The sequence below is a fragment of the Burkholderia sp. Ac-20353 genome, assembly GCF_017104785.1.
Taxonomy (GTDB): Bacteria; Pseudomonadota; Gammaproteobacteria; order Burkholderiales; family Burkholderiaceae; genus Burkholderia.
This window is the reverse complement of the sequence record NZ_JAAGPL010000035.1, coordinates 1-57,671: the sequence shown is the minus strand read 5'-3', so window position 1 is coordinate 57,671 and position 57,671 is coordinate 1. Positions and strand designations below refer to the sequence as shown.

Annotated in this window: 47 protein-coding genes and 1 pseudogene (1 of these 48 running past the window's edge); 31 read left to right on the top strand and 17 right to left on the bottom strand. The window is 66.9% G+C overall.

The annotated features are described in order from the left end of the window. The 5 genes and pseudogenes from G3N94_RS13685 to G3N94_RS13665 form a co-directional block, all read left to right on the top strand. Positions 1-376 (top strand): annotated as a pseudogene (locus tag G3N94_RS13685) (filamentous hemagglutinin N-terminal domain-containing protein); its annotated part reaches 725 nt to the left of the window's first position; the annotation flags it as partial. Positions 377-439: 63 nt separating this feature from the next. Continuing rightward, positions 440-778, top strand: a complete 339-nt coding sequence (locus tag G3N94_RS13680) for a small multidrug resistance protein (RefSeq protein WP_205792920.1) — start codon at positions 440-442, stop codon at positions 776-778. Positions 779-794: 16 nt separating this feature from the next. Continuing rightward, positions 795-2,540 (top strand): ShlB/FhaC/HecB family hemolysin secretion/activation protein, encoded by a 1,746-nt coding sequence (locus G3N94_RS13675; RefSeq protein WP_205792919.1) that lies wholly within the window; start codon positions 795-797, stop codon positions 2,538-2,540. 491 nt (positions 2,541-3,031) lie between these two features. Further along, the gene (gene mprF / locus G3N94_RS13670) at positions 3,032-5,626 is read left to right on the top strand and encodes a bifunctional lysylphosphatidylglycerol flippase/synthetase MprF (protein WP_205792918.1); all 2,595 of its coding nucleotides are present in this window, start codon (positions 3,032-3,034) and stop codon (positions 5,624-5,626) included. Next, positions 5,623-6,903 carry a virulence factor family protein gene (locus G3N94_RS13665; RefSeq protein WP_205792917.1) on the top strand — a complete coding sequence of 427 codons (1,281 nt, stop codon included), beginning with the start codon at positions 5,623-5,625 and terminating at the stop codon, positions 6,901-6,903. Before mprF ends, G3N94_RS13665 begins: the two co-directional genes overlap by 4 nt. A 38-nt stretch (positions 6,904-6,941) precedes the next feature. Here the strand turns inward: G3N94_RS13665 and G3N94_RS13660 are convergent, their stop codons facing one another. The 3 genes from G3N94_RS13660 to G3N94_RS13650 form a co-directional block, all read right to left on the bottom strand. Continuing rightward, complete coding sequence (locus tag G3N94_RS13660) at positions 6,942-7,343, bottom strand: DUF934 domain-containing protein (RefSeq protein ID WP_205792916.1); 402 nt, start codon at positions 7,341-7,343, stop codon at positions 6,942-6,944. Next, positions 7,340-9,124, bottom strand: a complete 1,785-nt coding sequence (locus G3N94_RS13655; RefSeq protein ID WP_205792915.1) for a nitrite/sulfite reductase — start codon at positions 9,122-9,124, stop codon at positions 7,340-7,342. The genes G3N94_RS13660 and G3N94_RS13655 overlap by 4 nt, the downstream gene beginning before the upstream one ends. Before the next feature lie 161 nt (positions 9,125-9,285). Further along, complete coding sequence (locus G3N94_RS13650) at positions 9,286-10,710, bottom strand: PLP-dependent aminotransferase family protein (RefSeq protein WP_205792914.1); 1,425 nt, start codon at positions 10,708-10,710, stop codon at positions 9,286-9,288. A 731-nt stretch (positions 10,711-11,441) separates the two neighbouring features. On the opposite strand from G3N94_RS13650, the gene G3N94_RS13645 reads away from it, so the two are divergent. Both G3N94_RS13645 and G3N94_RS13640 read left to right on the top strand, forming a co-directional pair. After that, a complete protein-coding gene (locus G3N94_RS13645) occupies positions 11,442-12,449 on the top strand; it encodes an extracellular solute-binding protein (protein ID WP_241021819.1) in 1,008 nt (335 codons plus the stop codon). Beyond that, the gene (locus G3N94_RS13640) at positions 12,446-14,197 is read left to right on the top strand and encodes a sensor domain-containing diguanylate cyclase (protein ID WP_205792912.1); all 1,752 of its coding nucleotides are present in this window, start codon (positions 12,446-12,448) and stop codon (positions 14,195-14,197) included. The genes G3N94_RS13645 and G3N94_RS13640 overlap by 4 nt, the downstream gene beginning before the upstream one ends. A gap of 36 nt (positions 14,198-14,233) precedes the next feature. Here G3N94_RS13640 and G3N94_RS13635 read toward each other — a convergent pair whose 3' ends face one another. The 3 genes from G3N94_RS13635 to G3N94_RS13625 all read right to left on the bottom strand — a co-directional run bounded on the left by G3N94_RS13635 (position 14,234) and on the right by G3N94_RS13625 (position 16,820). Next, on the bottom strand, positions 14,234-14,533 hold the full coding sequence (locus tag G3N94_RS13635) for a DUF4148 domain-containing protein (RefSeq protein ID WP_205792911.1): 300 nt from the start codon (positions 14,531-14,533) through the stop codon (positions 14,234-14,236). 194 nt (positions 14,534-14,727) lie between these two features. After that, positions 14,728-14,988 carry a hypothetical protein gene (locus G3N94_RS13630; RefSeq protein ID WP_205792910.1) on the bottom strand — a complete coding sequence of 87 codons (261 nt, stop codon included), beginning with the start codon at positions 14,986-14,988 and terminating at the stop codon, positions 14,728-14,730. Positions 14,989-15,131: 143 nt separating this feature from the next. Beyond that, complete coding sequence (locus G3N94_RS13625) at positions 15,132-16,820, bottom strand: metallophosphoesterase family protein (RefSeq protein WP_205792909.1); 1,689 nt, start codon at positions 16,818-16,820, stop codon at positions 15,132-15,134. 229 nt (positions 16,821-17,049) lie between these two features. Here G3N94_RS13625 and dapF point away from each other — a divergent pair, with 229 nt between their 5' ends. The 7 genes from dapF (at position 17,050) to G3N94_RS13590 (ending at position 23,282) form a co-directional block, all read left to right on the top strand. Beyond that, positions 17,050-17,895, top strand: a complete 846-nt coding sequence (gene dapF, locus G3N94_RS13620) for a diaminopimelate epimerase (protein ID WP_205792908.1) — start codon at positions 17,050-17,052, stop codon at positions 17,893-17,895. A gap of 307 nt (positions 17,896-18,202) precedes the next feature. After that, positions 18,203-18,814: a c-type cytochrome gene (locus tag G3N94_RS13615; RefSeq protein WP_241021824.1), complete on the top strand. Its 612-nt coding sequence runs from the start codon at positions 18,203-18,205 to the stop codon at positions 18,812-18,814. Between the two features lie 13 nt (positions 18,815-18,827). Beyond that, on the top strand, positions 18,828-20,102 hold the full coding sequence (locus G3N94_RS13610; RefSeq protein WP_346778693.1) for a cytochrome c: 1,275 nt from the start codon (positions 18,828-18,830) through the stop codon (positions 20,100-20,102). A gap of 10 nt (positions 20,103-20,112) precedes the next feature. Continuing rightward, a complete protein-coding gene (locus G3N94_RS13605) occupies positions 20,113-20,292 on the top strand; it encodes a hypothetical protein (protein WP_241021823.1) in 180 nt (59 codons plus the stop codon). An 11-nt stretch (positions 20,293-20,303) separates the two neighbouring features. Then, positions 20,304-20,873, top strand: a complete 570-nt coding sequence (locus tag G3N94_RS13600) for a cytochrome C oxidase subunit II (protein ID WP_205792906.1) — start codon at positions 20,304-20,306, stop codon at positions 20,871-20,873. Then, positions 20,863-22,488, top strand: coding sequence for a b(o/a)3-type cytochrome-c oxidase subunit 1 (locus G3N94_RS13595; protein WP_205792905.1), 1,626 nt, complete (start codon positions 20,863-20,865; stop codon positions 22,486-22,488). The genes G3N94_RS13600 and G3N94_RS13595 overlap by 11 nt, the downstream gene beginning before the upstream one ends. After that, on the top strand, positions 22,485-23,282 hold the full coding sequence (locus G3N94_RS13590; RefSeq protein WP_205792904.1) for a c-type cytochrome: 798 nt from the start codon (positions 22,485-22,487) through the stop codon (positions 23,280-23,282). The genes G3N94_RS13595 and G3N94_RS13590 overlap by 4 nt, the downstream gene beginning before the upstream one ends. Before the next feature lie 92 nt (positions 23,283-23,374). Here G3N94_RS13590 and G3N94_RS13585 read toward each other — a convergent pair whose 3' ends face one another. From G3N94_RS13585 to G3N94_RS13560, 6 genes are all read right to left on the bottom strand, one after another. Next, complete coding sequence (locus G3N94_RS13585; RefSeq protein ID WP_205792903.1) at positions 23,375-24,568, bottom strand: tyrosine-type recombinase/integrase; 1,194 nt, start codon at positions 24,566-24,568, stop codon at positions 23,375-23,377. Between the two features lie 13 nt (positions 24,569-24,581). Beyond that, complete coding sequence (mdtD, locus tag G3N94_RS13580; protein WP_205792902.1) at positions 24,582-26,012, bottom strand: multidrug transporter subunit MdtD; 1,431 nt, start codon at positions 26,010-26,012, stop codon at positions 24,582-24,584. A 149-nt stretch (positions 26,013-26,161) separates the two neighbouring features. Further along, complete coding sequence (locus G3N94_RS13575; protein WP_205792901.1) at positions 26,162-28,288, bottom strand: phospholipase C, phosphocholine-specific; 2,127 nt, start codon at positions 28,286-28,288, stop codon at positions 26,162-26,164. 41 nt (positions 28,289-28,329) lie between these two features. Beyond that, a complete protein-coding gene (locus G3N94_RS13570) occupies positions 28,330-28,527 on the bottom strand; it encodes a hypothetical protein (RefSeq protein ID WP_205792900.1) in 198 nt (65 codons plus the stop codon). Between the two features lie 379 nt (positions 28,528-28,906). Further along, positions 28,907-29,671 (bottom strand): fumarylacetoacetate hydrolase family protein, encoded by a 765-nt coding sequence (locus G3N94_RS13565; RefSeq protein ID WP_205792899.1) that lies wholly within the window; start codon positions 29,669-29,671, stop codon positions 28,907-28,909. A 123-nt stretch (positions 29,672-29,794) separates the two neighbouring features. Next, positions 29,795-31,207, bottom strand: a complete 1,413-nt coding sequence (locus G3N94_RS13560; RefSeq protein WP_205792898.1) for a discoidin domain-containing protein — start codon at positions 31,205-31,207, stop codon at positions 29,795-29,797. A 264-nt stretch (positions 31,208-31,471) separates the two neighbouring features. On the opposite strand from G3N94_RS13560, the gene G3N94_RS13555 reads away from it, so the two are divergent. From G3N94_RS13555 to G3N94_RS13545, 3 genes are all read left to right on the top strand, one after another. Further along, on the top strand, positions 31,472-32,893 hold the full coding sequence (locus G3N94_RS13555) for a PLP-dependent aminotransferase family protein (protein WP_205792897.1): 1,422 nt from the start codon (positions 31,472-31,474) through the stop codon (positions 32,891-32,893). Between the two features lie 169 nt (positions 32,894-33,062). Next, on the top strand, positions 33,063-34,085 hold the full coding sequence (locus G3N94_RS13550) for a class I fructose-bisphosphate aldolase (protein ID WP_205792896.1): 1,023 nt from the start codon (positions 33,063-33,065) through the stop codon (positions 34,083-34,085). 301 nt (positions 34,086-34,386) lie between these two features. Next, a complete protein-coding gene (locus G3N94_RS13545; RefSeq protein ID WP_241021817.1) occupies positions 34,387-35,016 on the top strand; it encodes a hypothetical protein in 630 nt (209 codons plus the stop codon). A 47-nt stretch (positions 35,017-35,063) separates the two neighbouring features. Here G3N94_RS13545 and G3N94_RS13540 read toward each other — a convergent pair whose 3' ends face one another. After that, a complete protein-coding gene (locus G3N94_RS13540) occupies positions 35,064-35,942 on the bottom strand; it encodes a MurR/RpiR family transcriptional regulator (RefSeq protein WP_205792894.1) in 879 nt (292 codons plus the stop codon). A gap of 369 nt (positions 35,943-36,311) precedes the next feature. Between G3N94_RS13540 and ggt the strand changes: the two genes are divergently transcribed. Continuing rightward, the gene (ggt, locus tag G3N94_RS13535) at positions 36,312-38,063 is read left to right on the top strand and encodes a gamma-glutamyltransferase (protein WP_205792893.1); all 1,752 of its coding nucleotides are present in this window, start codon (positions 36,312-36,314) and stop codon (positions 38,061-38,063) included. A gap of 192 nt (positions 38,064-38,255) precedes the next feature. After that, on the top strand, positions 38,256-39,557 hold the full coding sequence (locus G3N94_RS13530; protein WP_205792892.1) for a dicarboxylate/amino acid:cation symporter: 1,302 nt from the start codon (positions 38,256-38,258) through the stop codon (positions 39,555-39,557). Between the two features lie 126 nt (positions 39,558-39,683). Here the strand turns inward: G3N94_RS13530 and G3N94_RS13525 are convergent, their stop codons facing one another. Beyond that, a complete protein-coding gene (locus G3N94_RS13525) occupies positions 39,684-40,121 on the bottom strand; it encodes a MarR family transcriptional regulator (RefSeq protein WP_205792891.1) in 438 nt (145 codons plus the stop codon). A 215-nt stretch (positions 40,122-40,336) separates the two neighbouring features. Here G3N94_RS13525 and G3N94_RS13520 point away from each other — a divergent pair, with 215 nt between their 5' ends. The 8 genes from G3N94_RS13520 to G3N94_RS13485 all read left to right on the top strand — a co-directional run bounded on the left by G3N94_RS13520 (position 40,337) and on the right by G3N94_RS13485 (position 49,601). Then, the gene (locus G3N94_RS13520) at positions 40,337-41,347 is read left to right on the top strand and encodes a DNA-binding protein (RefSeq protein WP_241021816.1); all 1,011 of its coding nucleotides are present in this window, start codon (positions 40,337-40,339) and stop codon (positions 41,345-41,347) included. A gap of 111 nt (positions 41,348-41,458) precedes the next feature. Next, positions 41,459-42,079 (top strand): TetR/AcrR family transcriptional regulator, encoded by a 621-nt coding sequence (locus G3N94_RS13515; protein WP_205792890.1) that lies wholly within the window; start codon positions 41,459-41,461, stop codon positions 42,077-42,079. A gap of 237 nt (positions 42,080-42,316) precedes the next feature. Further along, on the top strand, positions 42,317-43,360 hold the full coding sequence (locus G3N94_RS13510) for an NADP-dependent oxidoreductase (protein WP_205792889.1): 1,044 nt from the start codon (positions 42,317-42,319) through the stop codon (positions 43,358-43,360). Between the two features lie 81 nt (positions 43,361-43,441). After that, a complete protein-coding gene (locus tag G3N94_RS13505) occupies positions 43,442-43,744 on the top strand; it encodes a putative quinol monooxygenase (RefSeq protein ID WP_205792888.1) in 303 nt (100 codons plus the stop codon). Between the two features lie 131 nt (positions 43,745-43,875). After that, complete coding sequence (locus G3N94_RS13500; RefSeq protein WP_205792887.1) at positions 43,876-44,331, top strand: (2Fe-2S)-binding protein; 456 nt, start codon at positions 43,876-43,878, stop codon at positions 44,329-44,331. 84 nt (positions 44,332-44,415) lie between these two features. After that, on the top strand, positions 44,416-46,632 hold the full coding sequence (locus G3N94_RS13495; protein WP_205792886.1) for a xanthine dehydrogenase family protein molybdopterin-binding subunit: 2,217 nt from the start codon (positions 44,416-44,418) through the stop codon (positions 46,630-46,632). Between the two features lie 14 nt (positions 46,633-46,646). Continuing rightward, complete coding sequence (locus G3N94_RS13490; RefSeq protein WP_205792885.1) at positions 46,647-47,963, top strand: c-type cytochrome; 1,317 nt, start codon at positions 46,647-46,649, stop codon at positions 47,961-47,963. A 192-nt stretch (positions 47,964-48,155) separates the two neighbouring features. Continuing rightward, complete coding sequence (locus tag G3N94_RS13485; RefSeq protein ID WP_205792884.1) at positions 48,156-49,601, top strand: NAD-dependent succinate-semialdehyde dehydrogenase; 1,446 nt, start codon at positions 48,156-48,158, stop codon at positions 49,599-49,601. Between the two features lie 146 nt (positions 49,602-49,747). On the opposite strand, the gene G3N94_RS13480 is transcribed toward G3N94_RS13485, so the two are convergent. Then, positions 49,748-50,941, bottom strand: a complete 1,194-nt coding sequence (locus G3N94_RS13480) for an MFS transporter (RefSeq protein ID WP_205792922.1) — start codon at positions 50,939-50,941, stop codon at positions 49,748-49,750. 365 nt (positions 50,942-51,306) lie between these two features. Here G3N94_RS13480 and G3N94_RS13475 point away from each other — a divergent pair, with 365 nt between their 5' ends. Further along, complete coding sequence (locus tag G3N94_RS13475) at positions 51,307-51,750, top strand: GNAT family N-acetyltransferase (protein WP_205792883.1); 444 nt, start codon at positions 51,307-51,309, stop codon at positions 51,748-51,750. Here the strand turns inward: G3N94_RS13475 and tagH are convergent. Together tagH and G3N94_RS13465 are read right to left on the bottom strand one after the other, a co-directional pair. After that, on the bottom strand, positions 51,747-53,219 hold the full coding sequence (gene tagH, locus G3N94_RS13470; RefSeq protein ID WP_205792882.1) for a type VI secretion system-associated FHA domain protein TagH: 1,473 nt from the start codon (positions 53,217-53,219) through the stop codon (positions 51,747-51,749). The genes G3N94_RS13475 and tagH overlap by 4 nt on opposite strands. Positions 53,220-53,267: 48 nt before the next feature. After that, entirely contained in the window at positions 53,268-53,657 is a 390-nt protein-coding gene (locus G3N94_RS13465; protein ID WP_205792881.1) for a TssQ family T6SS-associated lipoprotein, read from the bottom strand. 636 nt (positions 53,658-54,293) lie between these two features. Between G3N94_RS13465 and tssJ the strand changes: the two genes are divergently transcribed. The 3 genes from tssJ to G3N94_RS13450 are packed head-to-tail and all read left to right on the top strand — an operon-like array spanning position 54,294 to position 57,545. Next, positions 54,294-54,812, top strand: a complete 519-nt coding sequence (gene tssJ, locus G3N94_RS13460; RefSeq protein ID WP_205792880.1) for a type VI secretion system lipoprotein TssJ — start codon at positions 54,294-54,296, stop codon at positions 54,810-54,812. Then, complete coding sequence (tssK, locus tag G3N94_RS13455; RefSeq protein ID WP_205792879.1) at positions 54,809-56,179, top strand: type VI secretion system baseplate subunit TssK; 1,371 nt, start codon at positions 54,809-54,811, stop codon at positions 56,177-56,179. The genes tssJ and tssK overlap by 4 nt, the downstream gene beginning before the upstream one ends. Before the next feature lie 16 nt (positions 56,180-56,195). Next, positions 56,196-57,545, top strand: coding sequence for a DotU family type VI secretion system protein (locus tag G3N94_RS13450; protein WP_205792878.1), 1,350 nt, complete (start codon positions 56,196-56,198; stop codon positions 57,543-57,545). The last annotated feature ends 126 nt before the right edge of the window (positions 57,546-57,671 follow it).

The window sequence follows — 57,671 nt, the reverse complement described above, 5'->3', positions numbered from 1 at the left end:
CGCGAAGAACCTGAACGTCATCGCGGGCGCGAACCAGGTCGATCACGACACGCTGGCGGCGACGCCGATCCAGGGCGATGGCGCCGCGCCGGCCGTCGCGATCGACGTCAGCCAGCTCGGCGGGATGTACAGCGACCGGATCTACCTGGTCGGCACCGAAGGCGGCGTCGGTGTGCGCAATGCGGGCACGATCGCGGCGCAGGCCGGCGATATGACGCTGCAGTCGAACGGCCGCCTCGTGCTGACCGGCAAGACAACGGCAGCGGGCAATCTCGCGATGTCCGCGGCGGGCGGCATCGACAACAGCGGCACGCTTTATGCGCAGCAGTCGGTGTCGGTGAGCACGGCGGTTGATCTCGTGAACAGCGGTACGCTCGGCCGACATGCGTGCCACGCCTGACCGTCGGCCCGATATCGCCATGGCGACGGAGGCCATCCGATGAATTGGCTGATCGTTATCGCAAGCGGTATTTTCGGCGGCCTTGCCAGCGTGTTGCTCAGAATCGCGGCCCTCAAGGGCATTGCACTCGGCGAGTCGAGCGCATTGCCGTGGATTGCGCGCGGTGCAGCGATCGGCGCCTACGGTATCGGCTTCGTGCTTTATGCGATTGCGCTGCGCAAGACGACGCTTGGCGTTGCGTATCCGACCATGGTGGCGATCTCCATGCTTGTTGTGCTGTCGTTCACGGCGCTGTACGAACACCTTTTGAAGCCGTTGCAAGCGGTCGGCGCAGTTGTCGTCCTGATCGGCGTCTGGATGGTCACGCGGTACGCATAATCGAGAAAACCAGTACATGAGGAAGAAAATCCGGGGAACCAACCTTGTCACAGCCTCCTTGCTGCTCGCATCGGCCGGCGTATCCGCACAGTCGATCGCGCCGGGCGCCGTGCCGACCAGCAACGATCAACGTGCCCGCGAGCAGGAGCAAGCGCGCGAACGCGAGCGAACCGTTTCCGCACCGGCAGTGCGCTCGTCCGTAACGGAAAGCGCGGCTTTCCTGACCTTGCCGACCGAAACGCCGTGCTTCCGCGTCGACAACTTCACGCTCGACGTCCCCGATTCGCTGCCCGACGCAGTAAAGTCTCAAGGCGCGTCCGCACTGCCAATGGACCGCTTCGCCTTCGCCCGTGAATGGCTGAGCCACTATGCTGGCCAATGCGTTGGCAAACAGGGCCTCGACGTACTGGTCAAAGGCCTGTCCCAGGCGATCCTGTCGCGCGGCTACATCACGACCCGCGTCCTGCTCCCCGAACAAGACCTCTCGACCGGCATCCTCAAACTCGCGCTGATCCCCGGCACGATCCGCCACGTCCGCTTCTCCGACGAAAAGCTCCGAGGCACCTGGAAAACCGCGTTCCCGACCCGTGACGGCGACCTCCTGAACCTGCGCGACCTCGAGCAGGGCATCGAGCAGATGAAGCGCGTGTCGAGCCAGGACGTCTCGATGCAGATCGTCCCCGCCGACACGCCTGGCGAAAGCGACGTCGTCCTCGACGTCAAACGCGCAAAACCCTGGACCGTCGTCGCCTCGATCGACAACTCCGGCACGCGCGCCACGGGCCGCCTGCAAGGCAACCTGTCGGTCGGCATCGACAACCCGCTCGGCCTGAACGACCTCTTCAACATCGGCGTGAGCCAGGATCTCGAACTGGGCGACAAGCGTCTCGGCTCGCACGGCTGGAACGGCTTCTACTCGATCCCGTGGGGCTACTGGACCGCGACGCTGTCGGCATACACGAACACGTACTACCAGCAGATCGCCGGCGTAAACCAGACCTTCGTCGCGAGCGGCAATTCGAAGACCGTCGACTTCAAGCTGAACCGCGTGCTGTTGCGCAGCCAGAACGACGTATTCGGCGCGCAATTCCACTTGTCGCGCCGCTTCGGCCAGAGCTTCATCGAAGACACCGAAATCCCGCAGCAGCGCCGCAACAACACGTTCGTCGAAATCGGCCTGACCGATCGTCATTACTTCGGTGGCGCGCAGTTCGACGGGATGCTCGCGTACCGGCAGGGCATCGGCGCATTCGGCGCGCAGGACGACATGCTGGCAGCCGAAGGCGGCCCGACCTACCGCTACAGAATGGCCGTACTCGACGCGAACCTGCAGGTGCCGTTCGCCATTGCGAAGCAACCGTTCCGCTACGTCGGCACCTTCCACGGCCAATACACGGGCAACACGCTGTACTACATCGACGACCTGACGATCGGCAGCCGCTACACGGTGCGCGGTTTCGACGGCGAGACGATGCTGGCGGCCGCGCGCGGCTTCTACTGGCGCAACGAGTTGCAGATGCCGATCGGGCAGACGGGGCAGGCGCTCTATGCGGGGCTCGATTACGGTCGAGTGTGGGGCCCGCAGCCGGTCACGCTGGTCGGCACGCAACTGGCCGGCGCGGTGATCGGCGTGAAGGGGAGCGTCGGCACGAGATTCGGCGCTTATGCATACGACCTGTTCGCGGGTACGCCGGTCTACAGGCCGTCGGGCTTCCCGACTGCGCGGGTGACGTTCGGCTTCCAGTTGACGGCGCAGTTTTAACGGCAGAGTCGGGCCGGGGGCTGCGAACCGGTACGGATTGCGGGATGAACCACGCCGCCCGGACGTAGCGGCCAAATGAAGGCCCAATGAAAGGGCGGCGACACACCGCCCAACCCAACCTGTCCCCATTCCCGAAAAGCCCTGCGACCTTACGTCTTTCTCCTCGCCCGCCGGGCCGCGCCCGGCAAATTTCTCCCGAATGCATCGCAAGTCACTTGTCCGATGAAAAATCCCCGCCGGTTCCCGGTATGATTCGCATCTCGCGCATGTATGGATCGCTTAATTTTGATCTTGCATTGACGCGGCCGTGCCGTCCGGCTCGGCGTCACCGAACGCGAAAGATTTTGTAATATAAATTCCGTATACTTGTAATTTCTGAATCAGGCACCGCCAGCCTCCCGCTTTGGCGGACCGCCGACGCAGCACAACCAGATTCGTCGCCGCCCGGGTACCCGACGCCGCGACACGCTATGTACCGCCACCAATAATCTATGTCTTCCCGCCACCCTGGTTCGCCCAGCCGTGCCGCGGCAATGTTCGGCCGTGTCTCGGCACTGCTCCGCAACGAGCGTGTCCTGTCGCCGCTGCTTGCACTCGGCATCGGCCTGCTGCTGATCGTGGTCTTCCAGCACCTGTCGGCGTCCGTCGATTACCGGTCGGTGATCCGCGAGCTCCGCCACATGTCGCCCGCCGAGTGGGGCGCGTCGCTCGGTGCGACCGCGCTCAGCTATCTCGCGCTGGTCGCCCGCGACGCGGTCGGCTTGCGCTACGTTGCCGCCAAGGTGCCGCGCGCGGCGCTGTGGATCGGCGCGATCGCGGGCTCCGCGCTCGGCAACGCGACCGGTTTCGGTGCGCTGACGGGCGGTGCGGTCCGCGCGCGCGTCTACGGCGTGTCCGGTGTCACGCCCGCGCAGATCGGCCGCATGACGGTGTTCACGAGCGGCACGCTCGCGCTCGCGCTGGTGCTGATGACGGCGGTCGGCATGGTCTGCGTGCCGCAGACGCTCGCCGCGATGCTGCACGTCGCGCCGGCCGTGCTGACGTGGAGCGGCGCCGCGCTGCTGGCGGCGATGGCCGCGATCGTGTTCGCGTGCGGTAACACGGCCCGGCCGGTCGTCACGCGCTTCAAGTGGCTTGCGTTCGACGTGCCCGCGCGGCGCGACCTGATCGCGCAGGTTCTCTACGCGGTGCTCGACGTGATCGCTGCAGGCCTCACGCTGTGGGTGCTGCTGCCGGCCGCGCCGGTCGGCTTCCCGACCTTCATCACCGTTTACGCGGCCGCGCTGCTGCTCGGCATGATCGGCCATACGCCGGGCGGGATCGGCGTGTTCGAGGCCGCGATGGTGTTCACGCTCGGCCGCGACGTGCCCGCGCATGCGATGGTCGCCGCGCTGATCGCGTATCGCGCGATCTATTTCGGCGTGCCGTTCGTGCTGTCGGCCGGTCTGCTCGCGGGCTTCGAAGGCCGCGCGCTGCGGCGCCGCCTCGTCACGCGGCAGGCCGCACGCGTGTCGCAGCTCGCGCCACTGTTCCTGAGCCTCGTCACGTTCGCGGTCGGCACGATGCTGGTAATCTCGAGCGCGACGCCGGCGTTCTGGCACCGGATCGCAATCCTGCGCAACATCGTGCCGCTGTGGGTGCTCGAAGGCTCGCAGGTGATCTGCAGCGTGCTCGGCGTCGCGCTGCTGTTCGTCGCGCGCGGGCTGTTGCGCCGCCTCGACGGCGCGTGGTGGATGACCTTCGCGCTGACGCTCGCGAGCCTCGCGCTGTCGCTGGCGAAGGGCCTCGCGTTCGTCGAGGCCGGCGTGCTCGGCACGCTGCTGGTGCTGCTGCTCGTCAGCCGCCGGCGCTTCAACCGTCACTCGTCGCTGCTCGCCGAGCGCTTCACGGTGAGCTGGTTCGTGTCGGTGGCGATGGTGCTGATGCTGGCCGTGTGGGTGCTGTTCTTCGCGTTCCGCGATGTGCCGTACACGCGCGAGCTGTGGTCGCATTTCTCGTTCGACGCGCGCGCGCCGCGTGCGCTGCGCGCAACGTTCGCCGCTGGCGTGTTCGTCGCACTGTTCGCGCTGTGGCAGCTGCTGCGCCCGGCGCCGGGCCGCTTCGTGACGCCCGCGCCGCAGGACCTGCAGGACGCCGAACGCATCATCCGTGCACAGGAATGCAGCGACGCGGGCCTCGCGCTGATGGGCGACAAGTCGTTCCTGTTCTCGGAATCGCGCGAGGCGTTCCTGATGTACGCGAAGCACGGCCGCACGTGGGCCGCGCTGCACGACCCGGTCGGCCCGCGCAGCGAATGGCCGGCGCTGATCGGCAAGTTCATCGCGCTCGCGCACAAGCACGGCGGCCGCGCGGCGTTCTACCAGGTGCGCGCGAACGCGCTGCCGCTGTATCTCGACGCGGGGCTCACGCTGATGAAGCTCGGCGAGGAAGCGCACGTCGCACTCGACGAATTCGACCTGAAGGGCTCGCACCGCTCGCACCTGCGCTACGCGCTGCGCCGCGGCGACAAGGACGCGATGACCGTCGAGGTGATCGCGCCGCACGCGGTGCCCGACGCGCTGCCCGCGCTGCGCGACATCTCGGACGGCTGGCTCGACAGCCGCGACGCGCGCGAGAAGAGCTTCTCGGTCGCGGCCTTCCACGACGGCTATCTCGCGACGCAATCGGTGATGCTCGTGCGGCAGGCCGACAAGCCGGTCGCGTTCGTCACGTTCATGACGACCGACCTCAATACCGAGGCGACGGTCGGCGTGATGCGTCATCTGCCGGAAGCGTCGCCGTATGCGATGGAGTACCTGTTCACGCAGCTCGCGCTGCACCTGAAGGAAGCGGGTTTCCGCAAGCTGAGCCTCGGCATCGCGCCGTTCTCGGGGATGGGCGCCGCACGGATGCCGTCGCCGTGGCACCGGTTCGGGCTGATGGTCTGGCGCTTCGGCGGCCGTTTCTACAATTTCCGCGGCTTGCGCGCGTTCAAGAGCAAGTTCGAGCCGCATTGGGAGCCGCGTTATCTCGCGGCTTCGGGCTCGGTCGGCGTGTTCGTCACGCTGGCCGATCTGTCTCTGCTGGCTGGAGGTCGGCGTTCATGATGTTGAAGAAGGGAATCTCGCGGGCGCTGGCCGCCTGCGCGGGAATGATGCTGGCGGGTGCCGCGTTCGCGACGCAGCAGGCCGCCACGAATGTGCAGACGATGCCGGGCGGCCGTTACGGCCCGGTCACGGTCACGAAGCCGAGCGGCGCGCTGCGCGGCTTCGTCGTGATGTTCTCGCGCGACGCCGGCTGGAGCACGGCCGACCAGCAGGCCGCCAACGCGCTCGCGAAGGCCGGCGCGATGACGGTCGGCGTCGATTCGGAGCGCTATGCGGCGAACCTCGCCGCGAAGCCGGAAACCTGCCATCACCTCGACGGTGACACCGAGGCGGTCAGCCACCAGCTCGAACGGCTCGCGCGCTCGTCGCGCTATTACGCGCCGATCGTCGCGGGTGTCGGGCAGGGCGGCGCGATCGCGAAGCAGATCCTGTCGATGGCGCCGGAGAACACGATCGCCGGCGCGGTGTCGGTCGAGCCGTCCGCGACGCTCGATCCGCGCTTCAAGCCGTGCCCGCCCGATCCGACGATCGTGCGCCGCGCGATGCCGGGCTTCGTCGACACCGCGGCGGCCGGCGATACCGCGAAGCTCGTGTCGCTGATCACGCCGCACCTGCGCGACGGCACCGCCGACGACGAGCTCGACGTGTCGGACCTGCCGCTGATCGAGCTGCCGGCCGCGAAGCCGTCGGGCCTGGTCGCGATCGTGATTTCCGGCGACGGCGGCTGGCGCGATCTCGACAAGACGATCGCCGAGGCGCTGGCGCGCGACGGCGTGTCGGTCGTCGGCATCGACAGCCTGCGCTACTTCTGGAGCGAGAAGCCGCCTGCGCAGACGAGCCGCGATCTCGCGCGCGTGATGCGCACCTACATGACGCGCTGGCATGCGACGAACGTCGCGCTGGTCGGCTATTCGTTCGGCGCGGACGTGATGCCGTTCGCGTACAACCGGCTGCCGGCCGACCTGCGCGACAAGGTGGCGGTGATGTCATTGCTCGGCTTCTCGCCGGCCGCGGATTTCCAGATCCGCGTGACGGGCTGGCTCGGGATGCCGGCGAGCGACAAGGCGCTGAAGGTCGCGCCCGAGATCGCGAAGGTGCCGCCGGGCATCGTCCAGTGCTTCTACGGCGAGGCGGAGAAGGAAACGATGTGTCCCGCACTCGCGAGCACGGGTGTCGAACTGATCAAGACGCAGGGCGAGCACCACTTCGGCCGCGACTACATCGCGCTCGAGAAGCGGATTCTCGCGGCGTTCAAGAAGCAGGTGGCCGCGCGCTGAGTCTGCCGCCGCCGCGTCCTGCGGCGGCGTTTCCACCCTCACATTTCCACCCTCACATCGCGCTGATAGAAGCCCGAAAAGCGTTCGAGCTGGCGCCGTGCGTCTTCCGGATCGGCGTCTTCGTGCAGCACCGCGCTCGAAAACCCGGTGCGCTCCATCAGCAGCAACTGATCGATCATCACGTCGCCAGTCGCGCGCAGGTCGCCGGCGAAGCCGAAGCGCTTGCGTAGCAGGTAGGCCTGGCTGTACGCGCGGCCGTCGGTAAACGCCGGGAACTGCAGGTCGATTCGCGATGCAGCCGCGATCTGCGCGGCGAGCGGCGCGAGGTCCTCGTCGTTGGCGATCGCGAGCGTCGTGTCGCCGTGCTGCTGCGCGGCGCGCGTGTCGTCGTCGTGGCGGGCCGGCGTCAGCAGCCGGATGCGTTCGGTCGGGTTCGTCATGCATGCTCCGCGAGATGGCGCGCGCGCTGCGCGGCAGTCTTGAACGGCTCGTGGCCGATGCGGCGCACGGTGTCGATGAACCGCTCGCTGCGGCCACCGATGTCGAGCCGCGCGTCGAGATACGCGGCCACCAGCGCGTCGACGACGTCGACGATCTCGTCCGCGGAGAACGACGGGCCGATCACCTTGCCCGGCTGCGCGGGCCCGCTTTCGGCCGAGCCGTCGGAGCCGCCGAGCGTCACCTGGTACCACTCGGCGCCATCCTTGTCGACGCCGAGGATGCCGATGTGGCCGCTGTGATGATGGCCGCACGAATTGATGCAGCCGCTGATGTGCAGGTCGATGTCGCCGACGTCGTGCAGCAGGTCGAGATCCTGGAAACGCTCGGTGATCGCATCGGCGATCGGGATCGAACGCGCATTCGCGAGCGCGCAGAAATCGCCGCCCGGGCACGCGATCATGTCGGTCAGCAGGCCGACGTTCGCGCTCGCGAGACCGATCGCGCGCGCGTTTTCCCACAGCAGGAACAGGTCGTCGACGTGCACCCACGGCAGCACCGCATTCTGCGTGTGTGTGACGCGCGCCTCGCCGGCCGAGTAGCGGTCGGCGAGATCGGCGAGCGCGTCGAGCTGGTCCGGCGATGCGTCACCGGGCGCCTGCAGCCGCCGCTTGAACGACAGCGTGACGATCCGCAGCGACGGGTCGCGATGCGCGGCGACGTTGCGCGCGAGCCAGCGCGCGAACGCCGGATGCCGGTGCGCGTGCGCGCTGATGCGCGCATTCGCGTCGTGCAGGTCGACGCTGCGCGGCTTGCGCGATGGCGGCACGAAGCACGCGGCGATCCGGTCGAATTCGGCCTGCGGGATCGTATGCGGGCCGCCGTCGAGCTCGACGATCTGCCGGAACTCCTCTTCGACGTCGTCGATATAGCGCTGCCCCTCGGTCTTCACGAGGATCTTGATGCGCGCCTTGTACTTGTTGTCGCGGCGGCCGTAGCGGTTGTACACGCGCACGATCGCCTCGATGTAGTTCATCACGTGCCGCCACGGCAGGAACGCGCGCAGCAGCGTCGCGATCATCGGCGTGCGGCCCATCCCGCCGCCGACGCTCACGCGAAAGCCGAGCTCGCCCGCGTCGTCGCGCACGAGCTTCAGGCCGACGTCGTGCCAGTCGGTCGCCGCGCGATCCTCGGCCGCGCCGGTGATCGCGATCTTGAACTTGCGCGGCAGGAACGCGAACTCGGGATGCAGCGTCGTCCATTGCCGCATCGCCTCGGCGAACGGGCGCGGATCGGCGATCTCGTCCGGCGCGACGCCCGCGCGCTCGTCGCACGAGATGTTGCGGATGCAGTTGCCGCTCGTCTGGATGCCGTGCATGTCGACGGTCGCGAGCAGGTCCATCACGTCAGCCGCTTTCGATAGCGGAATCCAGTTGAACTGAACGTTGGTGCGCGTCGTGAAGTGCGCATTGCGGGTCGGCAGGCGCGTCGTGCCGAGCTGCGCCTGCGCGTCGCATGCGGCGCGGTAGGTCGCGTCGTCGGGCACGTCGTAGTCGCACGCGATCCGCGCAAGCACGCGCAGCTGCGCGCTCGACAGCTCGCCGTACGGCACGGCGACGCGCAGCATCGGCGCATGGCGCTGCACATACCAGCCGTTCTGCAGCCGCAGCGGCCGGAACGCGTCTTCGCTCAACGTGCCGCGCTGCCAGCGTTCGAGCTGGTCGCGAAACTGGGCGGCGCGGCTCTGCACGAGCGCGCGGTCGAAATCCGTATATCGATACATGGAGTCGGAGGCAACGTGAGCGGCGCGGGGCGCACCGCTCGTCGGGTGCGCGCGTCCGGGCGGACGCGACGAAAGGACAGCGTAGAGAATGGGCGGGGCCGCAACAAGGAGCAGTTGCGGGCGGAATGGGCGCAGCAGATGCGCGCGCCGGCAGATCGCCTTCAGCCCGCCTTGCGCACCGCGGGCCCCGCGACGAGCTCGCCGAGCACGCGGATCGCCCGCTCGATCTCGCGGCTCCACGGGTGGCCGAAATTCACGCGCACGCAGCGCTCGAAGCCGTGCGCCGCGGAAAACAGCGGCCCCGGCGCGAAACTGATGCCGCGCTCGAGCGCCTGCCGATGCAGCTCCATCGCGTCGATCGCTTCCGGGCATTCGAGCCACAGGAAGTAGCCGCCGTCCGGCTTCACCCATTCGACGCCGGCCGGCAGCCAGCGCCGCAGCGCGTCGTCCATCCGCTCGAGCTGGCTGTGCAGCGCGCCGCGCAGCTTGCGCAGATGGCGATCATAGCCGCCGTGCTCGAGATAGTTCGCGATGCCGGCCTGCGCGGGAATGCTCGCCGACAGCGTCGTCATCAGCTTGAGCCGCTGCACCTTTTCCGCGAACCGCCCGGCGGCCGCCCAGCCGATCCGGTAGCCGGGCGCGAGCGTCTTCGAGAACGAGCTGCAGTGCATCACGAGGCCGTGTCGGTCGAATGCGCGCGCGGGCAGCGGATAGTCGGGCCCGAAATGCAGCTCGCCGTACACGTCGTCCTCGATCAACGGCACGTCGCGCGCGGCGAGCAGCTCGACGAGCGCGCGCTTTTTCGCGGCCGACAGCGTGACGCCGGTCGGATTCTGGAAATTCGTCATGAACCAGCATGCGCGCACGTTGTGGCGGTCGAGCGCGTTCTCGAGCGCGACGAGATCGAGCCCCGCGTGCGGATCGACCGGAATCTCGACTGCCCGCAGGTCGAGCCGCTCGATCGCCTGCAGCGCCGCGTAGAAGCCGGGTGCTTCGACGGCCACCACGTCGCCGGGCCGCGTGACGGCCATCAGGCACAGGTTCAGCGCTTCAAGTGCACCGTTCGTGACGACGATCTCGTCGACCGGCTGCGATACGCCCATCGCGAGATAGCGCAGCGCGATCTGCTGGCGCAACTGCTCGTTGCCGGGCGGCAGGTCGACGACCGTGCTCCACGGGCTGACGAGCCGCGTCGCCTGCGCGAGCGATTTTGCGAGCCGCGGCAGCGGAAACAGCTGCGGCGACGGGAATGCGGAGCCGAGCGGCACGATGCCGGGCTGGGTCGCGGCGTCGAGCACCGAGAATACGAGGTCGCTGATGTCGACCTTGCGCGTCGCGCCGGCCGCACGGCTCGCGCGCCGCTTCGCGGGCGGGCGCGCACCGGGCGCGACGTAGTAGCCGGAGCGCTCGCGCGCACGAATCAGGCCCCACTGTTCGAGCAGGTAGTACGCGCGAAACACCGTCGACTGGCTGACGCCATGCTGCGCGATGATCTGGCGCAGTGACGGCAGGCGCGTGCCGACCGCGAGGTTGCCGTTGCGGATTTCGTCGGCAATCGTGTTGGCGAGGGTTTCGTAGCGTTTCATTGACGTGGGTGGGAGCACGCCGCGGGATGCGGGCCCGTATGGCTTCGCGCGCGGCAGGCGGCTCATTGTCCGATGAGCGCTGGCAAAAGGATAGCGCATCCGTCCCCGAGGGCGGCGTCGAAGCGGGCACGAATCCGCAGTGCGTGCCGCGCTGTACCGACGGATGCCGCGACGCGCGCATGTGACGATTGCCGATCGAAATACGTGTATTTGCGCATTCCGATTCAATTGATGCGCCGGCAGTACGAATGCAATTCGTCTGACATGAAATTGATCTGACGATGTCGTGATCGAATGACAATGCGCCGACTCAATTTTTACGACGGGCTGTCGTTAACGATTCAGTGCGTAATTTGATTGGATCCGCGATTACGGATTGTCGGCAGGCGATTTGCCTGATCAATCGGCAATTGCTTGTGGTCGCAACGTTATGCAGCCAGATAAATGAAATCGGCATGTTGCGAATTTAAGTCCGGAGCGCGAATCATTCCGAATCAACGGGTAAAAACGTACGCATGAATCCGCATGTGGCGAGTTCTTATTGCATGCCGTTCCTTTTTATGGTCTTGTAGCAAGCTCAAACAATCGCATCGACTAGAAAAAAGGACAGTCGAATGCTGCCGTGCAATCCGGACTCAGTCCGATTGATCAGGGGAATTGGCGCGTGTTGGCGCGGGGTCAACGTTGCGACGCGTACGATTCTCATCGTTTTGATATCAGGCCTGCTTTGCATGTCTGGCATCGCCGCGCCGGAATCCGCAAACGAAAACGTTTTGCGTGTTCTCGCGTGGCCCGGTTATGCGGATAACGATGTCGTCAGCGCTTTCGAATCGCAATTCCATGTGCGCGTGGAAGTGACCTTCGTCGATTCCGACGAAGCGTTATGGTCGCGGATGCATAGCGCTTCGCCTCCGGCCTACGACGTGCTCGCCGCGAATACGGCCGAGATCCAGCGTTATGCGCGCGACCGGCTGCTCGCGCCGCTCGATCTGTCGCGCATTCCGAACCGGCGGCGGCAATTGCCGAATTTCCAGCAGGTCGACCAGATCGGCGGCCTCGTGCGCCATGGCGCGACTTATGCGGTGCCGTTCACGTACTCGTCGATGGGGCTCATCTACGACCGCAAGCAGGTACCGGCTGCGCCGCATTCGATGCTCGAGCTGTGGGATCCGCGCTACCGCGGCAAGGTGCTCGATTTCAACAGCGCGCAGCACAATTTCTCGTTCACCGCGCTGGCGCTCGGCTATGCCGATCCGTTCAACCTGTCGCCGGCACAGACGAAGGCGGTCGCGCACAAGCTCGTCGAGCTGCGCCGCAACCTGCTCACGTACTACACGCTGCCCGAGGAGGCGACCGCGCTGTTCGTCCAGCATCACGCGGCGCTGATGTTCGGCAACTACGGCACGCAGCAGGTCGAGCTGCTGCGCCGCGCGGGCGCGGACGTCGGCTACGTGATTCCGGACGAAGGCGCGCTCGCATGGCTCGACTGCTGGGCGATGACGCGCGGCGCGGAGCATCCGGAGCTCGCGCTCGCGTGGATCAACTACATGCTCGAGCCGGCGATCGGCGCGCTGCTCACGCAGCGTCAGGGGCTCGCGAATACGCTTGTGCCGCCGCCGGGCCTCGGCGCGGGGCATCAGCATCTCGTGTGGATCCAGCCGGTCGAGAGCATCGCGCGTCGCGAGGCGCTGTGGAGCCGCATCGTATCGGGCGACCGGCCGGAGCGCTTCGCAAAATGATCAAGCTCGGCCTCACGTCGAAACTGTCGGTGCTGCTCGCCTGCATCGGCGTCGTGGCGTCCGGCGTGACCGGCTATTACGCGTATCGCGCGAACCGCGCGATGCTCGTGCAGGAAGCGCAGCACAGCCTGCTGACGTCGACGCAACTGCTGGGGCAACGCTTCACCGCCGCGCTCGGCGACGTCGCCGACGACGCGCTGGTGCTCGCGACGATGCCGTCGTCGGCCGCCGTTGCGAGCGGCGACGATCCCGCGCACGCGCGGCGCGAGCGACTCGAACAGGTGTACTACAGCTTCATGCAGTATCACCCCGAGTACTTGCAGATCCGCCTGATCGCGCGCGCGCACTATGGGCAAGAGCGGATTCGCGTGGACCGCGACGTGCGCGGCATTGCCGTGCTGCCGGAGGGCGAATTCCAGGAGAAGGGACAGTTCTCCTACGTGTTCGATACGCTGTCGACCGCGCAGGGCCACATCTACCTGTCGCCGATCGCGATCAATCACGAGACGGGGTCGCATGCGGCGGAGGGGCAGCCGATCCTGCGCGTCGGCACGCCGGTCGCCGACGCGCGTGGCGAGACGGTCGGCGCGCTCGTGATCGACGTCGAGCTGACGCGTGTGTTCTCACGGCTCGAACGCGATCTGCCGGAAGACTATCGCGTGTATCTCGCGAACGAATGGGGCGATTTCCTCGTGCATCCGGATCCGGCGCAGACGTTCGGGTTCGACCGCGGGCGGCGCGTGCTGATGCAGGACTCGTTTCCGGCGACAAAGCCGCTGTTCGAGGAATCGCGCGCGAGCGTGACGTGCGCCGAGTCGCCGCGCGCGCCCGACCAGATGCTCGCGTTCGCACGCACGCAGTTCAGCCGCAGCGAAGACAACCGCTTCGTCGTGCTCGGGATCGAGCGACCGCTGGCGGACGTGGTCGCGCCCGCCGCGATGCTCGGCGGCCGGATCGTGCGGATGGTGCTGATCTCGAGCGTGTTCGCGGTGATCCTCGCGATCCTGTTCGCGCGCGCGCTCACGCGGCCGCTGCAGACGCTCGCGCGCGCGGCGACCCACGTGTTCGACGATCCCGCCGCGGAGCGGCTGCCGGTCGAGCGCTCGGACGAGATCGGCATCCTCGCGCGCTGCTTCGACTGCATGCGTGTCGAGATCCGCACGCAGCTGACGATGCTGCGCGCGAAGCAGCAGGAGCTCACGCATCTGGCCGGCCACGACGTGCTGACCGGGCTGCCGAACCGGCTGCTGTTCATGGAGCGGCTCGACGGCGCGATCCGCCATGCGGCGACGGCGAACGAGGGGCTCGCGGTGATGTTCGTCGACCTCGACCGCTTCAAGCAGATCAACGATCAGCTCGGGCATTCGGCGGGCGACCGCACGCTCGTCGCGGTCGCGAAGCGGCTGAACCTCGTACTGCGCAGCGGCGACATGGCCGCGCGGCTCGGCGGCGACGAGTTCATCGTGCTGCTGGCGGGCGTGCATTCGCCGGAGGTGATCCGCGAGATCGCGTCGCGCATCCAGGGTGTGATGGCCGAGGAGCTGGAGTTTGGCGAGCGGCGCATGGCGGTCGGCGCGAGCATCGGCGTCAGCGAGTTCCCGGCCGACGGCCGCTCGGCCGAGGAACTGCTGGTCAAGGCCGATGCCGCGATGTACGCGGCAAAGGCATCCGAGCAGCGCGTGTGCGTCCGGTATCAGGACCTGCTCGGCGCGCGGACGTGCACGAGTGGCGAGATCCGCGCGTCGTAGGCTGTGGCGTTACCGGCGGGTGTGCCGGCGAGCGGCTTAGTGACCGAAGTAGACCGAGTCGCGCGGGTTCTGCACCTTCGCGGCCGGCGCGGCGCCCTGGACGACCGGTGCGGCTTGCGCGCCGTAGCCGCTGTTGTCGGCGCCTTGCACGCGGGCCTGTGCGGCCTGGATGTCCGCCGGGTAATACGGGCTCGACAGGCCCGGCTTGTAGCCGGCGTTCTCGAGCTGGACCAGCTCGTTGCGCACTTGCGCGCGGGTCACGGTGCTTTGCGCGAACGCGCCGAACGAAGCGGACAGAGCGGTAGCGGCGACGACTGCGTAGACGATCGATTTCATGATGACCTCCGATGTAGTTTGGTTCTCCGCGTTCGACTCGATGTCGTAAGCGGTTGACTACATCGTAGGCACCGAGAGCCCTAGGGTAAACGTGAGTTTCGGTGAAAGATCCTTGTCGCTGAGACAATAATGACCAGATAAATCCCGTCCGTCCCTGATTATTGTGTCGCGCGGAAAATACGCGGCGCGGCGGCTCAGACGCCGTCGGCGTCCTCGATTTCCTTGCGCGCGCGGCGCTCCTCGTTGCCGCGGCGCGCACGCAGGCGCTGGCGCGACAGCACTTCGATCACCTGCTGCGTGGAGGCGCCGGACGGCACTTCGTTGCGGATGCGGTTGGCGACCATCGGCAGGCCGGCGCGCTGCCGGCGCAGCGCCTGGGCGATCGCGCGGCGGCATTCGTCGCCATGGCAATCCCATTCGTCGCGGATTTTCTGGCAATAACGGCATGGTTCCATGAGCGACAGTCTAACGTGTCTTCGCGAACGGCGAGTCCTTCGAAGCCAACGGTCGACTATCGGTCGGGGCGGGAAAATGCGGGAGCCGGCATCGCGATCAGCCGCACCGCGCGGGCGCGTGCCCCGCGCGGCGGCGCGCATGCTCAGTGCTCGCGACGCTGCTTGCTCAGCGTGATCGTCTCGAACAGCTCGTACTGCGCGGTCGGCTGCTGGTCCGCGCCCGGCGCGTGGTAGTAGCGCATCGTGATCGTCGTCTCGCCGCCCGGCTTGCCCGGATCGTGGTCGAACACTGCAATGCCGTAGCCGGTGCCCGTGTCGCGGCGGGCGGACCAGATCGCATCCTCGAGCGCGTCGGCCGGCTTGCGCACGAACGTGTTCGGCGCCGCGCCCGGCACCGGCCGGTTCGGCTTCGTGAACACCTTCGCCTGCGCAAAGCCTGTCGCGGGATTCTCGCCGTACACGTCGAGCGGTGCGCTCGTGCCGCCGCCGCCGAGGATCAGGTGGATCGTCCCGTGGCTCGTGTCGAACGTCGCGCGCGACGGATCGGCCGCCACGGCCGGACGCGGCTGCAGCGTATCGACGACTTCGCCCGTGGCCGCGTCGACGCCTGCGCGATGGTTGCAGCCGCGCACCGGATAGCTGCGCTCGTAATCGTGATCGTGGCCGCACAGCACGAGATCGACGCCGTAACGGTCGAACAGCGGCAGCCACGCCTCGCGGATCCCCTTGTCCGAGCCATTGCCCGTCTTCGACGAACTCAGCGCATCCTGGTGCATCTGCACGACGATCCAGTCGATGTCGTGATCCTTCGATGCGTGATGCAGCGTGCGTTCGAGCCAGCGCGTCTGCTCGCCGTTGCTGTAGCCGCGGATGTAGAGCGACGTGCCCGGCTCGATCGGCGGATGCCCGGTGCTGGCCGCCGGCACGAGCGGGTTCGGGCCGGCGACGAAGGCGGCCGCGTCCTGGTAGACGATGTCGTCCGCGTCGAGCGAGATGAACAGCACCGAGCTCACGCGGAAGCTGTACCAGCGGCCCGGAAAGTGCGTGCCGTTCTCGGGCAGCTGATAGCGCGCGAGATACGAATCGAAGCCCTGCGGGCCGTTGTGGAACTCGACTTCGTGGTTGCCGGGGCACGGCATCCACGGCCGGTTCGCGGCCGACGTCTGGTTGTTGTTGCCGAAGTCGCGCCACACTTCAGGCTGGTGCGCGGGGTTCAGGTTCGCGTAGCACAGGTCGCCGTTCAGCAGGTGGAACAGCGGCTGGAACTGCTCGACCGCCTGCACCGCAAAGCCGCTCTGCGGCGACGACAGCACCCATGCGCCGTTCGGCGTCGCGAGATCGCCGTAGCTCGTGAAGCGGAACGGCGCGCGGCCACGCGGTGCGGTCGAGAAGGTCGCGGTGAACGGCTTCGAGGCGTTGCTGTCGTTGTCGGCCGTCAGCATGTACTGGTAGCGTGTGCCGGGCTTCAGGCCATGCACGCGCGCGTGATAGGCGAACACGGTCTCGCCGTTCAGGCCGTCCGTGTAAAGGCGCTGCACGCCGTGCACGATGCGCGGCGCTTCGCCGTCCGCGCTGATGCGCGCACGCGGATTGACGGCCGGCGCGAGCGACGCCCACGAGATCACGACTTCCGATGCCGGGTCGTTGCCCCACGTCAGGTGGATCTGTTCGGGCGTGCCGTCCGGGGTCGGCGCGGCGGCCCTGCCGGCCGCCGCGAGGCCGCCCGCTGCGGTCGCGAGGCCGGATACGCCGGCAAGCTTCAGGAAACCGCGGCGCGACACGGCGGCGGCCGATTCGGGTTGCTGATCGGGGGCGTTGTCCTGGTTCGACATGGTCGGGGATTCTCGTTGAAAGGGGCGTGAGGGCGCGAAGCCGCACGGTCCGGCGCAACGCGCAGCGGGCGGCAGCGTGGGCCGGAAGCGAGCGGGATCCCGGCGACAGGCATTGTTGACGGGCTGTTTTGCCGGGTTGTGACAGCGTGGCGCGGTTGATCTTCCGCGGCTGATCTTCAATTGCCGGTACCATTCCCGGACAACCAGCCGATCGGGAAGAGGGCCGCGCATGACTATCGATTTCGTCAAGATGCATGCACATGGCGACGACTTCGTCGTCGTCGACCGGCGCGGCAAGCTCGACCCGATCACGAGTGACCTGGCCCGCCGGCTCGGTGATCGAAATCGGGGCATCGGATTCAACCAGCTCGCGGTCGTGCTGGATTGCGATGATGCGGCCGCACGCGTGCGGTTCTGGAATCCGGACGGTACGGTGCTCGACACATGTGGTAGCGCGACCCGTGGCGTGGCAGACCTGCTGATGCGCGAAGCGAACGCGTCGTCGATCGTGCTGAAAACCAATCGGGGCTTGCTGACCTGCGTGCGGGGCGCCGATCAACGTGTGTCGGTCGATATGGGAACCCCGCTCGTCGGTTGGCAGGACATTCCCCTTGCCGAGGCGGTCGATACGATTGCATTGCCGCTTCCCGGCAATCCCGCCGCGTGCAGCATGGGCAATCCGCATTGCACGTTCTTCGTCGACGATCTGGCAGCCGTCGACGTCGCGGCGATCGGGCCGGGGATCGAAACGCATCCACTGTTCCGCAACAAGACGAACGTCCACTTCGTGCAGATTCTCGGCCGCACCCGCATCCGCTTGCGGATCTGGGAGCGTGGAGGCGGCATTCCACTCGGTTCGGGTTCGTGTTGTTGCGGCGCGGTGGTCGGCGGGATTCGGCGCGGCCTTCTGGACGATACCGTCGACGTCGAATGCGATGGCGGAATGGTCAACGTGCAATGGGACGGGGCTGGCGGCGTCGTGCTGACCGGTTTGGTCGAGCCGGTCTTTCGCGGAACGATCGCCGATCATTTCCTGCACGAAAGTGTGCGGGGTGGTGGGTACGCGGCACGATGAGCGAAGATAGTCCGCGCCAGCCCCCGGACAGCATCCTTGAAAAGGTCATGATTAGGCTCTAGTGTTATACCCACTGCGCACCGCTTCTGTCCCCACTGCTTGACGGCGACGACGAGTGTCGCGATCATGTCCGCATGCTGCCTGCATGATCATCCAGCGCGACGTTGTTCCTTTCCAGATCAGCCGAACGAGGACGCCGGTGACGTATCGCATTGCCTTGCTCATCGCCGTATCGATCGTGCCGTGCCTGCGATGGAGTTCGCCGGCATGGGCGGCCGGCCCGGCCACCGCGCCGGCGCCGGATACGATGGAGGCGCGCGTGATGGGCTGCGCCGCCTGTCACGGCGCGCATGGCGAGGGCACCGACAACGACTACTTCCCGCGCCTTTCCGGCAAGCCTGCCGGCTATCTGTACCGGCAGTTGCGCGCGTTTCGCGATGGCGGACGCAAGTATCCGCCGATGAACTACCTGCTCGCGTATCTGCCCGATGCGTACCTGCGGCAGATCGCCGAGTATTTCGCTTCCCAGCATCCGCCGTTCCGGCCGCCTGCGGCGCCTGCCGTCGACGCGCAGGTGCTCGCGCACGGCAAGGCGCTCGTCACGGACGGCGATCACGCGCGCGGCGTGCCGGCGTGCGCGACGTGTCATGGCCGTGAGCTGACCGGCATGTCGCCCGCGATTCCCGGGCTGGTCGGGCTGCACGCGACCTACATCGGCGCGCAGCTCGGCGCGTGGCGTTACGGCACGCGCCGGGCCGCAGCCCCGGATTGCATGCACGACATCGCCACGCGGCTTTCCGACAGCGACATCACCGCGGTCGCTGCGTGGCTTGCCGCGCAACCCGCGCCGGCGGACCCGACGCCGATTGCGGAAGACCGCTCGCGACTGCCGCTTGCGTGCGGCAGCGTGGCCAACTAGCCGGAGACGCGCCGTGACCCGCCCGCGATTCCTCGACACACTCGCGCTCCTGCTGGTCGGCATGACGGTCACGTTCGCCGGCGCGCAGGCCGCCGACCCGGCGCTGCCGACCGACCGTGCGAAGCTGCTCGAGCGCGGTGAATACCTGGCCCGCGCGGGCGATTGCATCGCGTGCCACACGGTGCCCGCCGGCAAGCTGTTCGGCGGCGGCCGGCCGATGGAAACGCCGTTCGGCACGCTGTATTCGTCGAACATCTCGTCGGACAAGGCGACGGGCATCGGCGCGTGGACCGCCGACGAGTTCTTCCGGGTGATGCACGAAGGCAAGTCGCGCGACGGCTCGTATCTGTATCCGGCGATGCCGTTCGCGTCGTACACGAAGGTCTCGCGCGCCGATTCCGACGCGATCTTCGCGTACCTGCTGTCGGTGCCGCCGATCCACCAGCCGAACCGGCCGCACGAGATGAGCTTCCCGTTCAACCAGCGTCAGTTGCTGCTCGGCTGGCGCACGCTGTTCTTCCGCGAAGGCGAATACAAGCCCGATCCCGCGCAATCCGCCGAATGGAATCGCGGCGCCTATCTGGTCGAGGGGCTCGGCCATTGCACGATGTGCCATACCGAGATCAACGCGCTCGGCGGCAATACGCGCTCGAAGGAATATCAGGGCGGCCTGATCCCGCTGCAGAACTGGTACGCGCCGTCGCTGACGTCGAATCGCGAGGCCGGTCTCGGCGAATGGGGGATCGGCGACATCGTCGATCTGCTGAATGCGGGCGTATCGAGTCGCGGCGCCGTGTATGGGCCGATGGCCGAGGTCGTCTACGACAGCTTCCAGTACCTGAACGAGGACGACGTTCGCGCGGTCGCGGTCTATCTGAAGTCGCTGCCCGGCCGTTCCGGCGAAGCCGACACCGCGCCGCCGCCGCCGCTCGTGACCGAGGAGACCAACCGTCTCGCGCCGCTCGGCAAGAAGATCTACGAAGCGCAATGCGCGCTGTGCCATGCGAAGGAAGGGCAGGGCATGCCGCCGCATTTCCCGCCGCTCGCGAACAACCAGTCGATCCAGATGACTTCGTCCGTCAATCCGATCCGCATGGTGCTGAACGGCGGCTATGCGCCCGGCACGCGCAAGAACCCGATGCCGTACGGAATGCCGCCATTCGCGCAGCTGCTGTCGGACGAGGAGGTCGCGGCGGTCGTCACGTATATCCGCACCGCATGGGGCAACCACGGCAAGCCGGTCAACGCGAAGGAAGTGAACGCACTGCGTTCGGCGCCCATCTTCTGAGGACACGATGATGCATACTCCCGCGTCGCACGACGGCGCGCCCGATCAGGAAAGCGAACGCGTCGACGAGATCGTGCGGAGCGGCCCGCGCGGTGCGATCGCGCTGGCCGGCACCGCGACGGCGATCGTCATCGCGCTGTGGTTCGCGTTCTATTTCCTGGTGTTCCTGCCGCGCGGCGTCATCCAGTAACGCGGGTCGACATGGCGAACTCATCCGTTCAGGGCCACTCCGATTCCGCCGACGTCGCCGCCCGCATCGAGCGGCGCTGGGCGGCCGTGATGCTGGGCATCGTCGTGGTGCTCGTGTGCATGGTGATCTTCACCGGCGTGCATTGGGCGATGATGCCGCCGTCGCGCGTCGAGACGATCCGGCCGGAATCGCTGCATGTGTCCGGCGAATTCGTCGAAAGCAATCTCGGCAGCGCGCTCGAGCCCGACGGCTCGGTGACGGTGCGCATCGTCGCGCAGCAGTATTCGTTCACGCCGCAGTGCGTGCTGGTGCCGGCCGATACGCCGATCCGGTTCCGCGCGACGAGCGCGGACGTCGTGCACGGCTTCCTCGTGACCGACACGAACATCAATTCGATGGTGGAGCCCGGCTACATCGCGACGTTCCGCACGCGCTTCGCCGAGCCCGCCGACCACCTGATGCCGTGCCACGAGTATTGCGGCACAGGTCATCAGGGGATGTGGGCACACGTGAAGGTCATCGACAAGGCCGCGTTCCAGCAGCTGGCCGCCCAATCGCGGAGACTGAGCTGTGTTAAATAGCAAACGCCTCGTGCTCGCGCATTTCTGGCTCGCGTTCATCACGTTCGGCGTCGCGTTGCCGCTCGGCGCGTGGCAGATGATCGTTCGCAGTCCATTGCACTCGTGGCTGCGCGATCCCGAGCTCTACTACCGCTCGGTCACCGAGCACGGCACGGTGATGGGCTACGTGTTTCCGACGCTGATCGCGATGGGGTTCGGCTACGCGGTGACGGAGCTGGCGCTCAAGCGCCCGCTGGTCGGCGTGCGCTGGGCGTGGGGCGGGCTCGCGCTGGTCGCGCTCGGCGCGGTGTCGGCGAGCGTGCCGGTCGCGATGGGGCGCGCGTCGGTGCTGTACACGTTCTATCCGCCGATGATCGGCAACGCGTTCTATTACATCGGCGTCGTGCTGGTCGTCGTCGGCTCGTGGATCTGGGTCGCGCTGATGTCGATCAATCTCGCCGCATGGAAGCGCGATCATCCGGGCCAGACGGTGCCGCTCGCGATGTTCGCGAGTGTCGCGGGCGCGTACCTGTGGGGCTGGACCGCGGTCGGCGCGGCGCTCGAAGTGATCTTCCAGATCCTGCCGGTCGCGCTCGGCCTCAGGACGACCATCGACGCGGGGCTCGCGCGCATCTTCTTCTCGTGGACGTTGCACGCGATCGTCTACTTCTGGCTGATGCCCGCGTATATCGCGTACTACACGATCATTCCGCGCGCGATCGGCGGGCGGCTGTACAGCGACGCGATGGCGCGCATCTCGTTCATCCTGTTCCTGGTCGTGTCGATGCCGATCGGGCTGCATCACCTGTTCGTCGATCCGCAGGTCGGCGCGGGCTTCAAGTTCCTGCAGTCGGTGTTCACGTCGCTGGTCGCCGTGCCGACGCTGCTCACGGTGTTCACGATCAGCGCGTCGGTCGAGATCGCCGCGCGGCTGCGCGGCGGCAAGGGCGCATTCGGCTGGCTGAAGGCGCTGCCGTGGGACAACCCGCAGATGCTCGCGCTCGCGTTCTCGTTCGTGATGCTCGGCTTCGGCGGCGCGGGCGGCCTGATCAACATGAGCTACCAGCTCGACGCGACGATCCACAACACGCAGTGGATCACCGGGCACTTCCACCTGATCTTCGCGGGCGCGATCGTCACGATGTACTTCGCGATCGCGTACGACCTGTGGCCGCACCTGACCGGCCGCGCGCTGACGAACTGGCGGCTGATGCGCTGGCAGCTGTGGCTGTGGTTCATCGGCATGATCGTCACGACCTTCCCGTGGCATTGGGTCGGCATTCTCGGCATGCCGCGCCGGATGGCCTATTACGACTACGGCGATCCCGCGATCGCGGCGCAGGCGATCTGGGTCGCGATGTCGGCGATCGGCGGGCTGATCCTCGTCGCGTCGGCCATCCTGTTCTTCGTCGTGCTGATCCAGGGGCATCGCGCGCCGCGCAGCGAGCCGGAAGCGTACCGCTTCAGCGCGCCGGTGCATGAGACGCCGGCGATGCCTGTCGCGCTGAACGGGTTCGCGCTGTGGCTCACGCTGATGATCGGCCTGACGATCGTCAATTATGGCTACCCGATCGTGCAGTTGATGGCGCGCGACGACACGTCGGTGCCGGCGATCGCGATCGGAGCACGGCGATGACCGACGAACGCCTGTTCTCATTGCGCAACCCGTGGTTCCGCGTCAGTGTCGGCGCGGCGCTCGGCACCGCGCTCGTGTCCGCGTTGATCGGGTTCGTGTGGCTGCCGTCGGTGCAGCCCGACCCGCAGTTCCAGGGCATCTGGAACGCGATCTGCAGCGCGGCCGGCGTGCCGCGCAAGTGGTTCGCGGGCGGCGACGACACGGTGACGCCCGCCTATCCGGTCAGCCAGGTCGAAGTGACGCCGCAATTGCTCGCGAACGCGACGGCGCTGTCAGTGGGCCGCGGCGCGACGCTGTCGCTGCGCTGCACGATGTGTCACGGCGAGAAGGGCATGAGCAATGCGAACACGCCGAACCTGGCCGGGCAGTATGCGATCGTCGTGTACAAGCAGATGCAGGATTTCGCGAACGGCGCGCGGCATAACGCGGTGATGTCGCCGATGGTGCGCGGGCTCAGCGACCAGGACCTGCGCGACCTCGCCGCGTATTACGCGTCGTTGCCGCGTGCGGGGGCGACACGCGCCGGCGATGCGGCCGCGCCGGACATCGTCGTGCACGGTGCGCCGATGCGCAACATTCCCGCGTGCGCCGCGTGTCACGGCGACATCGATCACCAGACCGGCAGCCCCTGGCTCGACGGCCTGCCGGCCGCGTATACGAAAGCGCAACTGCTCGACTTCGCGAGCGGTGCGCGCCGCAACGACATTTCCGAACAGATGCGCAACATCGCGCGCAACATGACGCCGGATGAAATCGCGGCGGCGGCGAACTGGTACGCGGGACAGGCGCGTTAGCGGCGCGCCCGGTCGGTACGGTGGCGTGCCGCGTCGACGGCGCGGTAGGCGGATGGAGGAATGCGGACGCAGGAAGGCGGGCGGTGCGCCGCTCACCACCCGATCCGGTGCTTCTCCTCGGTCTCCCGGTGCCGCAAGTCGTCGTCGGTGTGCAGATACTGGCTCGTCGTGGTCAGCGACACATGGCCGAGGTTGTCGCGCACGATGCGCAGGTCGATCTGACCGTCGGCCATGTGCGAGCCCGCGCTGTGCCGCAGCCAGTGTGCGGACGCCTGTTCGAGCACGCGCGCCTGCTGTTCGCCCGCGTCGCCTTGCGCGCGCAGCCGCTCCGCTGCCTGCCGGAACACCGCCTTCACGATCGTATGCAGCGCCGCGCGCGTGAGCGGCTTGCGCGCGTGGCCGACCGGCAGCACGAGTGGCGTATCGTCGCCGGCGTCCGGCAGCGCGGGCAACCGATGCGCATGCCGGTAGCGTGCCAGCTCGGCCATCATCTCGTCGGTGGCCGGCACGAGGCGCTGCCGGCCGCCCTTGCCGGTCACGTCGAGCCACCAGCGCTCGCGTCCTTCGGCGTCGCGCCGGCTGAAGAACCGGCCCATCGTGCTGTCGGCCGCTTCGGTGATCCGCAGCCCGCCGAGATACAGCAGCGTGAACAGCCAGCGCGCGCGGGCGTAGTGGAGGTTCGCGCGTGCATCGTCGCGCGGCATCGCTTCGATCGTGTCCTTGACCGTCTGCCACAGCGTGGGCCCGAGATGGCGCGTGACGCGCGGCGCGGGCTTGCGCATCCGCTGCCGCGACAGCGACAGCGGATTGCCGGCCAGGTAGCCGGCCTGCACGAGCCACGAGAACATCACGTTCAGGATCACCATCGCCTGCCGCTGGCTGGCCGGCGACAGCGGCCCGTAGAACGGCCGCCAGCGCGGATCGCCGCGTGGGTGCTTGCGTCCGCCGTTTGCGCACCAGACGTCGGCCGGCGCGGGCGCGAGCACGAATTGCCGGTAGACGATCAGGTCCTCGTGCGTCAGCGACGACAGCGGCTTGCCGCGCGCGATCACGGCCCACAGCAGCAGGCGCTCGGCTTCCTTGCGGTAGTTCTGGAACGTGGTCGGCGTATCGACGAAGCGCGCGAGCCACGCGCGCACCGCGTCGAGATCGTTGGCCGCGGCGATCTGCGCGTGATCGGCGCGCGAGCGGTTGGTGCCGGCGCGCCCGTCGAGCGCGGCGGGCACGGTCAGTTCGTCGATCGGAACGGGACGCGGCGCGAGATCGGTCGGAGCGGGCGGGGTCATATCGGGTTGCGGATCACCGCGCCGGACGCGACACGACTGCCGGCTGCCCGTCACGCACGTCGAGCCGCCGGAACACGAGCGCCGACATCAGCGTGACGACGCCGACGCACACGAACGCGAACATGAAGCCATGCGACGCCGATCCGGTGTGCGTGGAGAACAGGTTCACGAGCCCGCCGCCGATCGACACGCCGAGCCCCATCGCGAGCATCTGCATCATCGTGAACAGGCTGTTGCCGCTCGCGGCGTCCGCGTGCGACAGATCCTTCAGCGTGACGCTGTTCATCGCCGCGAACTGCATCGAATTCGCTGCGCCGAACACGACGAGCAACGCGCCTTCGAGCAGCGGCGCCGGCTGCGCGGACACCAGCGCGAAGCCGGTGATGGTCGCGCCGATGATCACCGTATTGACGACGAGGAACGACGGATAGCCGAAGCGCTTCACGAGCGGCGCGATACAGCGCTTCGAACACACGCCCGCGATTGCGGCCGGCAGCAGCATCAGACCCGAGCGCAGCGGTGTGTAGCCGAGCTGGACCTGCATCAGCAGCGGCAGCATGAACGGCACCGCGCTCGTGCCGATCCGGCACAGCAGGTTGCCGAGCAGCCCGACGCCGAAGTTCGGCTCGCCGAACAGCCCGAGCCGGAACAGCGGTCGCGTGCGTGCGCGGGCGTGCGGCAGGTACGCGAGCGCGCTCGCGACGCCGAGCACGGCGAGGCCTGCCGACCAGCCGCTGCGATGCGCGTGCATCGGCGGATCGATCGCGAGCGACAGCGCGATCATCGCGACCGACAGCAGCGCGCAACCGATGAAATCGAACGGCGGCGGCTGGGTTGCGTGATCGTGCCGAAGATAGCGCTGCACGGCGACGAAGCCGATCGCGCCGACGGGCACGTTGACGAGAAACACCCAGTGCCACGACACGGCCTGCGTGAGCCAGCCGCCCATCGTCGGCCCGACGATCGGGCCGACCTGCGCGGCGATCGACACGAACGCGAGCGCCGACACGTACTGTTCGCCCGGCACGTTGCGCAGCACCGCGAGCCGGCCGATCGGCAGCAGCATCGAGCCGCCGACGCCCTGCAGCGCGCGCGCGGCGACGAGCTGGTCGAGGCTGTGCGCGGCCGCGCAGCAGATCGAGCCGAGCACGAACAGGACGATCGCGGCGGAGAACACGCGCCGTGTGCCGAAGCGGTCGGCGAGCCAGCCGGACGCGGGGGTGAGCATCGCCATCGTCAGCGTATAGGCGACGACCACGGGCTGCATCGCGAGCGGCGACGCATGCAGGCTCTGCGCGATCGACGGCAGCGCGGTATTGACGATCGTCGTATCGAGCGCCTGCATGAAGAACGCCGAGGCGACGATCCAGAGCAGCGCGGTCTGTGAGGAATTCCGGGACATGACTGAGTTCGGGGAAGCGCGGCGCGGCGGCGGGTGGTGCATCGGCCGGGCCGGATGGATCTGCAGTGTCCGATGGTATCGATTCCAGCCGCGATCGGGAAGGGGTGTGAAGATATTGATTGTCGAGCTGCAGGATGCCGGGCCGGCACGTTGCGCCGGGCGGCCTCCTGCGGTGACGGCAAAGCGCGCCGCTAGATCGCTTCGGTCACCGGCGCGATCGCGGCCGGGTCGGTGATGCTCGGCTTGCCGGTCTCGACGTGTCCGGCGACTCGGCGCTGCCACTGCGCATTGCCGGCGACCGTGAACTGCAGGTCGTACCAGTGACTGCTGCATGACAGGTCCCAGTGCGCCTCGACGCTCTTGCCGGGCGGAACCGTCAGCGTGCGCGCGGGCTGGCCGTATGCGACGTCGGTCGCGGTCACCGTCAGCGGGCTGGCACCCGCATTGGCGACGCTCACGTAGACGTCGCCGTTCGCGACGTCGTAGCACGCGGTGACCTCGGGCTTCGCCGCTGCATCCGCGGCGGCCGATCCCGCGAAGCGCCGGAAATAGCCGTTCGGACCCCAGGCGCTCAGCAGGTACTGGCCGTTCGCATCGAGCGCCCAGCTATCGGTCAACTGCTTGCCGGCCTCGACCGTATAGCGGCGCGGCATCGCGCTTGGGTCGCCCGTGTACACCCAGAAATGCGCGCCTTGCGTGCCGGTATTCGCGAATGTCAGCACATATGTCAGCGCATTGCCCTGCGCCTGCAGCTGGCCCGTCACGTGCAGTTCGTACGGCAGCGGGCGCGCCGGCCGCGTGCCGGGCTCCTGCGCCGCGACGACCTGTTGCGCGGTGCTGGCGGGCGCGGCCTGCGACGTCGCGCGCGAGCATTGCATGTCCGCCTGCGCGACGTACGCCTGCGTGCTGGGCAGCGTCGGCACAGCCGGGTCCGGCTTCGAGAAATCGAGCGTCGACGTCAGGTCGCCGCAGATCGTGCGCCGCCACGGCGACAGGTTGGTCTCGATCACGCCGAAGCGCTTCTCGATGAATTGCAGCACCGACGTGTGGTCGAACACCTGCGAGCAGACGAAGCCGCCTTTCGACCACGGCGACACGACGATCATCGGCACGCGCGGCCCGAGACCGTACGGCAGGTTGTCGGCCGTATAGGTGCCGGCCTGCGTCGCGGTCACGACGTCGTGACGCTCGAGCGACACGTCCGCCGTGCTCATCCCCGAACCTGGCAGCGTCGGCGCCTGCGGCGGCACCATGTGATCGAAGAAGCCGTCGTTCTCGTCGTACATGATGAAGAGCACGGTCTTGCTCCACACGTCGGGATTCGACGTCAGCGCGTCGAGTATCGTCGACAGGTAGTACGCGCCGTACAGCGGCGTGAATTTCGGGTGCTCCGAATACGCGGCGGGCGGCAGCAGCCACGACACCTGCGGCAGCGCGTTCGCCTGCACGTCGGTTTTCAGCTGCGCGAGCGTGCGCGCGCTCATCCCGCGCGTCTGCAGCGACGAGCCGGCCGGCGCGTTCACGAAATTCCGGAAGCACGCGAGCATGTTCGTGCCGTAGTTGCCGGTGAAGTTGTCGAAGCCTGTGCCTTGCTGGTAGATCTGCCACGAAATGCCGGCCTGCTCGAGGCGCTCCGGATACGTGGTCCAGCTGAAGGGCTGCAGCTTGATCTTGTCGAACGGGTTGTCGATATAGTCGGTGTTGTCGAGGAGCGGGCCGCCGCCCGTGCCGAGCGGATCGACCATGCCCGTCATCAGGTACATCCGGTTCGGGTGCGTATTGCCCGGAATCGAGCAGAAGTAGTGGTCGCACACGGTGAACGCATCCGCGAGCGCGTAGTGGAACGGGATGTCGTCGCGGACGTGGTAGCCCATCGTCATGTTGGTCTTCTGCGCGGCCCATTGGTCCGCGCGGCCGTTGTCGATCGCGCCGTGCGTCGTCGCCCACGTGTGCGGCAGGCCGCCGATGCACTGCGCGTTGACCGCCGGATTCGTCGTGTCGTAACGGAACGGCGCGATGACCTTCGTCGGGTCTTCCTGGCGCGGCTGGAACCACACCGGCTTGCCGTTGGGCAGCGTGACCGGGAAGCGGTCGTTATAGCCGCGCACGCCGCTCAGATGGCCGAGGTAGTGATCGAACGACCGGTTCTCCTGCATGAACACGACGATGTGCTGCACGTCCTGGATCGTGCCGGTGACCGCATTCGGCTCGATTGCGAGCGCGCGGCGGATCGATTCGGGAAAGAGGGCGGTGGCGGCCGTTGCGCCGGCGAGGCCGGCGGAGAATTTCAGGAAATCGCGTCGCGAGTGGGTGACCATGGTGTGGGCGCGGAATGAGCGTTCTGGTTGGGCCTGCGGGATCAGGACGCGGGCGGCGTGAAGCCCGGCGGGCAGCGCATCTGCGCGGTGGCGACGGCGGCGCCGCCGCACATGGCCTTCGGCGGCGCGGGCGGGTCCGACGACGTCACGTCGTCGCCGCAGCCGCCTAGCAGCACGACCACCGCGAGCAGCGCGAGCAGTCCGGCGAGTGCGACGGGCGGCAGGGTCGGCGTTCGCATGGCGTATCTCCGTGGCAAGGGGGCGGCGCGAACATCGGTTGGCGCCGGCAGTCTCGAACCGCCGCGGAGAATGTAGTTTCTGCTTGTTACACGTCGATGTCGTGTTGCGGGTGGCGCGCAGATGAACGCAGGCAAGGCCGGCCGCAGGGGCGCGGCCGTTCCGGCGAGCCGGCCGATGCATGGGCGACGTATCCGGCGCGGCGTCGAGACGATCGTGGCGGGCACAATCATCAGATATCCGAAGTTCGGTGATGCGATGCTGCCGGAATTGTCGGCGTCGACGCAGCGGTCACCGCGAGTGATCTGCTGGCATGCGTGCGGCGGCCGGGGCGAGGATCGCCGCGCCGCGCGCATGTCCGGCTCATTGCTGCGTGCCGGCTCAGGCGACGAGCGTGACCGTGAGGCTGCCGAACGCGCCGAAGCGCACCGTCAACGGCTCGCCAAGCGGCACCTCGAGCGCGCCCGCATACGATCCGGTCGTGACGATCTGGCCGGCCCGGACGCCTTCGCCGCGCGCGGCGAGGAAATTGACGAGCCACATCAGCGGCTTGAACGGATGTCCGTCCGGATGCTTGCCTTCGATCGACCGGGCAAGGCCGCCCTCGAACGCGAGCGCGATCGTGTCGAGTTGCGCGTGCAGGCCGTCGGGCACCACGGGCCCTAAGCACAGCCCCTGGTTGAACTGCGCGTCTGCGAGCAATTCCGGCACGGTCGCGTGCGACGGATCGGCATAGCGGCAGCCGAGCACCTCGAGCACGACACGCACTTCGCGAATCGCGCCGCGCACTTCGTCGTCGTCGTACGGCCGCTCGCGCGGCGGCAGGTCGCGGTCGAGCACGAACGCGATTTCCGGTTCGATCCGGACGGTCGGCGTATCGGCGACGACGCGGAACGAGCCGCCCGACGCACCGATCGTCGATGCGAGGATCGGCGCGACGACGACGCGTCCGGCCGGCGGCAGCGCGCATTTCCAGCCGCCGACCGGCTCGCCGAGCGATTCGACGACGCGGCGCTGGATCGCAAGCGCCGTGTCGATATCGTCGGGGCGGCAGTCGTCCGGCAGAAGCGGACCGGCGACGCCGGCGCGACGGGCGGCGATCAGGTGGCGCGCGGCGGCGTCCACGCGTTCGGGGGTAAAGGTCATGTCGTGTTCGCGGAGTGTAAGGAACGGCAGGCGCGGCGGCCCGGGAGGCAACGCAACGTAGCCGATGATAGCGCCTTCGCCGTATTTCGGGCCTGTCAGACCTTTCGTGGCTGCGTCAGCCGCTCAAGATCCCCACACCTGCATTTCGTCGAGCGAGTAGCCCCACGGTGTCGCGCGCTTCTTGCCGTACATCCGCACGTAGCGGCCGCGGCCGTTGAGGTTCGGCAGCGTCACGTGGCCCCACGCGACGCCGTTGCTCGTCGAGTAGAGGGTCGTCCAGTTCACGTTGTCGTTCGACGTCTGGATCTGATAGACGAGCGCGCCGGCGTCCCAGTAGAGATCGACGTGATCGATGGTCTTCACGGCGCCGAGATCGACAGACAGCCACTGCGGATCGACGCCGGTGCCTTCCGGCGAATCCCAGCGTGTGCTGGTGGTGTTGCCGTCGAACGCCTTGTCCGCTGTCAGCGACGCGTTGTAGCTGGCCGACGCGGCCGCCGGATGCCCTTGCGACAGCAGCGTGATCTGCTTCGCGGCCGGGCCGCCGTAGTAGCTCGAGCCGAGCTTGGCCTTCGTCGTGTCGGCGTTCACGCCGAACTGCGACAGGCTCCAGCGCTGGCCGGTCGTGATGTCGCCCACGTAGAGCTGATAGCCGCCGGCGGTCGTCGACGAGAAGAACAGGTAGTTCGTGCCGCTGACCGGCGCCGGATCGGAGTTGTTGCTGATGCAGTCGTTGATCGGCAACTGGTTCGGTGTCGACGCCGGGTCGGCCGTCTTCGCATAGATCTGGTCGAGCTGGCTCGTGTCCTTCCAGCGCGCATAGAACACCGTACCGTCCGCGCGCACGATCGGATAGTAGGTCTGCAGTCCTGACGGATGGTCGAACACGGCCGTCACGCCGGTCGCGATCGTGCGCTTCATCAGGCCCATGTTCGCGCCGGTGCCGGTTGCGTAGTAGACGGCGCTGGCGTCCGGTGCGAGAAACGGCATCGAGTATTCGGCGCCGGCCGGCGCGTTCGTCAGGCTCACGACCGACGTGAAGACCGGGCCCGCGCTCGTATACGACAGCGTGGCCTGCTTGACGTCGCCGTTCTGCTTGAACACGAGGGTCTTGCCGTCCGCACTGAACTTCGGGTCTTCGTTGCGGGTGGCGCCCGTGCTGTTCGTCAGGTTGACCGGCGCTTTGCCGCTGCCGAGCTGATACATGAACACGTTCCATGCACCGTTGCTGATGCCCATGAACGCGATCCATGTGCCATCGGGGCTGAACACCGCGTTCATCGGGTCGGTGATGCCCCACGCGCTCTTGCTCAACTGGGTCAGCGTGCGTGCCGAGAAGTCGTACAGGAACAGCTGGCTCGTGCCGTCACCGTACGACACGTAGCTGTGGTAGACGAGCTTGCCCGTCAGCGCGCTCGGAAACGACGCATTGGACTGGGCTGGCGGGTTGGACATGCAGGCTGCGTCGGCGGTGCCGCCGAACAGGGTGAGGGCGAGGCCGGTCACCAGGCCCGAGATGAGGGTCTTCGTTTTCACGCTGAGTGATCCTGGGAGAGAGGGACGCCGGCAGACAAGGTCCCGCGCGAACGCGCAGCACCACGGATCAGCCGTCAGGCAGCGTGAATTCCGTATCGAGTGGTCGTCGGGTGAGCAGGAGCCGTGAGGATGCCCGTGAAGCGGACGAATGAAAAGGATCAGAGCCCGTTAAAAACGAGCGGATCAGTGCGGAAGACGGGGTTTTGCGGGACGGAGGCCGTGCTACTCTTTTTGCAGCGACCCATGGAGGAACCGGGGACAGGCATGAAGCGTTACGCGGCGCTGGCGAAGACGATAGCCGATGCGATCCGGCGCGGCGACCTGATGCCTGGTGCGCGCATTCCGACCGTTCGCGCCGCGAGCCAAGCCTATCAGGTGAGTCCGGCGACTGTCTTCCGCGCGTACTACCTGCTCGAGAGCGAAGGCTTGATCGTCGCGCGCCCGCGTTCCGGTTATTTCGTTTCCGATCTCGCGGCCAAGCGCGTGCGACCAGGCCATGGCCCGCCTCGCAAGGCGCCGGCCGCGCCGAGTGTCGTGGACGACGCGCTGCACCGGCTCATCGATTCGATCAGGTGTGAAGATTACGTGGCACTGGGCTCGCCGTTCGCGAGCTATTCGCTGTTCCCGATGAGCAGCTTGTGGCGCTGCGTGACATCGGTGGCTCGCACGATGGACCGCACGAAGCTGCTGTCCGGATTCCCGCCCGGAGATGAAGGGCTGCGCCGGCAGATTGCGCTGCGCTATCTGATCGCGGGCGCCGCGTTGCCGATGGACGAAATCGTCATCACGACCGGCGCGCTCGAGGCGTTGACGCTGAGCCTGCAGGCGCTCGCGCGCCCGGGCGACATGGTCGCGATCGAACGTCCGGCATTCCATGAGGTGCTGCAGGCGGTGCAGCGCCTGCATCTGAAGGCCGTGGAAATTCCGGTCGATCCGCACTCGGGCCTCGACCTCGACGCGCTCGCCAAAGCGCTCGACCGGTATCCGATCCGCGCATGCTGGTTCATGACGTCGTTCCATAACCCGACCGGCACTACGCTGACCGACGAGCGCAAGCGTGCGCTGATCGATCTGCTTGCCGCACATCGTGTGCCGCTGATCGAAGACGATGTGTATGGCGAGCTGTATTTCGGGACCACACCGGTTCGTCCTGCGAAACTGTACGACGATAGCGGGCTCGTCCTGCATTGCGGATCGTTTTCGAAATGCCTGGCGCCGGGTTTCAGGATCGGCTGGGTCGCCGCAGGGCGTTACGTGCATCAGATCAGGCAGGCGAAATGCGTCGCCGCACCGGCGGCCGACGTGCCTGCGCAACTGGCCATTTCGAACTATCTGCAGGATGGCGGTTACGACCGCTTTCTGCGCAAGCTGCGGCGCAATCTTGCCGCACACCAGGCGCAGATGCTGGCAGCCGTCCACGCGTATTTTCCGCAAGGCACGGAAGTCCTGGCGCCCGATGGCGGCTACTTCCTGTGGGTCGAGCTGCCGCCGCGCGTGGACGCGCTGCGTCTGTTCGGGGCCGCGCTGGAACACGGCATCAGCATTGCGCCCGGGCCGATCTTTTCCGCGACGGGGGGATTTCGCCGCTACGTGCGGCTCAACTATGGCCGTCCGTGGACGTCCGCCGTGGAGAACGCGATGCGGACCATCGGTGCGCTCGCGGCACGGCAGAAGCACGCGGGATAGCACGGTAAATGCAGTGCGCTTTAATGTTCACTGCGAATGCGCAGTGCGTTTCCATCCACGCGCGGCATGCGCGACGCGTGCCTTGCTTTCTCGCTGTACGGCGATCAAGAATGTGGATCAGGGGGCGTTGCGATGCGCGTCCTTCCGAGCAGTTTTCATCGGAGCTGACATGAGCACCGGAAACGATCTGCAGGCGACGGTCCAGGCACTCGTCCAGGACGGCAAAGGCTTGCTGGCCGCCGACGAAAGCGGGCCGACGATCGCGAAGCGCTTCAGGACGATCGGCGTCGAATCGACTGACGAGAACCGTCGTGCGTGGCGCAGCCTGTTGCTGACGACGCCGGGCCTCGGCGAATTCATCAGCGGCGTGATCCTGTATGAAGAGACGTTGGGGCAATGTGCAGACGACGGTACGCCGTTGCCCGAAATCGCCGCGCGCCAGCATATCGTGCCCGGCATCAAGGTCGACGCCGGCAAGATTCCGCTCGCGCATGCGCCCGGAGACGAAATCACGCAAGGGCTCGACGGGCTCGCGAAGCGTCTCGATGGCTACAGGGAGCAGGGCGCGCGGTTCGCGAAATGGCGCGCGGTGTACAACGTGTCCGCGACGCTGCCGAGCCGCCTCGCGATCGACGCGAACGCCGACGTGCTCGCGCGCTATGCGGCGATCTGTCAGGAAGCCGGCATCGTGCCGATCGTCGAGCCGGAAGTTTTGATGGACGGCGATCATTCGATCGAGCGTTGCGCCGAGGTATCCGATGCGGTGCTGCACGAGGTGTTCGACGCACTGCATCGCTATCGGGTCGAGCTTGCACAGATGTTGCTCAAGCCCAGCATGGTCGTTCCCGGGAAAGCGCACGTGACGCAGCCGGCATCCGCAGTGGTTGCCGATGCAACGGTTCGGCTGTTGCGCGGCATCGTCCCGGCTGAAGTGCCCGGCATCTTCTTCCTGTCCGGCGGGCAAACACCCGAGGAAGCGACGGCCAATCTCGACGCGATGAACCGCATCGCCGGACGGCCGTGGCTGTTGAGCTTTTCCTACGGACGCGCGTTGCAGGAGCCGCCGCTTGCTGCGTGGAAAGGGCAGGCGGCCAATGTGCTGGCCGCGCAGGCCGCGTTGCTCAAGCGCGCGCGACTGAACGGTGCGGCATGCCGCGGTCAATACGACGCGGCGATGGAGCGCGATCCCTGAGCGGATTCGCGCGGATTCCACTCACGCAGTCGAACTCGTCTGTTTTCGTCGAACGATGCAAGTCCTGACCAAGCGGAAAGTCAATGCGCGCGACACGATCGAGAGTGTTCTGAACGCTCGCATCAGAGTGCGGCCGGCGGTCTGCTGGCGTTGCAGGCAGTGCGGCTTCGTGGCGTTCCGCGCGCTCGAGCATTGTCCCGTGTGCGGCCGGTGGAGCTGGCCATTCGATTCGCGTCCCGCTTGCTCCAGCGATGCGTATGGTGACAACGTGGTGCGATCGTTCGATAGCTTGCGGTCACGCATGACGCGTTTGCTTCATGATGCGGCGGTTCGTCAGCCTCGCGCGGGGACGGCACCCGCGCTGAGCCTCGTGACGCTCGTGCTGGTGTTCGGCGGCTATGTCGCGCTCGACAGGGTCTGCAAGGCCGATCCCGTCTGCCGTGCGCAGCAGGTCTCCGGTCCGCAGACGGTGATCGTCAACATGCCGTCGCCGGCGGAGCTCGCGGCGATGGTGGGCGATCCGTCGACGATGTTGCCGCCCGGCGTTCCGTTTCGCTTGCCTGATGACGACCTTCTCGCGGCCGTCGGGGGCGGCGGCCCGAGCGTGGATCCGTCCATGGGTCGAGCGGTCGAACGGAACGAAACGACGGACGCGCGTCGCGTGACGGCGCTAAGCAATGCGGCGGACGCGCCTCACGTGACGGCGCTGAGCGAGCCAGCTGGCACGCTTGCCGCGCGTCCATGCGCGGACCGTGCGGAACCGGGCTGTGTGCGGGCGTATGGTGGCGCGGTACGCATCGCCAGGCTGCAGGACAGGCATGAGCCGACGCGTCGTCTGCATGGGATACGCGACGTGAGTGCGCACGTCGGCGTCGCACGGCGGTCGACGCCGAACAAGTTCGACATTGCAAAACTCTACCGCGGGCACTGAGCGCTTGCGAACCGGTGCACAAGCGTTGCACCAGGCCCGAGTGCCGATCACTCCGGCAGTTCCCGCTGGTTGACATCCTGCTCGATCCCCCCGGCGTTCAGATATTCGATCTTTTCCATGCGCTGCCTTGCCTGCTCGGGTTGCCGGTTCGTCACGCCGATCACCAGCGCTTCGGCGAGTGCGAGCACCGGAACGTTGGTGTGCAGCATGGCGAACGGGCGCCCGTGGATGCGGAGCACGATCTCGGCGAACTCGTTGGCCGGCGACATCCACTCGTCGGTGATCAGCACGATCCGGACGCCGAGCTGATGGGCGGACTTCGCGAATCGTATGCTGTCCTTCTGATAGCGACGAAAATCGAAGATGACGAGAACGTCGTTGGGACCCATGTCCGCCAGTGCGATCGAAGCCTGGTTCAGGTTCGGTTCGAGGTACTGCACATGCGGCCGTGCATAGCCCAGCGTGAAGGAAAACAACGACGCGAGTGGCGCCGTGTAGCGTCCGCCACCACAGAAGATGCGGACGTCCGGCGTGGCCAGCAGCGTCACGGCTTCGTCGAAGGCTGCTGCGTCGAGCCCTTCCGTCATCGTTGCCAACGATTCGGAGAGCCGCTGGAAAATTGCCGAGTGACTGTCGCGCTTGCCCGCTTCGGAATGAAAGGCATCCATCCGGGCGAGCGGGGAATTCATCGCGGCATCGATCTCGTTGTGCAGCGCTTGCTGGAACGACGAGTAATTCGGAAAGCCGATTCTGACGACGAAGCGAAACACCGTCGGGTCGCTGACATCCGCCTGCTTTGCAAAGCCCGCAATCGGACCCAGCCCGAGACTCGGGTATCGATCCAGCAACGCCTGCGCGACCTTCTGTTCCGACGGCGTGAAGCTATCCATCTGGGATAGCAGCAACGCCCTGATGCTTGTCCCCATCGGGCACTCCGACTCTCACATTTATTTGAATGACGAATCGCGGACATGCGTCTGTTCGCGACTGCACGCATGTTAGCCCATTGGCGTGCAGCGTTCCCTGCGACGATAAAAAAAGAAGGGACGAATCACCGTCGACAGCAGCTCGTCTATCGAATGTGTAATGAGATAAACATTTCAGCCAATCTTCCCCTCGCTTCCCTGTCAGAAATGTCAGGGCTAACCCTAGGTTTTTTATACAAAAACCTGCGTGATATGATCGCGGCCTCGCTGAGATGTATTGGTTATTACATTGTAAATTCGTGGCGCGGGCAGGCCACAGGATCGCGGCACATCTCGGCATGACCCTGTTTTCGTTTGGAGGATTCCGTCATGAGGCGGCTCGTTGTACTCACCCTGTTGTCGGCCATACATTTGAGCGCGTTTGCCGCTTCGGAACCCGCGGTTGAAGCGAAGAACGGCATGGTCGTTTCTTCGCAGCACCTCGCGTCGGAAATCGGCGTCGAGATCCTGAAGCAGGGTGGCAATGCAGTGGATGCTGCCGTTGCGGTCGGTTATGCGCAGGCCGTGACCAATCCGTGCTGCGGCAACATCGGCGGCGGCGGCTTCATGACCATTCACCTGGCCGATGGCCGGGATCGATTCATCAACTTCCGCGAGACCGCGCCGGCCGCAGCGTCGGCCAACATGTATCTCGATACGTCGGGCAATGTCCGGCCGGACGACAGTCTTTACGGCTATCGCGCAGTTGGCGTGCCGGGAACCGTCGCGGGCCTCGATCTCGCGCAGCGCAAATACGGCAACCTGACGCGCAAGCAGGTCATGGCGCCGGCGATTCGCCTTGCACGCGACGGATTCGTGCTGACGCGCGCCGATACGGACATCCTCGACACGACGATTCAGCGTTTCAAGTCGGACCCGGAGGCGGCCCGCATCTTCCTGCGGCCCGACGGCACGCCGCTCCAGCCGGGCGACCGTCTGGTCCAGAAGGATCTGGCGCATACGCTGGAGCGAATCGCGGCGCAGGGGCCCGAGGCGTTCTATCGGGGCGATATTCCGAAGATCGTCGAGGCCGCTTCGAAGCAGTCGGGTGGCCTGATCACGGCCGCCGATTTCGCGTCCTATCGGGCGGAGGACATGGAGCCGCTGAAATGCACGTATCGGGGCTACGAGTTCATCTCGGCCCCGCCTCCGAGTTCCGGCGGCGTGACGATGTGCGAGACGCTGAACATTCTGGAAGGGTATGACATGCGCAAGCTTGGCTACCATTCCGCGTCGGCGATCCACTACATGAGCGAAGCGATGCGGCACGCTTACGAGGACCGCAACACGCTGCTCGGCGATCCGAACTTCATCAGCAATCCGGTCAGCAAGCTGACGAGCAAGGAATACGCAGCGGAAATCCGCAAGCGCATCAGCGGCGATATGGCGACGGCGTCGGTCGACGTGCAACCGGGCCTCGGCGTGCACGAGAAGCCGGAGACGACGCACTACTCGATCGTCGATCGTTCCGGCAACGCGGTGTCGACCACCTATACGGTCAACGGTCGCTTCGGCGCGGTGGTCATTCCTCCGGGCACGGGCTTCTTCCTGAACGACGAGATGGATGACTTCACCGTGAAGGTCGGCGCGCAGAACCTGTTCGGCCTCGTGCAGGGCACGCGCAACGCGATCGCGCCGGGCAAGCGTCCGTTGTCGTCGATGGCGCCGACCATCGTGAAGAAGGACGGCAAGGTGTTCATGGTGGTCGGGTCGCCGGGCGGCTCGCGCATCATCACGATTACGCTGCAAACGGTGCTGAACGTGATCGACTACGGGATGGCGCCGCAAGATGCGGTCGATGCGCCGCGTATCCACCAGCAATGGCTGCCCGACGAGGTCTACTACGAGACCTACGGCCTGTCGCCCGACACGCTCGCGATGCTTCGCAACATGGGCTACAAGATGGTCGAGGAAACGCCGTGGGGCGCGGCAGAGCTGATTCTGGTCGGTTTGCCGGGCACCGAGGCAGCGAGCCGGAAGAGTTCGGGGAACGACTCGTCGGTGTCCGGCAATGTCCGGGTCGGCTTCGTCTACGGCTTCAATGATCCGCGCCGCCCGGCCGGATCGGCAATCGGTTATTGAGCGTTCGACGCCGCATCGCCAGGATCAGGCATTCGCGACTTTGCGGAGCGGATCCTGGCGGCAGAGCGGCGGACACTTTACATCGATAGCAGTACGACATGTTTACGACGGTTTTCGACGCGCTCCCGTGGCACGGCACGGGCGCGCATGTTTCATCCTTTTTTGCACAGTCACCGTGCGCTGAATCTCCGTATGAACAAAAGAATTTCCGCGGCAGTATGGATTCTGATCGCGATGGTGGTCGGTATCGTCATCGGTTACATGATTTACACGCAGCTTCCGGACAAGCAATCCGCCGTTGAAATCGCGGGTTACATCTCGCTCGTGTCCGATGTGTTCCTGCGTCTGATCAAGATGGTGATCGGACCGCTGGTGTTCTCGACGCTGGTCGTCGGCATCGCGCACATGGGCGATGCGGCGTCCGTGGGGCGCGTATTCGCGAAGGCGCTCGGCTGGTTCGTCACGGCGTCGTTGATCTCGCTGCTGCTCGGGCTGCTGATGGCCAACCTGCTGAGGCCGGGCGAGAACCTTGGCCTGCCGCTGCCGGATATCGGCGCGTCGGCGCATCTCGCGACGTCCAAGTTCACGCTGAAGGACTTCGTCGGCCACATGGTGCCGAAGTCGTTCGCCGAGGCGATGGCCAATAACGAGATCCTGCAGATCGTCGTGTTCTCGATGTTCTTCGGCGTCGCGCTCGCGGCGCTCGGCGAGCGCGGCAAGATTCTCGTCGCCGCGATCGACCAGTTGTCGCACGTGATGCTGAAGATCACCGGCTACGTGATGAAGTTCGCACCGTTTGCGGTGCTCGCGGCGATGGCGTCGACCGTTGCAGTCAACGGTCTGTCGATCCTGCTGAAGTTCGCGGTCTTCATGGGCGACTTCTATATGAGCCTGTTCCTGCTGTGGGGCACGCTCGTCGCTGCCGGGCTGCTGTTCCTCGGCCGCCGCGTGTTCAAGCTGCTGGCGCTGATCAAGGAAGCGTTCATGCTGTCGTTCGCGACGGCGAGCTCCGAAGCCGCGTACCCGAAGATCCTCGATGCGCTCGACCGTTTCGGCGTGCGTCGCAAGATCTCGAGCTTCGTGATGCCGATGGGCTATTCGTTCAACCTCGACGGCTCGATGATGTACTGCACGTTTGCGTCGCTGTTCATCGCGCAGGCGTACAACATTCATCTGTCGCTGGGCACGCAGATCACGATGCTGCTGATCCTGATGCTGACGTCGAAAGGGATGGCCGGCGTGCCGCGTGCGTCGCTCGTCGTGATCGCGGCAACCCTCCATCAGTTCGACATTCCGGAGGCGGGGCTGCTGCTCATTCTCGGTGTCGACACGTTCCTCGACATGGGGCGCTCGGCGACGAACGCGGTCGGCAACTCGATCGCCAGCGCGGTGGTCGCGAAGTGGGAAGGCGAGCTGATGTCGGAGCCCGAGGCCGAAGCGAACGCTGCGCGTCTCGATGCCGATGCCGACGTGCGGGTCACGGAACGGGCCTGAGGTCGATCGGGCTTTCGTATCGGCAGCGCGGATCTGGCTGGCCCCGTGCGCGCGTCGATCTCGGCGTCGCCCACGTGGCACTGGTCGGCCAGTCTTTGATTGGTCTGGAACTGGCCAGGTTGCGCTTCAATCGCTGATGAACTTGCGCAGAAGGACCTGCAGTTGCTCGAATTCTTCCGGGCTGAAGGTGCCGAGCCGTGCGTTCAGCACGTTCCGCGCCTGCGCCGGGAGCCGGGCGGCGACATCGATTCCTTTCGCGGTCAGGGTCAGGTTGACCACGCGGCGATCCTCTTCGCTGCGCGAGCGCGCCAGCAGCTCCTTCGCCTCGAGCTTGTCGAGCATGCGGGTCATCAAGCCCGTGTCGACGGCCAGCAGCTTCGACAGTTCAAACGGCGTACTCGCCCAGCGTCCATGGATCGCCAGCAGGATGCCCATCTGCTGGCTCGTGATGTCGAACTCCTTGAGCGCCGCGTCCATTTCCGCCGTGATGACGTTGCGCGCCTTGTTGAGCAGAAATCCGATCGACTCGGTCAGGAAGAAATTCCGCGGCGTGTAGTGTTCCATGACCAGACCCTGAAGTGATTGATGAGCAATGTATCTGCAGAGTCAGATATTGTCAAAGGGAAAATTGCGCGGCGGGATGTCAGCACGCGTTCGCCAACTGTCACCAGCGCGAAGTTTCAACATTATAGAAATAATGTCAAATAACGACGGCGAGAAGATTGGATATTTAACGGTTTACGTTATATTATTAATCAAAATTCCTACGAACTCCGTCCATGTCCGACATCGCTGCCGACGAAACCCGCCTCGCTGCCGAGATCGAGCGCCTCAAGGCCGAATTCCCGAAAACCCGCGAGCTGTACCGCGAGGCCTGCGCGCTGCTGTTTTTCCGGTTCGGCATTACGCCGACCGCGAATCGCCTCTACCAGCTCGTCCGCAAAGGCAGCATGAGCACGCCGACCGCGGTGCTCGGCGAGTTCTGGGCCGAGCTTCGCGAAAAGAGCCGGGTGCGGATCGAGCATCCGGATCTGCCGTCCGACTTGCAGGCGGCCGCGGGTGAGCTGGTCGCGACGTTGTGGCGTCGATCGACGGCTGCGGCGGATGGCGCGCTCGACGCGTTGCGCGCGGAAGTGGAGGCTGAAAGGGCAGCCGCGCGTGCGGAAGTTGCCGCGCTAAAGGTCGAGTTGGCGCGTACGGAGACGGCGCTGGAGCAGCGCACGGCCGCGCTGTTGACCGCGCAGGTGCGAATTCATGAACTCGAGCAGGCGCGCGCGGCCGATGGCGCGTCCCGCCAGGCGCTGGCGGCCGAGGTCGAGCGCCTGCAGGCTGACAATGCGGACGGCGATCGCGCACTTGCGCAGGCACGCGCGGATTTCTCGGCACAGCTCGATCGCCTGCGCGACGACGCGAACCGCGCTGAAGACCGGCTGCGCGCATCGGAAAAACGCGCGCTTCAGGAAATCGATCGCGAGCGCACCGCGGCTGCCCGGCTGCAGAAGGAGCTCGACGCAATGGCCGCACGCACCGAACAACGCGACACGCTGCATCGCAGCGAAGTCGCCGCGATGCAGGCGCAACTCGGCGATGCGTTGCATCGGTGCGGGGTGCTTCAGGGGCAGCTCGACGGCGTACGGGCGGCAAACGCGACGTATGCCGGCGAGCTCGAGGCGCTGCGCAACGCGCGCGCGGCAAGGGCGCCCGCCCGTCGTGCGCCGGCGCGGGCAGCGAGCGGAAGCGGGCGTGCGGCGAAGCCGGGCATCAAGCGGCGTCCGTCGCAGGGCGGATGATCGGTCGCGCGGCGCTTCTGCCCGCAGCCACGCCTGGGGTAAAGTGCCACACAAAATGCCGGCTGTCCGTTACTAGACGACTGGTCTAATCGTTTGTTACCATACGCCACCATGAATGCATCTTCAGGCGCGGAAGTTCGCCAGCACATCCTGAATATCGCGAAGCCGATCATGCTCCACAAGGGGTTCTCGGCGGTCGGTCTGAACGAGATTCTCGCTGCGGCGGGCATCCCGAAGGGCTCGTTTTATCACTACTTCGGCTCGAAGGAGGCGTTCGGGGAAGCGCTGCTCGAAGCGTATTTCGACGGCTATCTCGAGCATCTCGACAACCTGCTGGTCCGGCAGCCGGGTACGGGCGCCGCGCGCCTGATGAGCTACTGGGGCAACTGGCTGCACACGCAGTGCAACGACGATCCGGAAGGCAAGTGTCTCGCGGTGAAGCTCGGCGCCGAGGTGTCTGATCTGTCCGAGGCGATGCGCGCGGTCCTGCGGCGCGGCACCAGCCAGATCATCGACAGGCTCGCGGCCGGCATCGAAGCGGGGCTCGCCGACGGGTCGCTGCACGGGATCGACGATCCGCAGCACACGGCATCGATGCTGTACGAGCTGTGGCTCGGCGCGACGCTGCTGGAGAAGATCCACCGCAACCGCCGGCCGCTCGAAACGGCGATGGCCGCGACGCTGCGGATGCTGAATCTGCCGCAGCCGGAAGTGGCCGGAGAGCAGTTGTAACAAGGGCGCGCATCAGCGCGCCTTATTTTGCAGATGTCACTAGACGACCGGTCTACTAATTGGGGATTTGCAGAAGGATCTGCAATCGCGGATTTGACGTAGTTCGATGTTCGACCGCTGGCGCGGTTCCGATGCTGTGCGCCGTTACCACGACGGCGTGCACCGCGTCGACGGCCGCTTGCCGGATTCACCCCTGAGCGTGCGCGTGCACGTATCCACGATGACGGAGGTTCAAACATGCCGCAAAGCAACACAGCAAACCGCAGGATCGTCCTGAATTCGCGCCCGGCTGGCGCACCCACGCCGGACAACTTCCGCACCGTGAGCGGCGCGGTGCCGGTGCCCGCGCAGGGGCAGGTGCTGCTGCGCACGGTCTGGCTGTCGCTCGACCCGTACATGCGCGGCCGGATGAGCGATGCGCCGTCCTATGCGGCGCCGGTCGCGCTCAGCGAAGTGATGGTCGGCGGGACGGTCAGCCAGGTCGTGTCGTCGAACCTGCCCGCGTACCGGGAAGGCGATCTGGTGGTCGCGGGTGGCGGCTGGCAGGACTATGCGCTGTCGGACGGCACCGGCCTCATTCCGCTTGGCCGCGAGGTTGCGCATCCGTCGTATGCGCTTGGGGTGCTCGGCATGCCGGGCTTCACCGCGTACTACGGGCTGTTGAAGATCGGCGAGCCGAAGGCCGGTGAGACCGTGGTCGTCGCGGCGGCGAGCGGCGCGGTCGGCGCGGTCGTCGGGCAGATCGCGAAGCTGAAGGGCTGCCGCGTGGTCGGCGTGGCCGGCGGCGCGGACAAGTGCGCGTACGTGACCGGCACGCTCGGCTTCGACGCATGCGTCGACCACCGCGATCCGGCGTTTGCGGGCAAACTGGCAGACGCGTGCCCGAACGGCATCGACGTCTATTTCGAAAGCGTCGGCGGCGCGGTGTTCGACGCGGTGTTGCCACTGCTGAACGTCGGCGCGCGCGTGCCGGTGTGCGGACTGATCGCGCATTACAACGACAGCGCGTTGCCGGCCGGCCCCAACCGCCTGCCGCTGCTGACGTCGGTGCTGCTCCGCAAGCGTGTCCGGATGCAGGGTTTCATCATCAGCGATCACTACGCGGACAGCTATGCCGCGTTCGCGAAGGAGATGGGCGAATGGGTCGCGCAGGGCAAGGTGAAGGCGCGCGAAGACGTCGTCGACGATCTGGCCGATGCGCCGCAAGCGCTGATCGGGCTGCTCGCCGGCAAGAACTTCGGCAAGGTCGTCGTGCGCGTGGGTCCGGACCAACTGGCCTGATGCGGTGAAGTCGTGTCGCACGTCGGCGTCGCGCGGCGACGGCGTGTGGCATTCCTGTTTCTTTATCGATGGAGTAACGACATGCCTTTTTACGTATATGCGACGCTGGTTCCGAAGTCCGAGCACGTGCAGACCGTCGAAGCGGCGTTGCGCGACTTGGTTGCCGCGACGCGCGCCGAACCGGGCAACCAACGCTACGATCTGTTTCACGAGAGCGACGGTTCGCCCGGCTTTCATCTGTTCGAGGTCTATGACGACCAGGCTGCGTTCGATGCGCATCGCGCGAGCCTGCACTTCGCCGCGTTTCGGGAGAAGGCCGCCGAATGGCTCGCGCAGCCGCCGGTCATCAAGATCCTGACGGCTGTCGACGCGGTCGACGCGTAACCGCGCGCAATGCGCATCGGGCGTCGCACGACGCCTGACTCGATAAGGCGCGCCGGGCGCGCGCCGTTTTCCACGATACAGGCGCGCCGGGTGCGCGCCGCTTCCCACGATACGCCGGCCACGGAGGCTGAATGATCACGCTCAACATCAACGGCGCGACCCACGCGGTCGACGCCCCTGACGACATGCCGCTCCTGTGGGTGCTGCGTGACCTCGTCGGCCTGACCGGCACGAAATTCGGCTGCGGCATCGCGCAGTGCGGCGCGTGCACGGTGCACCTCGATGGCGTCGCGGCGCGTTCGTGCGTGCTGCCGGTCGCCGCGGTCGGCAACAGGAAGGTCACGACGATCGAGGCCGTTGGCGCGACGCCCGCCGGACGCAAGGTGCAGCAGGCGTGGCGCGAACTCGACGTGGTCCAGTGCGGATACTGCCAGTCGGGGCAGGTGATGGCGGCGAGCGCGCTGATCGCGTCGAACCCGCATCCGGGCGATGCCGACATCGATGCCGCGATGGCCGGCAACATCTGCCGCTGCGGCACCTACAACCGGGTGCGCGCGGCGATCAAGCAAGCCGCGAAGGAGGCGTGAGATGAAACAATCCCCACGCACGCTTTGCTCGCTACTCCCCGACGGGGCGACCGGCATCGCCGAAACGGCTCTGCGGAGGCTCACATGTCGCGCGGACTGATCGACGCAGGCAGCGCTGGCGCGAGCGTGTCGCGTCGCACGTTCCTCAAGTTCGGCATGTCGCTCGGCGCGGCCGCGGGCGGCGGCTTGCTGCTCGGCTTCAGCGTGCCGGCGGCAGGCGGCGACGCGCGGCGTTCGGTGATCGGCGGCAACGCGGACGAAGCGCCGCAAGCGGGCGTCTTCGCGCCGAATGCGTTCGTGCAGATCGACCGCAACGGGCAGGTCACGCTCGTGATGCCGAAGGTCGAGATGGGCCAGGGGACCTACACGTCGATTCCGATGCTGATCGCGGAGGAACTCGAAGTGCCGCTGTCGAGCGTGACGCTCGACCACGCGCCGCCCGACGAAAAACTGTTTTTCGACCCGCTGCTCGGTGGCCAGCTCACGGGCGGCTCGACGTCGATCCGCTATGCGTGGGAGCCGCTGCGCCGTGCCGGTGCGACGGCGCGCACGCTGCTCGTCGCGGCGGCCGCGAAGCAGTGGGGCGTCGATCCGGCCGCATGCCGCGCGCAAAACGGCGAGGTGCAGCATCCGCCGACCGGTCGCCGGGCGTCGTACGGCCAGCTCGCGAGCGCCGCCGCGAAACTGCCGGTGCCGAAGGACGTCGCGCTGAAGAAGCCAGAGGATTTCAAGCTGATCGGCAAGCCGGTCAAGCGCCTCGATTCGCCCGAGAAGGTTGACGGCACCGCGCAGTTCGGCCTCGACGTGCGGCTGCCGGGCATGCTGTACGCGGTGATCGTGAACAGCCCCGTGTTCGGCGGCACGGTTGCGAGCGTGGACGACACGGCCGCGAAGCAGATCCGCGGCGTGCGCCAGATCGTGCGGGCCGACAATGCGGTCGCGGTGGTCGGCGATCACACGTGGGCAGCCAAACGCGGTGCATCGGCGCTCGTCGTGAAATGGAACGAAGGCGCGGATGCGAAGGTGTCGATGAAGGACATCGTTGCCGATCTCGCACGCGCCGCGGACGGCAAGGGCGCGGTTGCGCGCAAGGACGGCGACGTCGACCACGCGTTCGCGAACGCGAAGACGCGCATCGACGCCGTGTATGAGCAGCCGTTCCTCGCGCACGCGACGATGGAGCCTGTCAACTGCACGGTGCACGTGCGGCCCGACGGCTGCGAGATCTGGGTCGGCACGCAGGTGCCGACGCGCGTGGTCGATACCGCGCAGCGGATCACGGGCTTCCCGCGCGAGAAGATCGTCGTCAACAACCATCTGCTCGGCGGCGGCTTCGGCCGGCGTCTCGAGACCGACATGGTCGAGCAGGCGCTCAAGGTCGGCCGGCAGGTGAATGCGCCGGTGAAGGTCGTGTGGACGCGCGAGGAAGACATCCAGCACGACATGTACCGGCCGTACTACTACGACCGGATTTCGGCCGGCCTCGACGCGAACGGCAAGCCGGTCGCGTGGCGGCACCGGATCGTCGGCTCGTCGATCCTCGCGCGTTTCGCGCCGCCCGCGTTCAAGGGCGGCGTCGATCCGGACGCGGTCGAGGTGGCGGCCGAACTGCCATACGACCTGCCGAACCAGCTCGTCGACTACGTGCGGCAGGAGCCGCGCCACGTGCCGACTGCGTTCTGGCGCGGCGTCGGGCCGACGCGCAGCACCTTCGTGGTCGAGAGCTTCATCGACGAACTCGCTGCGCAGGCGAAAACCGACCCCGTGCAATACCGCCGCGCGCTGCTCGGCAAGACGCCACGCGCGCGCAATGTGCTCGACGTCGCGTCGACGGCGGCGGGCTGGGGCGCGCCGCTGCCGAAGGGGCACGGGCGCGGCGTGTCGGTGATGCATGCGTTCGGCAGCTTTTTCTCGATGGTCGTCGACGTCGCGGTCGATGACGGCGACGTGCAGGTCACACGTGTCGTGTGCGCAGTCGACTGCGGGATGGTCGTGAATCCGGACACGATCGACGCGCAGGTGCAGGGCGGCATCATCTTCGGGATCACGGGCGCACTGTACGGCGAGATCACGATCGAGAACGGCCGCGTGATGCAGAACAACTTCACCGATTACCGGATGCTGCGGATCAACGAGACGCCGCCGATCGACGTGCACATCGTGAAGAGCGCCGAGGCGCCGGGCGGGATCGGCGAACCAGGCACCGCGGCGCTTGCGGCCGCGCTGTCGAACGCGATCTTCGCGGCGACCGGCAAGCGCGTGCGCAAGCTGCCGGTCGGCAGCCAGCTGAAAACCGTTTGACCTCGAGGAGCCGGATGAATCGATTCACTACCGTGGCACGTGCGGTGCCGGCGATCGGCGCGGTAATCGTCGCGCTGGCGGCCGGCACGGCTGCCCAGGCCGTACTTGCCGCTGCGCCTGCCGCCGCGCCTGATGAAGCGCTCGTCGCGCGCGGCGCGTATCTCGCGAAGGCCGGCGACTGCGTCGCGTGCCACACCGCGCCGCACGGCACGCCGTTTGCGGGCGGCCTGAAGATGGACACGCCGCTCGGTGCGATCTACGCGACCAACATCACGCCGGACCCGGACACGGGCATCGGCCGCTATACCGAAGCCGAGTTCGCGCGCGCATTGCGTGCGGGCGTCGCGAAGGACGGCCACAACCTGTATCCGGCGATGCCGTACCCGTCGTACGCGAAACTCAGGGGCGACGACGTGAAGGCGCTCTATGCGTACTTCATGCACGGCGTCGAGCCCGTGAAGCAGCCGAACCGCGCGTCGGACATTGCCTGGCCGCTCAACATGCGCTGGCCGCTGAAGCTGTGGAACACGGTGTTCGTCGATACGACGGCCTATACGGACAAGCCCGCCCACGATGCGATGTGGAATCGCGGCGCGTATCTCGTGCAGGGCCTCGGGCACTGCGGGTCGTGCCACACGCCGCGCGGCGTCGGCTTCCAGGAGAAGGCGCTCGATGAAAGCGGCGCGGCGTTCCTGTCAGGCGCGCCGATCGACAACTGGTTCGCGTCGAACCTGACCGGCGAGCACAACACGGGGCTCGGCCGCTGGAGCGACGCGGACGTCGCGCAGTTCCTGAAAACCGGCGCGAACCGGCATGCGACCGCGTTCGGCTCGATGGTGAGCGTGATCAATCACAGCACGCAGGGGCTCACCGATGACGATCTGGCGGCGGTCGCACGTTACCTGAAGTCGCTGCCGGCAGCGGGCGGCACGGGCGTGCCGCCGTACCGGTACGACCCGCAGGCAACGCAGGCGGCGCTCCGCCGGCCCGCGAACGATCCGGGCGCGAAGGTGTATAACGCTTACTGCCTGCATTGCCATGGCGCGGACGGGCGTGGCTATGCGCCGCTGCTCGCGCCGCTCGCGGGCAATCCGAACCTGCTGGAACAGGACGCGGCGTCGCTGATCAACGTGACGCTCAACGGCAGCGACACGCTGGTGATCGATGGCGTGCCGTCCGCGTATCCGATGCCGGCGTTCTCGAACGTGCTGAACGACCGGCAGATCGCCGACGTGCTGACGTTCATGCGCGCCGGCTGGAACAACGGCGCGCCGGCCGTGCAGGCGGCGGACGTCGCGAAGCTCCGCCACGCGACACAGGCGGCGCGTTGAGCAATCACTGTCGCACTGGGAGACGCAGGCGACGCGTTGAGCGCGCGCTGCCGCACATGGATGACGAAACGCGGGTATGCTGCCCGCACATGAAGCCGCCAGGCACGCTGCGCGCCGGCGGTGGTTTCGGTAACCCGCGCGCACTCGTTCTCGAGACGGCGCGCGTTTTTGACGAAAAGTAGGGGTGTCTGGATGGCTAACGTGACTTATACGGATACACAACTCCTGATCAACGGCGAATGGACCGACGCCGCGAGCGGCAAGACGATCGACGTCGTGAACCCGGCGACCGGCCAGGTGATCGGCAAGGTGGCCCATGCGGGGATTGCCGATCTCGACCGCGCGCTCGCCGCCGCCCAGCGCGGCTTCGACGAATGGCGCCGGGTGCCCGCGCACGAGCGCGCGGCGACGATGCGCAAGGCGGCCGCGCTCGTGCGCGAACGCGCCGACACGATTGCGCAACTGATGACGCAGGAGCAGGGCAAGCCGCTCGTCGAAGCGCGCGCAGAAGTGCTGGCGGCCGCGGACATCATCGAATGGTTCGCCGACGAAGGCCGGCGCGTGTATGGCCGGATCGTGCCGCCGCGCAACCTCGGCGCGCAGCAGACGGTCGTGAAGGAGCCGGTCGGCCCGGTCGCCGCGTTCACGCCGTGGAACTTCCCGGTCAACCAGGTCGTGCGCAAGCTGAGTGCCGCGCTCGCGACGGGCTGCTCGTTCCTCGTGAAGGCGCCGGAGGAAACGCCGGCGTCGCCGGCCGCGCTGCTGCGCGCGTTCGCCGACGCGGGCGTGCCGGCCGGCGTGATCGGCCTCGTGTACGGCGATCCGGCCGAAATCTCGTCGTACCTGATCCCGCACCCGGTGATCCGCAAGGTGACGTTCACGGGCTCGACGCCGGTCGGCAAGCAGCTCGCGGCGCTCGCGGGCCTGCACATGAAGCGCGCGACGATGGAGCTCGGCGGCCACGCGCCGGTGATCGTCGCCGAGGATGCGGACGTTGCGCTCGCGGTGAAGGCCGCCGGCGGCGCGAAGTTCCGCAACGCGGGCCAGGTGTGCATCTCGCCGACGCGTTTCCTCGTGCATAACAGTATCCGCGAAGAATTCACGCGGGCGCTCGTTCAGCATGCGGAAGGGCTGAAGGTCGGCAACGGGCTTGAAGAAGGCACGACGCTCGGTGCGCTGGCGAACACGCGCCGGATCGCCGCGATGACGTCGGTTGTCGAGAACGCGCGCGCGGTCGGCGCACGCGTCGAGACGGGCGGCGAGCGGATCGGCACGGAAGGCAACTTCTTCGCGCCGACGGTGCTGGCCGACGTGCCGCTCGACGCGGACGTGTTCAACAACGAACCGTTCGGTCCGGTCGCGGCGATCCGTGGCTTCGACAGGCTGGAGGACGCGATCGCCGAAGCGAACCGCTTGCCGTATGGTCTCGCCGGCTATGCGTTCACGCGCGCGTTCGCGAACGTGCACCTACTCTCGCAGCGCCTCGAAGTCGGGATGCTGTGGATCAACCAGCCCGCGACGCCGTGGCCCGAAATGCCGTTCGGCGGCGTGAAGGATTCGGGTTATGGCTCGGAAGGCGGGCCCGAAGCGCTCGAGCCGTACCTCGTCACGAAGTCGGTGACGGTGATGGCTGTCTGACGACGGGTTGCAGCACGCATGCCGCCGCGCGCACGTACCGCGGCGCGGCGGCGGATTCCTGAATGTCGAAGGTGTCGACATTTCCACGCACGGACAGCATGTGTCCGAGCGCGCGATGTGCGCGTTAATGCGCCGCTAATGTTTGGTTAACGTGGTTCGCTCGTTCCGGCATTCAATGCCGCCGGCGTTGCGATGCGCAGGAACGGCACGATCAACAGCAGCGTGAGCGCAGCGAAACCCGCGAACGCGGCACGCATTCCGACGAACTCGGCGAGCACGCCGCCGAGTCCCGCGCCGATCGGCATCGCCCCCCAGCTGAACAGGCGCGCGGCGGCGTTGTAGCGGCCGAGCAGCGCACCGGGCACGAGGAACTGGCTGAGCGTGCGCGCGTTGACGGTCCACAGCGTGCCGCCGAGGCCGCCCGCGAACGCACCCGCGGCCACGGCCCACAGATTGACGGTCACGGCCGGCACCACCATCATCGCGAGCGTGCCGAGCAGGTCGACGAACATGACCGTGCGCCGCCCGAACCAGCGGTTCAGCGTGGTGACGCTCAACGCGCCGACGAAGCCGCCGATCCCGAGCGCGCCCACCGCAATGCCATAGCCGCGCGCATCGAGACCCATCGCTTTCGTCGCGAACAGCGGCATCAGCGCGAGCCACGCGCCCCAGCATGCGCACAGCACCGTCAGCGTAATCGCCATCAGGCGCAGGATCGGCTCATGCCACAGGCAGTGCAGCCCTTCGACGATCTGCGCGTGCACGGGTTCGCGCGCTCCGTCCGACGCGCGGGCGACGCGGAAGCGGCCGACCAGCAAGAACAGGACGAGCAGACCGATCAGGTACGCGCCGGCCACCGTGCCGAGCGCGAGCGCCGTCCCGGCAGCGACGAGCAGGCCGCCCGCCAGCGGCCCGCAGAACTCGTTGCAGACAGTCTCCGCGCCGGCGACCCACGCATTCGCGCGTTCGCGCACGGCGGGCGCGACGGCGTCGGGAATCAGCGCGGCGGCCGACGTCAGTGCGATCACTTCGGCGATGCCGAGCGTGAGACCGCCGATGTACAGGACCGGCAGCGTGATGCGGTGTGACAGCGACAGCAGGATCAGCGTCGCGATCGCGGCGAGCCTCGCACCGTTGGCGAGCCACAGCAGCACGCGGCGGTCGGCGCGATCGACCAGCACGCCGACGTGCAGCGCGACGAGCAGCCACGGCAGCGTGAGCGTCAGCGATACGCCGGATACCTGAATCGGAGACTGGGTCAGCGCGGTTGCCATCAACGGCAGCGCGACCTTGGTCACACCGTCCGCGAGATTGGTCAATGCGGTGAACACGACGAGCACGATGGTGTTGCGGCCGCTGGCTGCATCCGGCGGGTGTGTCGAGGCGGACAACGTGTTCAAGCCTGTCTCCAGTGGGGAGGGTTAGGTTGCACGGCTGGTTTTTGTCGAAATGGAAATGTAATTGATTCGAGATGGCTATGCTAGAGTGCGCGGGCCTCGATCGAAACAGATTGGCGTCGCGAGCGCGCGTCGCTCGCCGGTGCAACTTTTTCTCAGGGGTTGAGTGTTTCGATATCCGAAACAGATGTCGTTGATTGTTCAAACAAGGAAAACATGGCGGCTGCCACCCAGCACAAAGCCGTTTTCAACGCGGCGGTCAATCACGACGAACCACGCGGGCGAACCACGTGCGCCGGAAGGCTGCGATGACGATGATCGTCCGTGACGCCGTGGCGGACGATGTGCCGGCCTTGCGCGAGCTGTTCCTGCGGTCGCGGCGCGAGACCTTCGTCTGGCTGACCGACGATGCGTTCCAGCTCGCGGATTTCGACGCACAGACGGACGGCGAACGGCTGCTGGTCGCCGAGGACGACGACGGGCGGCTCGTCGGCTTCGTGTCGGTCTGGGAGCCGGACCATTTCATCCATCACCTGTATGTGGACCGGTCGCAGCTTCGGCGCGGCATCGGCAGGGCGCTGCTGCACGCGCTGCCGGGCTGGCCGGCGACACGCTATCGGCTCAAGTGCCTGCGTGCCAACGAGGCGGCGCTCGCGTTCTATCGCGCGTGCCGCTTCGCCGAGATCGGCGCCGGCAGCGCGGACGACGGCGAGTATCTGCTGCTGGAGTGGCGTGACGCGCGACTTGCTTAATGCCGGCCGCCGCCGCGGTAGCTCTCCACTTCCGCGTCGTACGCGGCGAGAAACGCCTTGCCGAACACCGACGCGAAATCGTCCTCGATCGCGAACACCGTGTCGCGGTGCGTCGCCGCGTAGCGGTCCCACATCCGCGCCTTGTACAACACCGGCAGGCGCTTTTCGTACCAACGCGGCGCGGTGTCCCGCTCGCGCAGGCGCTGCGGGGAAAAGCGCGTCAGCAGGTCCATCAATGCCGCGCGCATGCCGGCGACCATGCCGATCTGGTGTGCGTGCAGATCCTGGAACGCATCGTGTACCGCGCTCTGCGGCGACATGAAGCCGGGCAGCGGCAGCCCGAACATCTGCCGCAGCACCGCGCCGCCGTCCGGCAGCATCTTCAGCGGATTGTTCTCGCGGTCGAGCAGCATCGTCATGTGGGCTTTCACCTCGCGCTTCAGGATGCTGCGCGACGACAGCAGTTCCACCGTGCCATTCGCGAACAGCCCGAGCAGCTGGCCGGCGATGTACAGCTGCTCGGCCGACCATCGATGCGGGTCCGCGGCCGCGTCAAGTCCCGCGCCTTCGAAGAACGCGCGCAGCAGCGCGTCGGGCGTCGCAGGCTCGGTCGCACGAGTGGCAGACGATTCAGCGAACGGTTCAGCGAACGGTGCAGCGGACTGCGTCGCGTCGTTCGCGTCCGGCGGCGTGCCGGCGGATGCTGCCGCCGGCTGCACGCGTACGTGCTGCGTCCAGTCCGGCGCGTGATCCGCCTGCGTTGAGGACGGCGCAGGGTCGGCCGTGCCGCGCGGTGAATCGACGGAGCCGGCCGGCTGCATGAACAGGTCGAGCGGATCGGTCGACAGCTGATTCAGGTCGCGCGGTGCGGCAGCGGGCGCGTCGGGGTGGTCCGGCGGCGTGCCGCGCGGCCACTCAGCGGACTTTCCAGCGGGCCTTGCAGCGACCCTTTCAGCGGGCCGTTCGTTCGCCCGACTGCTTGCCAGCGACCCGGTCTCGAACGCGGCCTTGCCGCGGCCGAAACGGTCGTGCAGCCGCCCCCAGAGCCGGTGGCCGGTGCCTGTCGCGTCGGTGTGGGGTGGAATGGTGGTGGCGCTGGCGGCGGTGGTGGCTTCGACATCGACGTCAACGGTCCGCTCGAGCGCCGCTGCATCGTCGCGCTCCGCGCGCAGCACGTACGGGCCGATCCGGATGATGTCGCCGGAATTCAGCCGCTGCTCCTGCGCATAGCCGATCGGCACGCGGTTCACCTCGATCGTCGACACGCTGCTCAGGTTCCTCAGCAGGCATGCGTCGTCGCCGACCTGCAGCAGCGCCTGCAGGCGCGAGATCTGCCGGGTGTCGTCGTGCAGCACGAGATGGTTGTCGCTGGCCCGGCCGATGGTGCCGCCCGGCGGGTGAAACACGACAGCGTCGCATTGGTCGCCGTCGACCGGCTCGCCGGCGTGTTCGATCACGATCAGTTGCATGTCATACGTCGCCCGATGGAAGAAGCGCTCGCGCGGAAACCGGTTCGCTCAGGACGACGACGCATGTTTGCGGCGCGCGGCCTCGAACGCGGGCCCCCAGATCGGATGCCCCCGCTCGGCGGCGGACAGGTCGAAGCGCGGATTGAGGTCGAGAATCTTCGAGAACTCGGCCCGGCACAGCGTGACGCGGTTCGTCACGCAATAGCTGAACGCGAGGAGCTTGTGCGCGGTGACCTGCGTGTCGACGTCGGCGCCGTCGATTTCGCGCGCGCGGCTGAGGATCGCGATCGTGCGTCCGTAGTCGCCTGCGTCGTACGCGGTGCGCGCACTGTCGACGGTTGCATGCGCAGCCGACACGGCCGGCGACGGCGTGCTGCAGCCGGCAATCCCCAGCAACAAGACGCCGAGCAAAAGAACGAGCGTCGAACGGCCTGTCATTGTTGAAATGGATGGTCCGGTTGATTGGAGTGGTCACGGCGCAATGCTGTTGGATTCTAGTGCCAATAATCTGGCGCGGATTCGCTGTTACGTTTTGTTTCATCTTGAAACAATAATCCGGGTAGAGTGCCTTCTCGTATTTCGTGTGCGCCTTGAGAATCCGGAAAATCGTAACTATAGTTCGGTGTGCTTTTGGGTTTAGTCAGTTGTTTGGCAGCGTTCATCCATGTGCGTAAAAGCGGGCCGTTTATTCCGGCGGCATGAACAGCTTGGCACGTCACCTGCGTCGCGTGCTGACACCGGCCTCCGGACCGGCGGGGCGCGTCGCACCTGCCGGATGGCTGATCGCGTGCGTGATCCCGGTGGCCGGCGCGAGCCGATGCGAACCAGTGTGTTAGCGAATCCTTGAATTGGTCAAAATTAAATGAATAATCCGTCGCTTCCCATATTTTGGTATTTGAAGATATTTGGTGATTTGACCCGGCTTTTTGTATGAACAAATTTCCGAATGAAATCGCATAGAAAGGAGGTGGAAATTACATAATTACCGATTGGGGAATTGCCTCTCTTAAAAGATCGATCCGGATTCCGTTGTCGGGAAACCGGTGGATTCTTATTGTGTTGCGAGGATCGAATATGCGACGGCGGTCCGGTGGATTCATCGTATTGGGATGCGTGCTGCTGTTTCCGGGGTGCGGGGCGACGGAAAAGACCGTCGCGGTGCCGTATACGATCACGGTCGCCGTCGCGTCCGACGTGAACCCCGATCGCAATCGGAAGCCGTCGCCGATCGTGTTGAAGGTGTTCCAGCTCAAGACGGCGTCGGCGTTCGACAGCGCCGATTTCTTCTCGCTGCAGGACAAGCCGGAGAATGTGCTCGGCGCGGACCTGCTCGGCGTCGACCGCGTGATCCTGCGGCCCGGCGACGCGCGCACGCTGCACTATCCGGGCAATGTCGACGCGGGCGCGCTCGGCGTCGTTGCCGAGTACCGCGTGCTGGAGAAGAACCGCTGGCGCCTGACGGTGCCGCTGCCGCGCGCGAAGCAGCTCAATCTGTACAAGTTCTGGCAGACGTCGCCGGGCGAACTGAAAGTGTCGATCGCGGTCCGCAATGGCGGCCTCGGGATCGACGGCGATACGCGGGGGCGCCCATGAACGAACCGTCGTTGTCGGCGACGCCCGCTACCGCGCTGCGCCAGCGCGTGGTGTGGACCGAAGGGATGTTCCTGCGGCCTCAGCATTTCCAGCAGCTCGAGCGTCATTGGGAGCGCTACGTCAGCATGCGCTGCCTGCCGCTGCAAGGCTTCTACTGGGGCTTCGACGCGCTGGAGATCGATCGCGAACGGCTCGCGCTCGGCCAGGTCGCGCTGCGCGAAGCATCGGGCGTGATGCGCGACGGCACGCCATTCGAGCTGTCGCATCCGGACGACCTGCCCGAGCCGCTCGACGTGCCGGCCGATGCGAAGGACGTGCTCGTCGTGCTCGCGTTGCCGCACTGGCGCGGCGGCGCGGAGGACGTGTCGTTCGGCGCTGCGGACGACGTGGAGATCGCGCGCTACGTGGTGCGCGAATACGAGATTGCCGACGCGAACGCGGTCGCGCTCGGCCCCGCGCTGCTGCAGACCGGGCGCCTGAACGTGCGGCTGATGCTCGAGGCCGAACTGACGGGCGACTGGCATGCGCTCGGCGTCGTGCGGATCATCGAGCGCCGCACCGACGGACGGCTGCTCGTCGACGACGGCTATGTGCCGCCGCGGCTCGTCGCGCAGCACGATCCCGTGCTGCTGCGCTTCACGCGCGAGCTGCACGGCCTCCTCACGCAGCGCAGCGACGCGCTGGCCGCCAGGCTGTCGGAGCCGGGGCGCGGCGGCGTGTCGGAGGTCGCGGACTTCCTGCTGCTGCAGCTCGTGAACCGCTATCTGGCGCTCACCTGGCATGCGCAGCAGCACGTCGCGACGCATCCGGAGGCGCTGTTCCGTGACTGGCTGAAGCTCGCGTGCGACCTGAGCACGTTCACGGCGGCCGGCCGGCGGCCGCAGGCGCTCGCCGTGTATCGGCACGACGACCTGCGCGCGAGCTTCGGCGAGGTGATGGCCGAGCTGCGCCGGTCGCTGTCGACCGTGCTCGAGCAGAACGCGATCCAGATCGAGCTGCGCGACGCGGGCAACGGGATGAAGGTCGCGACGCTCGCCGATCCGGCGCTGCGCGACACGGCCGGCTTCGTGCTCGCGGTGCACGCAGACCTTCCCGCGGACAGCCTGCGCACGCGTTTTCCTGCACAGGCGAAGCTCGGGCCCGTCGAACGGATCCGCGACCTCGTGCAGCTTCAACTGCCGGGAATCGGCGTGCGCCAGTTGCCGGTCGCGCCGCGGCAGATTCCGTATCACGCGGGTCATGCGTACTTCGAGATCGACAAGGGTGGCGAGCTGTGGAAGCAGCTCGCGCGCTCCGGCGGGCTCGCGTTTCATCTGGCCGGCGAATTCCCGGGACTCTCGATGGAGTTCTGGGCAATTCGCGGGTGACGGCGGGAGGCGCGCGATGAACTCTTCTCCCGATTCATTTTCCGCTGGCGCTGGCGCTGGCGCCGGTGGTTTCGTGCCGCCGAACCCGGGCGGCATGCATCCCGCGACGTCGGCGGGCGCGGCCGGTCCTGCCCCGACGCAGCCGCAAACGCAGCCGCGGCCGGGCCGCTGGGCCGCGAGCGGCACGAATCCGCTCGTCGCCGCCGCGAATCCGCTGCTCAACCTCGTGCCGCAGATCCGCTCGACCGTCCATCATCCGAACCCCGCGTGGCTGCGCGAGCATCTCGTCGTCGAGATCCGCCAGTTCGAGGCGCGCGCACAGGAGGCGGGCGTCGCGTCCGAGGCGATCATCGGCGCGCGCTACTGCCTGTGCACGGCGCTCGACGAGGCCGCGGCGCTGACGCCGTGGGGCGGCAGCGTGTGGTCGTCGCACAGCCTGCTCGTGTCGTTCCACAACGAGACCTGGGGCGGCGAGAAGTTCTTCCATCTGCTCGAGCGGCTGTCGCAGCAGCCGCGCCAGCATCTCGACCTGCTCGAGCTGCTGTATTACTGCCTCGCGCTCGGCTTCGAGGGGCGCTATCGCGTGCTCGACAACGGCCACGCGCAACTCGACGCGCTCCGGCGCCAGCTCGCGCAGACGATCCGCTCGGTGCGCGGCGAGTTCGATCCGGCGCTGTCGCCGCACTGGCGCGACGTCGTCACGCGCGACGTCACGCGCCGTTTCACGGTGCCGCTGTGGGTGTGCGCGGCGCTCGCGCTGCTGATCGGCTTCGGCGTGTTCGCCGGCTTGCGGATCGCGCTGGCCGGCCATTCGGACCCGTTGTTCGCGTCGATCGACGCGCTGCACGTGCCGCGCCTGCAGCCCGCGCAACCGGCGCCGCATCCGGCGAGCACGCCGCGCATCGCGAAGTTCCTCGAGCCGGAGATCGCGGCCGGGCTCGTGTTCGTGCGCGACGAAGCGGACCGCAGCGTGATCGTGCTGCGCGGCGACGGGCTGTTCCAGTCGGGCTCGACATCGGTGATCGACCGATACCTGCCGGTGCTGTCGCGTGTCGCGGATGCGCTGAACCAGGTACCCGGCAATGTGCGCGTGAGCGGCTATACCGACGACACGCCCGTGCACACAGCCCGCTTCGCGTCGAACTGGGACCTGTCGCGCGAGCGCGCGGAAGCGGTCCGCGGCCTGCTCGCCGCGCGGCTCGCGCATCCGGAGCGGCTTGCGGCGGAAGGGCGCGGCACGCTCGACCCGGTCGCGCCGAACGACACGCCCGCGAACCGCGCGCGCAACCGGCGCGTCGAGATCACGCTGATGCTCGCGCCCGGCGCCGACACCGCCGCCGCGACGAAGGAGGCGCATTCACCATGAACCAGGCCGTTGCCCGCTTCGGCCGCCCGCTGCCGTCGCGGGCCAGATCGGAAGAGCGGCGGGGAGGGAAAGAGTGGCGGGAAGGGGGTGGAGTAGGGGGAGCGAGCGGTCGCTCAACAAGTAACA

Excerpts from the sequence above, each read along its gene's own strand:
- G3N94_RS13680 (WP_205792920.1), top strand. The coding sequence starts at position 440 with ATGAATTGGCTGATCGTTATCGCAAGCGGTATTTTCGGCGGCCTTGCC.
- G3N94_RS13675 (WP_205792919.1), top strand. The coding sequence starts at position 795 with ATGAGGAAGAAAATCCGGGGAACCAACCTTGTCACAGCCTCCTTGCTG.
- mprF (WP_205792918.1), top strand. The coding sequence starts at position 3,032 with ATGTCTTCCCGCCACCCTGGTTCGCCCAGCCGTGCCGCGGCAATGTTC.
- G3N94_RS13665 (WP_205792917.1), top strand. The coding sequence starts at position 5,623 with ATGATGTTGAAGAAGGGAATCTCGCGGGCGCTGGCCGCCTGCGCGGGA.
- G3N94_RS13660 (WP_205792916.1), bottom strand. The coding sequence starts at position 7,343 with ATGACGAACCCGACCGAACGCATCCGGCTGCTGACGCCGGCCCGCCAC.
- G3N94_RS13655 (WP_205792915.1), bottom strand. The coding sequence starts at position 9,124 with ATGTATCGATATACGGATTTCGACCGCGCGCTCGTGCAGAGCCGCGCC.
- G3N94_RS13650 (WP_205792914.1), bottom strand. The coding sequence starts at position 10,710 with ATGAAACGCTACGAAACCCTCGCCAACACGATTGCCGACGAAATCCGC.
- G3N94_RS13645 (WP_241021819.1), top strand. The coding sequence starts at position 11,442 with ATGTCTGGCATCGCCGCGCCGGAATCCGCAAACGAAAACGTTTTGCGT.
- G3N94_RS13640 (WP_205792912.1), top strand. The coding sequence starts at position 12,446 with ATGATCAAGCTCGGCCTCACGTCGAAACTGTCGGTGCTGCTCGCCTGC.
- G3N94_RS13635 (WP_205792911.1), bottom strand. The coding sequence starts at position 14,533 with ATGAAATCGATCGTCTACGCAGTCGTCGCCGCTACCGCTCTGTCCGCT.
- G3N94_RS13630 (WP_205792910.1), bottom strand. The coding sequence starts at position 14,988 with ATGGAACCATGCCGTTATTGCCAGAAAATCCGCGACGAATGGGATTGC.
- G3N94_RS13625 (WP_205792909.1), bottom strand. The coding sequence starts at position 16,820 with ATGTCGAACCAGGACAACGCCCCCGATCAGCAACCCGAATCGGCCGCC.
- dapF (WP_205792908.1), top strand. The coding sequence starts at position 17,050 with ATGACTATCGATTTCGTCAAGATGCATGCACATGGCGACGACTTCGTC.
- G3N94_RS13615 (WP_241021824.1), top strand. The coding sequence starts at position 18,203 with ATGGAGGCGCGCGTGATGGGCTGCGCCGCCTGTCACGGCGCGCATGGC.
- G3N94_RS13605 (WP_241021823.1), top strand. The coding sequence starts at position 20,113 with ATGCATACTCCCGCGTCGCACGACGGCGCGCCCGATCAGGAAAGCGAA.
- G3N94_RS13600 (WP_205792906.1), top strand. The coding sequence starts at position 20,304 with ATGGCGAACTCATCCGTTCAGGGCCACTCCGATTCCGCCGACGTCGCC.
- G3N94_RS13590 (WP_205792904.1), top strand. The coding sequence starts at position 22,485 with ATGACCGACGAACGCCTGTTCTCATTGCGCAACCCGTGGTTCCGCGTC.
- G3N94_RS13585 (WP_205792903.1), bottom strand. The coding sequence starts at position 24,568 with ATGACCCCGCCCGCTCCGACCGATCTCGCGCCGCGTCCCGTTCCGATC.
- mdtD (WP_205792902.1), bottom strand. The coding sequence starts at position 26,012 with ATGCACCACCCGCCGCCGCGCCGCGCTTCCCCGAACTCAGTCATGTCC.
- G3N94_RS13575 (WP_205792901.1), bottom strand. The coding sequence starts at position 28,288 with ATGGTCACCCACTCGCGACGCGATTTCCTGAAATTCTCCGCCGGCCTC.
- G3N94_RS13570 (WP_205792900.1), bottom strand. The coding sequence starts at position 28,527 with ATGCGAACGCCGACCCTGCCGCCCGTCGCACTCGCCGGACTGCTCGCG.
- G3N94_RS13565 (WP_205792899.1), bottom strand. The coding sequence starts at position 29,671 with ATGACCTTTACCCCCGAACGCGTGGACGCCGCCGCGCGCCACCTGATC.
- G3N94_RS13555 (WP_205792897.1), top strand. The coding sequence starts at position 31,472 with ATGAAGCGTTACGCGGCGCTGGCGAAGACGATAGCCGATGCGATCCGG.
- G3N94_RS13550 (WP_205792896.1), top strand. The coding sequence starts at position 33,063 with ATGAGCACCGGAAACGATCTGCAGGCGACGGTCCAGGCACTCGTCCAG.
- G3N94_RS13545 (WP_241021817.1), top strand. The coding sequence starts at position 34,387 with ATGACGCGTTTGCTTCATGATGCGGCGGTTCGTCAGCCTCGCGCGGGG.
- G3N94_RS13540 (WP_205792894.1), bottom strand. The coding sequence starts at position 35,942 with ATGGGGACAAGCATCAGGGCGTTGCTGCTATCCCAGATGGATAGCTTC.
- ggt (WP_205792893.1), top strand. The coding sequence starts at position 36,312 with ATGAGGCGGCTCGTTGTACTCACCCTGTTGTCGGCCATACATTTGAGC.
- G3N94_RS13530 (WP_205792892.1), top strand. The coding sequence starts at position 38,256 with ATGAACAAAAGAATTTCCGCGGCAGTATGGATTCTGATCGCGATGGTG.
- G3N94_RS13525 (WP_205792891.1), bottom strand. The coding sequence starts at position 40,121 with ATGGAACACTACACGCCGCGGAATTTCTTCCTGACCGAGTCGATCGGA.
- G3N94_RS13520 (WP_241021816.1), top strand. The coding sequence starts at position 40,337 with ATGTCCGACATCGCTGCCGACGAAACCCGCCTCGCTGCCGAGATCGAG.
- G3N94_RS13515 (WP_205792890.1), top strand. The coding sequence starts at position 41,459 with ATGAATGCATCTTCAGGCGCGGAAGTTCGCCAGCACATCCTGAATATC.
- G3N94_RS13510 (WP_205792889.1), top strand. The coding sequence starts at position 42,317 with ATGCCGCAAAGCAACACAGCAAACCGCAGGATCGTCCTGAATTCGCGC.
- G3N94_RS13505 (WP_205792888.1), top strand. The coding sequence starts at position 43,442 with ATGCCTTTTTACGTATATGCGACGCTGGTTCCGAAGTCCGAGCACGTG.
- G3N94_RS13500 (WP_205792887.1), top strand. The coding sequence starts at position 43,876 with ATGATCACGCTCAACATCAACGGCGCGACCCACGCGGTCGACGCCCCT.
- G3N94_RS13495 (WP_205792886.1), top strand. The coding sequence starts at position 44,416 with ATGTCGCGCGGACTGATCGACGCAGGCAGCGCTGGCGCGAGCGTGTCG.
- G3N94_RS13490 (WP_205792885.1), top strand. The coding sequence starts at position 46,647 with ATGAATCGATTCACTACCGTGGCACGTGCGGTGCCGGCGATCGGCGCG.
- G3N94_RS13485 (WP_205792884.1), top strand. The coding sequence starts at position 48,156 with ATGGCTAACGTGACTTATACGGATACACAACTCCTGATCAACGGCGAA.
- G3N94_RS13475 (WP_205792883.1), top strand. The coding sequence starts at position 51,307 with ATGACGATGATCGTCCGTGACGCCGTGGCGGACGATGTGCCGGCCTTG.
- tagH (WP_205792882.1), bottom strand. The coding sequence starts at position 53,219 with ATGCAACTGATCGTGATCGAACACGCCGGCGAGCCGGTCGACGGCGAC.
- G3N94_RS13465 (WP_205792881.1), bottom strand. The coding sequence starts at position 53,657 with ATGACAGGCCGTTCGACGCTCGTTCTTTTGCTCGGCGTCTTGTTGCTG.
- tssJ (WP_205792880.1), top strand. The coding sequence starts at position 54,294 with ATGCGACGGCGGTCCGGTGGATTCATCGTATTGGGATGCGTGCTGCTG.
- tssK (WP_205792879.1), top strand. The coding sequence starts at position 54,809 with ATGAACGAACCGTCGTTGTCGGCGACGCCCGCTACCGCGCTGCGCCAG.
- G3N94_RS13450 (WP_205792878.1), top strand. The coding sequence starts at position 56,196 with ATGAACTCTTCTCCCGATTCATTTTCCGCTGGCGCTGGCGCTGGCGCC.